Here is a 57,671-nt window from a genome sequence, read left to right on the forward strand (position 1 = left end):
GATCCTGCAGTTGTTTCAGGTCCATTTATTACAACATTTGTTGACGGAACAGGATTAGTAATTTATTTCATGGTTGCAAAAATGTTATTAAATTTATAAATATACACTGAAAAAATGAAATTCGGAATAAGTATTTTGCCCTAATTGCTAAAATATAGCGGGGAATTCAGGCATGAGGAAATCAAACACCTTTGTCTTTATTAAAAAATATTTTAAAAGATTCATTGAATGTAATTAATACCGGAGGATAAAACTATGAAACATCTAAGAAAAATCTTCAAACGAATTTTGCTTCTATTGTCTATTTTCATGCTTATTGGCATAGGAATATTATTTGGTACTAGCTATGGCCGGGAGCTTCGCATAACAATGGCTGGGAGTATACTAACTTCTCAGCATCCACAATATGCGAAATATACATTCCTATCCCAAAAGGAACTAGATAAATTGCAAGATAGAATTAATCATCCAAAATGGTCAAATAGTGATGAGCATATTTATAAAAAAATAGCAGGAAAAAGATTAGAAGAATTTAAAAATCAGCCATTAGAAATTGATGTAGAAACGATTAAAAGTAACAAAGATAGTCGCTTTCTTTTTGAAGGAAAATTAGTTACTATTAGCAATCCCTTCAATGTTAAACTTGTTAGCCATCAAGGAACACAGGGCGCTAACAGGGGAGAAAAAATTAGCGTAATGGCAAAACGTAATCATGCACTTGTTGCTGTGAATGCAAGTGGATTTGCTGATGAAACAGGAAGGGGTGGAGGAAATGTTGCTACTGGAATTGTGATAGAAAATGGGAAAGCTATTGATACAAATATGGATAGAAATGCCCCTACAATTATTACGGGATTAACAAAGTTTGGTCAAATGATAACAGGAAATTATTCTACCCAACAACTGTTGGATAAACAAGTCGTTTCCGCAGCTGGATTTATGCCACAGTTAATTGTAAATGGAGAAAAAATGATTACAGAAGGAGACGGTGGTTGGGGTTCTGCTCCGCGAAGTATTATGGCCCAAAAAGAAGATGGTACAATTATGTTTCTAGTCATTGACGGTAGACAGACGCATAGTATAGGGGCTACGTTAAAAGAGTGTCAAGATATTCTATATGAAAAAGGAGCAGTAAATGCAATGGCAATGGATGGAGGTTCTTCTGCTACGCTATATTTAGGAGGAAAGGTTATAAATTCACCGTCTACATTATCCCATGAAGATCGTTATTTACCGAACGCTTGGGTGGTAACAGCAAACCAAAAACAAAAAATAAAGATGACAATTGATGGGAGAAAAATAGATACCAAAACATCAGATGAATTTGATGCGAACATTTCAACGAATTTATGAATTATTAAAAATAGAACAAATACATGATTTTTATCTCGTTAGTTGGAAAATTAAAATTATTTTTTAAAATTAGAAATTATTATTTCATATTCATGATTTGCACAATATCAAACGAGAGTGATGAGGATTCCAAATTTACGGAATTCTTATCACTCTTTTTTAGTTTTTTGTAAATATGGAACAATATCCTTACTTTCACTGTCTATTAAGCGTTAAAACATTTTTTATTAAATAAATTAAGAAAGGAATCATCATTTTTAACTAAGGGAGAAGATTGAATTGAAAAAATTATGGATGCTGTTTTTCATTTGTTTCGCAGTTATGTTGGTAGGATGTAATAAAAACGAACCGCCAAAACAAGCATTTGAAGAATATATTAATTTATGGAATGATAAAAAGTTTGCAAATATGTATGATCATTTATCAGATCATGCCAAAAAATCGATTTCTAAAAAAGAATTTACAGAAAAATATCAAAAAATCTATGAGGGGATTGGAGCTAAGAATTTAAAAGTTAAAATGAAAGGAGAGAATACGAAAGATAAAGAGCTTTTTCTTTTTGAAGTTAAGATGGATACGGATGTAGGACCAGTTTCATTCATCCATGAAGCAAAACTTGTGAAAGATAAAGAGTCTTGGAAAACAGATTGGACACCAGACTTCATCTTCCCAGGTATGAAAAAAGATTACAAAGTACGTATGCAAATAGAGCAAGGAAAACGCGGAGAAATATATGATCGCAATGGAAAAGGGCTTGCAACGAATGGTAAAGCAACTGAGGTTGGAATTATTCCAGAGAAACTAGGCGAAACAGCAGTGCAAACGAAAGAAATAGTAGCACAATTACTTGATATGTCTATAGAAGAGGTCGAACAAAAGCTCACAGCAAAATGGATAAAACCAGACTCCTTTGTACCAATTGGTATTTTAAAAGAGGGAACCAGACAGAATGATTATATTGAATTAGAAGGAGTTTCATCTCGCCCAGTAAATATTCGTACGTATCCATTAGGTGAAGCAGCGGCACACTTAACTGGATATATCGGAAAGGTGAATGCGGAGGAGTTAAAATCACTTCAAAAACAAGGTTATCAAGCAGATGATTTAGTAGGTAAGACCGGTTTAGAGAAAGTGTTAGAAAATAAATTGCGTGGTGAAAAGGGTGGACGCGTATTTATAGAAGATGAGAAGGGGAAAGAGATTAAAAACGTAGCAAAAAAAGAAGCAAAAGAAGGAGAAAATGTTACGTTAACAATTGATGCTGCAATTCAAGAAAAAATCTTTAATGAGATGAAAACTGAAGCAGGGTCTAGTGCAGCGGTCAATCCTAAAACAGGTGAAACAATCGCACTTGTAAGTAGCCCTGCTTATAATCCAAATATAATAGTTAGAGGAGCATCGAAAGCCCAACGAGAAGCATGGAGTAACGACTCGAAACTACCAATGACGAATCGCTTTACACAAGCATTTGTACCAGGTTCCGTATTTAAAACGATCACAGGTGCAATTGGTTTGGAAACAAACACAATAAATCCGAAGGAAGAATTTAAAATTCAAGGATTGAAGTGGACAAAAGATTCATCTTGGGGAAATTACTATGTAACGCGTGTAAAGGATGCAAGTCCAATTGATTTTGATAAGGCAATGAAGTACTCTGATAATATTTATTTTGCTCAACAAGCTTTGAAAATGGGAAAAGATCAGTATGTAAAGGAATTTAAAAAGTACGGATTTCATGAAAAATTACCAATCGAATACGAATTTCCTATTTCAATCATTGCAAAAGATGGGATAAAAAACGATATTCAACTAGCAGACACGGGATATGGACAAGGACAAGTATTAATGACGCCACTTCATTTAGCATTAACATATGCACCGATTGTGAATGAAGGGAATATTCCGTCGCCACATCTTTTAAAAGAAGCAAAAGTAGCAGGGAATTGGAAAGAAAATGTGGTTTCTAAAAAGAATCAAGAGATATTAAAGAGTGCATTAATCAAAGTCATTAATGACCCTGATGGTGCAGGGAGAATTGCAAAGGTTGATGGTGTAACGCTTGCTGGTAAAACTGGCACAGCAGAACTGAAAGAGTCGAAAGAAGCAGACGGAAAAGAACTGGGATGGTTCGCAGCTTTCGATGCAAATGCGCCAGACATGATTGTTACAATGATGATTGAAGATGTAAAAGGAAGAGGAGGAAGTAACGTTCCAGGTGAAAAAGTAAAACATGTATTTCAGAAATAATACTTAATTATATGGTGAATTTTTTGACTAAATTTATTACATGTTTGCTTAACTCAAAGATATAAATTGGGGAAAATATAGAACAATTAAATTTCAAAAAAGCATTCTCGATTAGAAAGAATGCTTTTTTGCTGTGATTCTAGAAAAGTTGGCATTGCTAATGGTAAATAGAAGGAGATAGCAAATTGAAATGGACAAGTGGAGTGCTACATTAAATTCAAAAAAACAGATTGTTGTGAGTGGATTTTTATCATTGTATGCTTTACTTGTTTTTTAGTAGTATTATTCTGCCTGAAAAAGATAAACAATGGAACAAATGAAACTTGTATCTTGTCTATATATTGAAACCATAATAAAAAAGTGAGGGCAGTCTTATGTTTATTCAAATAAGTTTGAGGTGTGGAAATGGAACAGACGTTTATTGAAAAGTGTAATCATGATGAGCTGGACTATGTTATAAAAGACTATTGGCAAGATGTATGGAATTATTCATTTATTATTACGAAAGATCCACACTTATCAGATGATATCACGCAAGATGTATTTATAAAGGTGTTTAAAAATTGGAATTCATTTCGAAAGGAGTCATCTATTAAAACGTGGATATTAAAAATCACAAGAAATACGGCAATAAACTATTTGAAATCCTCTTATTTTAAAAGGATATCTTTAATAGGATTTTTTAGTGACGATAAGCAATCCCTGTCAGCAGAACAAGAATTTTTTAAGCAAGAAGAAATGAATGATGTGTGGAAGGTTGTATTAGAACTACCTAAAAAGCACCGTGAAATAATTATATTGGACGCAAAATATGAATTATCTTATGAAGAAATGGCTGAAACATTAGGAGTATCCATTGGAACTGTAAAATCGAGATTAAGTAGAGCGAGAAGTAAGGTTTCAAAATTAATAGGGGAGGGTAGTAGTGATGAACAATAAACAAAATCCTGACTGGTATAGAAAAATAAAAAAAGGGCCAATGGAGAATCGTAAAGATGAAGAAGAATTTATTTCTAAAATAAAGCAGTCTATATATGAAAATAATGAAGTGGATTTTGTAAAACATAAAAGACCATTTCGTAAAAAAGCATTACCTATTGTAGTTGTTTTGGTTTGTACAATGTTATTTTTCATTGTTCAACAACCTTGGCTTGATGATAATAAATCACCGGTACAAAGTAGTACTCAAATTAAGCCTAAAACAAAAGATGAGTCTGCTCAAGATCCATCATTAAAACAATTTATGAATGAACTATATCAAAGTACGAACTCAAAAAATGAAAATGACCTGTACAAAGCGTTAAATGATGAAGTTCTATTTAAAGGGAAGAGTTATAAAAAGGATGAACTGAAGTTTGATGAAGATATTTTTCATGAGTTGCAAGTCGCTCTTACAATGGGGGGAGAGTTTGCAAATGATACAAAAAAAGTATACAAAGTACCAAGTGGATTGACAGAAAGTAACCAACCAAAGCAAGCGCATTTTATATATGCAACGGTTACTGGAAATAAAACGAAAATTTTAGCTGAACCAAAACGAGAATCACAAGTGTTATATGAAGTATCTAATGAAATGGTAAAAGCTTGGATTCCAGAAAAAGTGCAAAATGATGGATATATAAAAATATCGACAATTAATGGCAATACTGGATACGTACAAAAAGAGTATGTTTTAACTGATATTAAGTATTCATTTATGTTCGAAAAAAATGATAATGGTGAATGGAAAATAATAAATATAGATTCTATTTGGTAAAAGAGGAAGGTTCACTTTAATGAACCTTCCTCTTTGTTTTTATTCTCTTTTTGAAGTGTATGCCAAGACTCTAAAATTTCTGATGTAACGAGAGCAGCGATGTTTTTTTCTGAATTACTACCAGGAATAACGACAGAAACGGCAATTTGTGGATCTTCGGTAGGAGCATATGCAATGAAAAGAGAATGATTTATCATTCTTTCTTGCTCATTCGGAAAACCTGTAATACCTGTTTTACCTGCGACGTCAAAGGGCAACTTTTTAATTTCCTCTATATTTTGACTCATTCCACCTTGCACGACACTCCAAAAGGTCATCGGGTAACGATTTGAACTTTCTAAAATTGGTTTAAACTTTTTTGTTTCCTTACCGTCCGGACTAATAATTGCACTTACAGTTTGAGGTTTATATTTATCACCTTTACTTGCCAAAGTTGCTGCATATTGAGCGAGTTGAAGAGGGGTATGCACTTCATTTCCTCCCCAAGAGGCGTTTAATAAAGCGGAGATTCCATTTTCAAACTTATTAGATGGATGGAATTCATATTGTCCGTCTTCTTCAAAGGGTAAATCAATCCCGGTTTTAGAACGTAGGCCGAATTGTATTAAATAATCTGTCCATATATGTGCCACTTTTTTTATATTCCCATTATTTTGGTTGAATAGGGGCAGAGCTACTTTTGCTGTCATAAATGTGTTAGATGAATTAATGATAGCCTGCCTCGGTGTAATCTCCCCTGTTGGTGTTCCAGGCGCATTCGTAATGTTATTTTGATTATCATACTGAAAAGTACCTTTATCTAAATAAGTATCTTCGGGTTGGAAAAGCTTTTCATTTAATCCAATTAAAATAGTAAGTGGTTTTATAGTAGAAGCCATATTTACATAAGATTCACCATACTTTAATTTTTGAATTGCTTTATTTTGCGAAAGAGATTTAATGTTTTCTTTTCTAGAAGATACATGTGTATTTAATATATTTGGATCAAAAACTACCGAGTTGGCCATAGTTAAAATTGCGCCAGTTTTCGCATCGCTCACTACAGCATAACCAGCTTTAGCATCAGGTGTTTTCTTAATTTGAGATTTTAATGCTTCTTCTGCCTTTTGCTGCAACTCAGAGTCTAAAGCTAGCCGTACATCTTTACCTTTTTGTACGTTTTGAATGTTCCATAAGAACTTTTTATTATTCAATTTAAAAATAAGAGTTTTACCTGGTTTTCCTTTTAAATCATTTTCATATTGCAGCTCAATCCCGCTTTTTCCAACAGCCAAATGCTTTGAATTAAGGTCATTTTCTACATACCCAATTACTTGTGAACCAATTTCGTGTTTAGGATAATATCGAATCCATTCATCTTTAATTATTACATTATTGGGTTTGTTTTTGTTTATGAATGCAAGTTCATTCTCATTTATATCAGAGTATAACGGTATGCCATTCATAGTCTGCTTTTTACAAGATTGTTGTAATTGAGATTTTATGTTCTCTGTAGAAATATCATGTTGAAACTCGCTTGAAAATTGATTAAAAAAAGCTAATGTGTTTGATGTATCTTGTTTCGATAGCTTTTCATTATTAGAAGTGCAATATAGAGACTTAATTTTTTTATTTGTAGCTAGTATTACACCATTTTGATCAAAAATCTTTCCTCTTTCAGCTGAAGAAGTTGCGATAGTAATTGAAATGAAGTTGATTTTTAATAAAATTAGTAAAATCAAACCTACGATAGAAAAAAACGCAAAAAATCTCCATCTTTTTATATGTAACATATAACCCTCCCTTATGTAGCCTATTTCATCTTATATTTAATTATTTTTTTTGTAAATGTGGAACAACTTTATTGTTTAGGTTGTCTATTAAGTATTACAGCATGAAGAAAGGAATAATTAGCATGAAAATTTACTAGCAAGTTTATATGTAAGGTTTAATAAGAGTCATTATACAGTTTAGCACTTCTCATGCAAGTGGCAAAAAAATAGAGAGAAAACAGGAAGGGAGAGTTATTAATTCCGTATCTAAACGAAAAGAAATGGTTGCTTACAAGGATTAAGCAAAAAATTGAGGCAATATTTATAACCGATTATCGGTATCTAATATATAAGGAATGCTTTTAGTATTTGTAGCAATTTCTGAAAGGATTAAATGGAGGATTTATGAAAGAACAAAAAGGCAAGAAGCAGAAGACATATATATCTATTCGATTAAATATAATGTTCCTTTGCATATTTGTACTATTCTCAGCTATTATTATGCAGCTAGGAAAGGTACAAATCGTTGAGGGAGAGGCTTATAAGAACCAAGTGGAAAGTAGTCAAAATGCAATAACTAGTATTCCAGTTCCACGTGGACAAATTTTAGATCGAGAAGGGAAAACAGTTGTTAATAATAAATCTCTTCGCACAATTACGTATACAAGGGTGAAGGGAATTACGAGTGAAGATATTTTAAAAACAGCAAAAGACTTGGCGAAAGTACTTGAAATGCCTGAACAAGATATAAATAAATTAACAGATATCGATAAAAAAGATTTTTGGATGCAGTTGAATTCGAAACGTGCGGAGACAAAGATTACTAAGAAAGATATAGAAAAGTTTAAAGAAAAGGGTATAGAGGGAAAAGAGTTAGATAAAAAAATAGAAGACTTAAGACGAGGTCGTGTTACAGAGGTAGAATTAGCAGAATTAACAGCACAAGATTTAAAGGTGTTAGCTATTAAAAGTAAAATGAGTTCAGGTTATCAACTAACACCACAAATCATTAAAAAAGATGTAACAGATGAAGAGTATGCGCGGATAAGCGAAAATCTTGCGAATTTTCCAGGAGTAGATGCAACTGTTGATTGGGAACGTAATTATGTAAACGGTAATTTATTTCGTTCTGTATTAGGAAATATTACGAGTAGTGAAGAAGGATTACCGAAAGAAAATTTAGATTCTTATTTAGTACGTGGATATAACCGTAATGATCGTGTTGGAAAAAGTTATATTGAACAACGATATGAAGATGTATTACACGGCACAAAAGAAGAAGTGAAAAATATTACTGATAAATCAGGAAACATTGTTAGCACAGAAATAATCTCTAAAGGAAAAAGTGGTAATAGTTTAACATTAACGATTGATATGGAATTACAAAAGAAAGTGGAAGAAAGTATAGAGAAAAACTTGAGAGCTTTTAAGAGTTCAGAGCCACTGCTCGATCGAGCTTTTGTTGTCATGACGAATCCAAATAACGGACAAATTTTATCAATGGCAGGCAAAAAGATTGTAGAAAAAGAAGGGAAAATAGAAGTTGAGGATTTGGCATTAGGAAACATGACAACTTCGTATGAGCTAGGGTCAGCTGTAAAAGGTGCTACTTTATTAACTGGATATGAGACAGGCGCAATACATCCAGGAGATCAATTTTATGACGCGCCGATGAAATTTAAAGGTACACAAGCTAAGAAATCGTGGAATGTATCCGGATTTGGTAATATTAATGATTTACGGGCTTTACAAGTATCTTCGAATGTATACATGTTCCAGACCGCTTTAAAAATTGCGGGAGTTAATTACGTACCAAATGGCTCATTGGATATTAAACAAGGAGCATTTGATACGATGCGCTATTATTTCAAGCAATTTGGTTTAGGTGTCCCAACAGGTATTGATTTACCGAATGAAATAATTGGACAAACGAGAAAAGTAGATAGTCAACCTGGGTTTTTACTAGATTTTTCTATCGGTCAGTATGATACGTATACGCCGTTGCAATTAGCGCAATATATTTCAACGATTGCGAATGGTGGTTATAGAATGCAACCTCAAATTGTACAAGAAATACGAGAACAATCAATAAAAGAAGAGGTTGGCAAAGTTATACGTTCCATAGAGCCTGTCGTATTAAATCGAATTGATATGAAGAAAGAACATATTGATCGGATAAAAGAAGGGTTTAGATGGGTATTCCAAGAAGGTGATGGAACTGGCGTGAAATATTTCAAAAACGCGCCATATAAACCAGCAGGAAAGACAGGAACAGCCCAAACTGTATATGGTGGAGATGACCCGATTGGTAGAAATGCAAAAGGAGAACGTATGGAATGTTACAACTTAACGTTAGTTGGATATGCTCCATATGATAATCTAGAAGTAGCATTTTCCGTAGTAGTTCCATGGCTTCATGATGATAAAAATGGAATTAATTCTATAATCGGAAAGGAAGTATTAGATGTATACTTTGATTTAAAACAGCAACGTATACATGGTGATGCTACTAGTACAGGTAGTTCTAAGCAAAATTAGAGTACTTTTCTCAGGGAAAGAACCTGTTCATATAAAGCCATTTATAAGTAAAAAAATGAAATATGAAATAGGAGATAGAGGCGTCGTAGCTACTATCTCTTATTTTGTTAATAACTCTCATACTAGCTATAATTTTTTTAGTTTATGGAACAAATTTGGTTCGGTGATTGTCTATTATGTGTACGTATAAAAAGGTGCTAAAAATTTGGAAGGAATGATGATTTTGAAAAATAAGAGGATGCTAAAAATAGGAATATGCGTTGGTATATTAGGTTTAAGTATTACAAGCCTAGAAGCTTTTACAGGAGGGGCACTGCAAGTTGAAGCGAAAGAAAAGACTGGACAAGTGAAACATAAAAATCAGGCGACGCATAAAGAGTTCTCTCAACTTGAGAAAAAATTTGATGCTCGAGTAGGTGTATATGCGATTGATACTGGTACAAATCAAACAATTTCTTATCGATCTAACGAAAGATTTGCCTTCGCATCAACCTACAAGGCTTTAGCAGCAGGAGTATTACTACAGCAAAACTCAATTGATACATTAAATGAAGTAATCACATTTACGAAAGAAGACTTAGTGGATTATTCACCTGTTACAGAGAAACATGTAGATACTGGAATGAAACTAGGAGAAATTGCTGAGGCTGCTGTTCGTTCAAGTGATAATACTACAGGGAACATTTTATTTAATAAAATAGGCGGACCTAAAGGATATGAAAAAGCGCTTAGAAAGATGGGGGATCGGGTTACTATGTCTGATCGCTTTGAAACAGAATTAAACGAAGCTATTCCAGGAGACATTCGTGACACTAGTACAGCGAAAGCAATTGCTACGAATCTTAAAGCTTTTACGGTCGGAAATGCACTTCCAGCTGAAAAACGTAAAATTCTTACAGAGTGGATGAAAGGAAATGCTACAGGGGACAAACTTATTCGTGCAGGCGTACCAACTGACTGGGTAGTTGGAGATAAATCAGGTGCTGGCAGTTACGGAACAAGAAATGATATTGCTATCGTTTGGCCTCCGAATAGAGCACCAATTATCATCGCAATTTTATCTAGTAAAGATGAGAAAGAGGCTAGCTATGATAATCAACTCATTGCAGAGGCAACGGAAGTTATAGTTAAGGCTCTTAAGTAATAATCTTTCAATTCTTTATGTAATATAATTAAAAATAAGAACTTGGAAAGCGATTCTTTTTAATGTGAAAAGAATCGCTTTTTTATAAGCATGTAAACTATTTATACCTATGTATTATAAAGATATAATTAATGTAGAAAAGAGGGTGAATAGTTATGGAGAATGACAATCAAGTCTTTTGGAGAACAGATTGTCTTGTTTTGAGAAGGTTTAGTATGGATGACACTAACTACTTTCATTTTTATCGTTCTAATCCAGAAGTGGCTAAATTTCAGTCATGGGTTAATTATCAATATCATGAGGCTAAAACGTTTGTAAATGAACAAGTTAAAAATAATCCTAATCTACCAGGTACTTGGTTCCAGTTCGCAATTGCTTTGGCTGAAAATAACAAAATAATTGGAGATTGTGCACTTCACACACTTGTAAATGAACCTCGCATCGTAGAAATTGGATTTACTCTTTCTCCAGAATATCAGGGGAAAGGCTATGCAACTGAAGCTGTTTGTGCCTTACTGAATTACATATTTCATTCATTACGGAAACATAAAGTGACTGCATTTTCGGACGTTCGAAATAATAAGTCTATTTCTGTACTAGAACGAGTGGGGTTGAGGAGAGAAGGTCATTTATTACAGAATTACATGCTAAAAGGGCAGTGGATTGATGAATATCAATATTCAATATTGAAGTCTGAATGGAATGACGCTACATAATTTTAAAATTTAGAAACAATGAAGGAACTTATTCATGAAATTGATGAAAATGCCTTTGTCACTGTATATGATGTTGCGGAAGTACAAGGCGGAAACTTTAAAAAGCATGATATTCATTAAGGGTATTAACTAAGTTAAATGTTTTATACATAGTTGATTATTGAAAAAGATAAAAAACTCACCACATATAGAGAGACAACTGGTATGTACTAAGATGTACAACGGCAAGATACATAGAACTAAAACTAAGATATTCATACGAACTCAAAAAGCTGAAATTCCTTAACTTGGGAATTTCGGCTTTAATGTTATATGATAGAGTTACGATTAGAACAGAACCGGGCATGTTTACTTCAACAGAGTGATATAAGTTCTTCAGTTCCTAAAATTAGAAACTTGTACTTGATTATCGTAGTTAAATCGATTTCACTTTAAAAGAGAACCGTTAGATAAAAAGAATAATCTATTGAAATGTTTTTGAGAATTGTAGTATTGATGAAGATTTTAGGAGGGAATATGAGCAAGAAGATTAAAAGAAGTATATTACTTATTGCTACATTAGTAGGTTGTAGTATCTTTTTATATTTACAGAACAATTTAATAAGTATAACTGAGGTTAAAATAACCTCTAGTAAAATACCATCCTCTTTTAAAGGGTATAAAATTCTACAAATTTCAGACTTACACAATAAAAAATTTGGCGATAATCAAGATGTGTTAATTCAAAAAATAAAAAGTATAGACCCAGATATTATTGCGATTACGGGTGATTTAATTGACAGTAAATCATGCGATGCAGAAGTTAGTATGCAATTAATACGAGAAATTGTAAAGAAATATCCTGTATATTTTGTGACAGGAAACCATGAACAATGGTCTGGAAAGTATAACAATTTAGAAAAAGAGTTGAAGAAATATGATGTCAATGTTTTAAGGAATGAACATGTAGGCATTCGAAAGGGTGAGCAAGAAATAAACTTGCTCGGTATTGATGATCCAGAGTTTGTTACTGGAAACCGTGATGAAGGAAATATTATAATAGATGAAATTAAAAAAGCGAAAATTGAAATGCAGCCAGATAAATATAATGTATTATTATCCCATCGGCCTGAATTTATAAAGGAATATACGAATGAGAGGTTGGATTTGGTTTTATCGGGACATGCTCATGGAGGGCAAGTTAGATTGCCATTTATCGGAGGATTAGTTGCGCCAAATCAAGGTGTTTTACCTAAATATACAGCGGGTTTATATGTAGAACAAAATACATCAATGGTAGTGAGTAGAGGATTAGGAAATAGTATCATTCCGCAAAGGATTTTGAATAGGCCAGAAATTGTAGTCGTGCAGCTAAATTAAGCTGTACGATTTTTTTTATACAAAAATGAGTAAAGGGGCTTTCTGTATTTTGCAGGAGTAAACATTACAATTTTGTTAAAAATTTTCTACGTTACATAAAGTAACAAAATTTGACCCTCAGTGTTTGTTATAGTGTAAATAATCAAAAAACTTAAAATTTGTCGAGTGAAAATTGTGATAAGTAATTCATATAAAAACTTAAAGGGGTGTACACATGCATAAAGAATATGAAATTGAAGAATACACGGCGATTGAGGAACAAATCCATTATTATTGTAAATGTTTATTAGTAAGTCATCCTGATCAAATAATAAAGTATTTAGAAAAAAGGTTAGAAAAATATGCAGAAACATTACAATATGCACATTTATATCCTGACACAGTTATTTTACCGTTACAGCAATTAGTTATCGAATATTCTTTAGACGTTGCTAGAATTCGGAAGTATATGAATTTAAAAACGTAAAGTGAAATTTATAGTTTAAATGAAACAGAGTCGACTTTAGGAAATGAAATTCTAATGTCGACTCTGTTTCATTTTTTAATATCGGTGATTGAACATACATACTAATCAACGAAGTTTGACATATAATTAAGCAAGAGTAAAATAAAAGTGAGTACTCACTCATTTTTATTGGAAAAGGAGGATGAAACGTGCAACAACCTTCAATTATTTTACGGACTGTATCAAAAAGTTTTGGAAAAAAAGAAGTGTTACACAATCTTTCATTGCAAGTTGAAAAAGCAGAGATTTTTGGTTTTGTTGGACCTTCTGGATCGGGGAAAACAACGCTCATTAAAATGATTGCAGGTATTAATGAGGCAACGAAAGGTGAAGTACTTGTTAATAATACTAATATGCCTAATTTAAATGAAATGAAACGAATTGGTTATATGGCCCAGGCGGATGCATTATATGAAGAATTATCAGCATATGAAAATGCAGATTTTATAGCAACGATGTATGGATTAAAGGGAAAAAGTAAAAAGACAAGAATTGCAGAGGTTTTTGAACTTGTACAATTGTCACAGTATATGAAAAAGCAAGTACAACAATTTTCAGGTGGAATGAAAAAACGCTTATCATTAGCAATAGCACTCCTCCATGAACCAGAAATATTAATTTTAGATGAGCCTACAGTGGGGATAGATCCGCTTCTTAGGAAAACGATTTGGGAAAAATTTTATGATCTTAAAAAGAAAGGCACAACGATTATTGTAACGACGCACATTATGGATGAAGCTGAATTTTGTGAGCGTCTAGGATTAATTAGAGAAGGGAAACTAGTTGCGGTTGGAACAACTGAAGAATTGAAAAAACGCGTGTCATCTGGACGGATTGAAGATGTCTTTTTGTTGGAAGAGGTGGTGTCATCATGAGAGTTACTGGTGTAATCATTCGTATTATTCGCCAATTTTTTCGAGATAAGCGTTCGTTAGCGATGATGTTTGGGGCACCAATGTTATTACTTTGGCTATTATCGCTAGTGTTTACACAAAAAGACTATATACCGCAAATTGCTGTTGTTGATATGCCCGCTCAAATAGTAAAAGTGATGAAAAATCAAGAAGCGTCAATTTATGAATACAGTAAAGAAAACGCGATTTCTGAGTTAGAAAAACAAAAGGTAGATGCAATACTTCGAATAGAGAATGGAAAAATGAAACTTCTGTTGGAAGGTAGTGATTCGTCAAAAAATCGTGCTGTACTTCAAGTATTGCAAAAAAGCACAGAGAAGAATGATGTATCGATTATGAAACCTGAAGTAAATTTTTTACATGGCTCTAAAGACTTTACGATGTTTGATGGGCTTGGTCCTGTATTAATTGGTTTCTTTACATTTTTCTTTGTATTTATATTATCAGGTGTATCCTTCGTAAGAGAACGTTTAAGTGGTACGCTAGAAAGGTTATTATCCACCCCAATAAGAAGATGGGAAATAGTCGCAGGTTATATTATTGGTTTTGGAATCTTTGCCTTTATACAATCCATTATTATCGTAAGTTTTTCCGTTTATATTTTAGATTTATACGTAGCTGGATCTATATGGCTAACGCTACTTATTACATGTATGCTCTCTTTAACTGCACTAACATTAGGTACGTTTTTATCGGCATACGCAAATAATGAATTTCAAATGATTCAATTTATACCGCTTGTTATTGTGCCACAAATCTTCTTTTCTGGATTGTTTCCAATGGAATCTATGAACAAGTGGCTACAAATGTTAGGGAAAGTATTTCCACTCACATACGGCGCTGACGCAATGAGACAAGTGATGATTCGGAATCAAGGGTTTACAGAGATTGCATTAGATCTTGCTGTATTATTACTTTTTTCAATATTATTTGCAGTAGGAAATGTATTTGCTTTAAAGAAACATCGCAAAATATAATAATGACAAAAAGGAGCTTTATAAATGCAGAAGGATTGGCTGGAGGAATTAATAGCTGCAACTAATACGGATAAAAGAAATGAACGTCAAATGCGAATATTAGAGGCGGCTGTTGATATGTTTGGAGAAAAAGGATACGCTTCAACTTCAACAAGTGAAATTGCAAAACGGGCTGGTGTAGCGGAAGGAACAATCTTCCGCTACTATAAGACGAAAAAAGATTTATTACTAGCGGTCGTAATGCCAACTTTAACTAAGTTCGCTGCACCATTTTTCGTACAAACCTTTGCAAAAGAAATATTTAAATCGGAGTATGAATCATATGAAAGACTTTTAAGGGTTGTAATTCATAATAGGTTTAAATTTGCTCAAAAACACTTTCCTATGATAAAAATATTAATTCAAGAGGTGCCATTCCAACCAGAACTGAAAAATGAAATACAGCAATTAGTAGAAACAGAACTGTTTTCACATTTCAAAAAGTTGATTGTGAAATTTCAAGAAGAAGGGGAAATTATTGAGATATCACCATCTTCCGTACTACGTCTTACTTTATCAGCTGTATTAGGTTTATTATTAACACGATTTTTATTATTGCCTGAAGAAAAATGGAATGATGAAGCGGAAATTGAAAATACGATTCAATTTATATTGTATGGATTAACTCCACGATTTTAATCGTTGAAGTGTGAATTACATACATTACTTTTAAGTAAAAATAAATCGCCTTTAAAAAGGCGATTTATTTTCATTATATATTTTTGATAAATAAGTGCTTGTTTACTAAAAACATTCTAAATCAGCGTGTTTCTTTGTCTCTTCTTCTAAGACCTAATAATCCTGCTAGTCCTAATAAACCAAGCCAAGCCCAATTATTATTTTTATCACGATTATCATTTAAATCATTTGTTGTATTTACATTTCGAGTTCTTACATCATTATTAACTCTGTCTAAGTTATTGTCATTTACTCGAGTTGAAATATCAGTGTTATTAACTCTATTCATATTATTTCCATCGTATTCAGCTTGCGTAGATGTACCTAAAAACATAATAGATAGTGTTAAAACACTCAAAATAGATGATAATTTCTTTTTCATAACAATCCCTCCTTTCTTAATCATTAATTTCTCCGAAGCATGTGTGTATTATTCATTTCACAATATCTAAACCCTCATTAATAGGGCGCACATTTATAGAAAATAGAGTTGAATGATTGTTAATGTATCATTGGATTTATATTTCTCATAAAAATAACTGAATCAAACTTTGCTTAAAATGTTAATCTTAGTACAATTTATATTATACGGACTAGTAATAAGGAGGTAATAAGATGCGACAATTTGCAAAACCTACAATCGTCGTAAGTAAATGTTTAGAATTTGATGCTTGTCGTTATAATGGAGAGATGATTCCAGATGTAACAATACGAAATTTGCAGCCATTTGTTACATTTATACCTGTTTGTCCAGAAGTCGAGATTGGATTGGGGACTCCTCGTGAAACGATACGAATTGTAGAAGAAAATGGTGAGAATAGACTTGTGCAACCGTCGACACGAGAAGATGTAACTGAAAAAATGGAGCAGTTTTCAAATGACTTTTTACAAACGATATCGGATGTGGATGGTTTTATTTTAAAGAATCGTTCACCAAGTTGTGGTACGCGTGATGTGAAAATTTATTCTGGTTTTGAAAAAGCGCCAGCAAAGGGAAAAGGAGCTGGCTTATTTGGCGGAGCAGTAGTAAAAAATTTTTCGTATCTTCCTATTGAAGAGGAAGGTAGATTGTCGAATTTTATTATTAGAGAGCATTTCTTTACAAGGCTATTTACAATCGCATATTACAAAATGATTAAACACAATAAAAATATGAAAGAACTTGTATCGTTTCAGTCGGATAATAAATATTTATTTATGGCATATAATCAGGTGAAACAAAAGGAATTAGGTCGTATAATTGCAAATCAAAAAAATGAAAAGATTGAAGTGGTATTTGAAAACTATGAGAAGACTTTATATGAATTATTTATGCGTGCGCCCCGTTATACATCGAATGTAAATGTATGCGAGCACATTTTTGGATATTTTAAAACAAAGTTAAAAAAACAAGAAAAAGATCATTTTATAGAACTGTTACAAAAGTATGCAGAAAAGAAAATACCACTTAGTAGTTTACTTACAATTTTAAAATCATGGGCTATTCGATTTGATGAAAAGTATTTATTAAGACAAACATATTTCGAACCATATCCTGAAGCATTAGTAGAAATTTCTGATTCCGGAAAAGGTAGAGATTATTAAACAATAAATTACATAATTCGACACAAAACCTCCTATGTTGTTGTAGAACAATGTAGGAATTTTTTTGTGCATTAGTACAGAATCTGTTTTAAAATTAAGTTATGACAGAATTATAGCAATTATCTAACTAATATTCTTGTCTTTTAAGTTGTTATGTTTGTAGTAGAAACTCGCACGCTGTCGAAACTCAATATTCGATAAGGGGTGTGTAGCGGAATGGAATTTACTCTAACTCGCGAAAAACAAATGATTAAAGAAATGGTACGTGACTTTGCTGAAAAGGAAATCGCACCGAAAGCTGTATATTATGACAAAACTGCAGAGTTTCCATATGAAACATTTCAAAAAATGGGCGAACTAGGATTACTAGGCATCCCATTCCCAGAAGAGTATGGAGGTTCAGGTGGCGATACAGTATCGTATGCTTTAGCAGTTGAAGAAATTGGTCGCGCTTGTGGTGGCACCGGTTTAAGCTATGCTGCAACAATTTCATTAGGTGCTTCTCCAATTTATTATTTCGGTACAGAAGAACAAAAACAAAAGTATTTAGTTCCAATGGCGTCAGGTAAAACATTAGGTGCCTTCGGATTAACGGAGCCGAATGCTGGATCAGATGCAGGTGGTACTCAATCGAAAGCGGTATTAGATGGTGATGAGTATGTAATCAGTGGTGAGAAGTGTTGGATTACAAACGCAGAGTATGCAAATACAATTATTGTAACCGCTGTCAACGGTATTGAAGAGAATGGTAGAAAACGTATTTCTGCATTTATCGTGCCTACTACGAGTGAAGGATTAACGATTTCAAGTCCTTACGATAAGATGGGTGTTCGCGCTTCTAATACTTGTGAAATCGTACTTGATGGTGTTCGTGTACCGAAAGAAAATATTCTTGGTGATGTAAATAAAGGCTTTAAACAATTTTTATATACACTTGATGGAGGGCGTATTTCAATCGCTGCATTGGCAGTTGGTATTGCGCAATCAGCCTTTGAACGTGCATTACAATATGCGAAAGAACGTCAACAATTTGGAAAGTCAATCTCTAATTTCCAAGCGATTCAATTTAAATTAGCTGATATGGCGACTGAAGTAGAGCTAGCACGCAATTTAGTACATAAAGCAGCTTGGTTAAAAGATAACGATAAACCTTTCGGCAAAGAAGCGGCAATGGCAAAACTATTTGCATCGGAAGCAGCAAGCCGTATTGCGAATCAAGCAGTACAGATTCATGGTGGATATGGTTATATGCGTGAATATGAAGTTGAACGACATATTCGTGATGCGAAACTATTAGAAATTGGTGAAGGAACTTCTGAAATTCAACGTCTCGTAATTGCTAGACATTTAGGATGTAGATAAAAGGGAGGAATCACTATGTTTCAAAAAATATTAATTGCGAATCGCGGGGAAATTGCTGTTCGTATTATGAAAACTTGTCAAAAACTTGGCATACGCACTGTTGCTATTTATTCTGAAGCAGATGAAAATGCCCTTCATGTGAAGATGGCAAATGAAGCTTACTTAGTAGGTGGACCGCGTGTTCAAGAAAGTTATTTAAACCTTGAAAAAATTATTGAAATAGCTAAGAAGACAAATGCAGAAGCGATTCATCCGGGTTATGGTTTATTATCAGAGAATCCGTCTTTTCCGGTTCGTTGCAAAGAAGAAGGAATCGTATTTATCGGTCCTTCAGAAGAAATCATTACGAAGATGGGAAGTAAAATCGAATCACGTATCGCAATGCAAGCAGCAGATGTCCCAGTAGTCCCAGGTATTACTACAAATATTGAAACTGCTGAAGAAGCAATTGAAATTGCAAAACAAATTGGTTATCCCTTAATGCTTAAGGCATCCGCAGGCGGCGGAGGCATTGGTATGCAGTTGATGGAAACTGAGCAAACGCTCACCAAAGCGTTTGAAAGTAATAAAACAAGAGCGCAAAACTTCTTTGGTAACGGAGAAATGTATTTAGAGCGATATATAGCAGATGCGCATCATATTGAAATTCAGCTTTTAGCAGATACACATGGTAACACAGTGTATTTATGGGAGCGTGAATGTTCGGTACAGCGCCGAAATCAAAAAGTAATCGAAGAAGCACCTTCACCATTTTTAGATGAAGGTACACGAAAGGCGATGGGAGAAGTTGCTGTACAAGCTGCCAAAGCACTTGGCTATACAAATGCAGGTACAGTTGAGTTTCTTGTAGATGATCAGAAGAACTTCTATTTCTTAGAGATGAATACGAGATTACAAGTAGAGCATCCAGTGACAGAAGAAATTACGGGATTAGACCTTGTAGAACAGCAACTCCTTATCGCAAGTGGAGAGAAACTATCATTTACTCAGGATGATGTAAAACGTAGTGGTCATGCCATTGAAGCTCGTATTTATGCAGAGGATCCGAAAACATTCTTCCCATCACCTGGGAAAATTACAGATTTAACATTACCGTCAAATGTACGGATTGATCACTTCTTAGAAAATCATGTAACGATTACACCTTTCTATGATCCAATGATTGCGAAAGTCATTGCACATGGCGAGACTCGTGAAGAAGCAATTTCGAAATTACATGATGCTCTAGAAGAATTAAAAGTAGAAGGTATTAAAACGAACACGCCAATGCTACTGCAAGTTTTGGAAGACGAAGTGTTCAAAGAGGGTATTTATACAACGGGGTTTGTAACGAAACAACTCGTTAAAAAATAAGATTTAACAATATTAAGGGGGAAAAAATGATGACGAAAGTATACGCATCGATGGCAGGAAACGTTTGGAAGATTGTTGTAGGAGTAGGAGATACAGTAGAGGAAGAGCAGGATGTCGTCATTTTGGAATCTATGAAAATGGAAATTCCAATCATTTCAGAAGAAGCTGGCACAGTTATGAAAATTAATGTGCAAGAAGGCGATTTTGTAAATGAAGGAGATGTATTATTAGAAATTGAATAGGGAGATATAGGGGGAAGCGAATTGAAACTACCTAATTTTGCTGTCATTAAAGAAGTCGGGCCACGTGATGGCTTACAAAATGAAAAAAAGATTGTTGGCACAAAAGATAAAGTAAAATGGATTCAACTACTTACAGAAGCAGGATTGTCGTATGTTGAAGTTTCCTCATTCGTTCACCCAAAATGGGTCCCTGCATTAGCAGATGCAAATGATGTATTTTCTGAGCTGAAAAGGGACCCAAATGTTACATATGCTGCGCTTGTTCCGAATCAAAATGGTTTGGAACGAGCTTTTTTGCAAAATGTAGATGAGGTGAATGTTTTTTTATCAGCAAGTGAATCTCATAATAAAAGTAATATTAATAAATCGATTAAAGAAGCATTAGTTGTAATTGAAGATATAACAAAACAGGCATTATTCGAAGGGAAAAAGGTAAGAGGCTATGTTTCTACTGTATTTGGATGTCCTTATGAAGGGGATATAAGTGTCACAGCAGTTGACGAATTATGTAATCAACTATTTTCATACGGCATTTATGAAGTTTCTCTTGGGGATACAATCGGTGTAGCGAATCCATTACAAGTAGAACAAGTATTAGAACATCTATTAAAGAAGTATGATGCTTCGCAGTTTGCAATGCATTTTCATAATACGTATGGAATGGCTCTAGCGAATGTAGTTAAATCATTAGAATACGGTATTAAAACGTTTGATAGTTCTTGTGGTGGACTCGGGGGCTGCCCTTATGCACCAGGAGCATCAGGTAATGTTGCTACTGATGACCTAGTACATATGCTCCATAAGTTAGGAGTCCAAACGAATATTGATGAAGAGAAGTTATTGAGAGCAAGTCAATTTATTCAAAGTAAATTAAATATCCAATTACCGAGTCATGTGTATAGAGCGCTTCAACATAAAACGATAAGTAGGTGAGAAGATGCTACAATTACAAAACATTTCAGTTGATTATGTAACACCTCACGTTGTAAAGATTTCGTTATATCGTGAAAGACAAGCAAACTCATTATCTTTAGCATTATTAGATGAATTACAAACTATATTAACTCAAATAAGTGAAGATTCAAACGTGCGTGTAGTTATTTTGACTGGTGCTGGTGAAAAAGCATTTTGTGCTGGTGCAGATTTAAAAGAGCGTGCCGATATGAACGAAGAACAAGTTCGCCATGCTGTTAGTATGATTCGCACTACTATGGAGATGGTTGAACAATTACCACAGCCAGTTATTGCTGCTATAAATGGAATTGCACTTGGTGGTGGTACGGAATTAAGTTTAGCTTGTGATTTTAGAATTGCTGCTGAATCTGCAAGTCTTGGTCTTACTGAAACGACACTTGCAATTATACCAGGAGCAGGTGGTACACAGCGCTTACCGAGATTAATTGGTGTTGGTAGAGCGAAAGAATTAATTTATACAGGTAGACGTATTTCAGTGCAAGAAGCAAAAGAATACGGTTTAGTAGAATTTGTTGTACCAGCTAATTTACTTGAAGAGAAAGCGATTGAAATAGCAGAGAAAATTGCTAGTAATGGACCGATTGCTGTTCGATTAGCAAAAGAGGCAATTTCAAATGGTATTCAAGTTGATTTACATACCGGATTACAAATGGAAAAACAAGCGTATGAAGGTGTAATCCATACGAAAGATCGAATAGAAGGATTACAGGCATTCAAAGAAAAACGCAAACCGATGTATAAGGGGGAGTAAATATGTTAGACCAAAAACAACAATCTAATTCATTTGAAGAACGAGTTGAAACAATTAAACAAGGCGGGGCACCGAAATATCATGAGCAAAATAAAGCAAAAGGAAAATTATTTGTTCGAGATCGTTTAGCGCTTCTATTTGATAATGGCGAATATGTAGAAGATGCATTATTTGCTAACTGTGAACAAACAGGCTTACCTGCGGATGGCGTTGTAACGGCAACGGGTAAAATACATGGTCGTACTGCGTGTGTAATGGCCAATGATTCTACTGTAAAAGCTGGATCATGGGGATCACGCACAGTTGAAAAGATTTTACGTATTCAAGAAACAGCTGAAAAACTACGTGTTCCGTTATTTTATTTAGTCGACTCTGCTGGAGCACGTATTACAGATCAAGTAGAAATGTTCCCAGGGCGCCGCGGTGCAGGAAGAATCTTCTATAATCAAGTGAAGTTATCAGGTAAAGTTCCTCAAGTATGCTTGTTATTTGGACCTTCTGCAGCTGGTGGTGCGTATATTCCAGCCTTTTGTGACGTTGTAATGATGGTAGAAGGAAATGCATCTATGTATTTAGGATCTCCTCGTATGGCTGAGATGGTTATCGGTGAGAAGGTAACTTTAGAAGAGATGGGCGGAGCTCGTATGCATTGCTCTGTATCAGGATGCGGAGATGTTTTATGTAAGACAGAAGAAGATGCGATTACACAAGCAAGACAATACATTTCATATTTTCCAAATAACTACTTAGAAAAGACTCCATTGGTTACACCCCAAGAACCGAAACAATTCGATAAAACGTTAGAACAAATCATTCCAGAAAATCAAAATGCTCCTTTCAATATGAAAGATCTCATTAATAGAGTTATTGATGAAGGTTCATTCTATGAAGTAAAAAAATTATTTGCTCAAGAGCTAATTACAGGCTTAGCACATATTGATGGTAAGCCAGTTGGTATTATTGCAAATCAGCCGCGTATGAAGGGCGGCGTATTATTCCATGATTCAGCTGATAAAGCTGCTAAGTTTATTAATTTATGCGACGCATATCATATTCCATTATTATTCCTTGCGGATGTACCAGGATTTATGATCGGTACAAAAGTAGAGCGTGCTGGTATTATTCGCCACGGTGCAAAAATGATTTCTGCAATGAGTGAAGCGACTGTACCGAAGATTTCTATCGTTGTTCGTAAAGCATATGGCGCTGGTTTATATGCGATGGCAGGTCCAGCATTTGAACCAGATTGCTGTTTGGCATTACCGACAGCCTCTATTGCGGTAATGGGTCCAGAAGCTGCGGTTAATGCTGTATATGCAAATAAAATTGCAGCTTTACCAGAAGAAGAGCGTGCTAGCTTCATTGCTGAAAAACGTGAAGAGTATAAGAAAGATATTGATATTTATCATTTAGCATCAGAGATGGTGATTGATGGTATTGTTCATCCAAACAATTTACGTGAAGAGTTAAAAGGACGTTTCGAAATGTATATGAGTAAATATCAAGTATTCACAGATCGTAAACATCCTGTATATCCAGTTTAAAAGCCCTATTTAGGGCTTTCTTGCTCAAAAAGTTAAGGAGGGGAAAACATTGAAACAAGCAGTTTGGTTTCCAACAGAAGAGTACAAGGAAAAAACACGTTTATATAGTTGGATGAAATCATTGGGATATGAAGACTATGAAACTTTTTATAATAAATCTATTGAGGAAACAGCTTGGCTTTGGGGAGAGGCAGAAAAAGCAGTTGGCTATCAATGGATGAAACCTTATACAGAAGTGTTAGATTTAGAAAATGGTACACCGTTTGCACAGTGGTATAATGGCGGAACATGTAACGTTGTAGAATCAGCTTTATCCCGCTGGCTTGCGGATGAAGAGACAAGAATACAGCCAGCACTTCAGTACGAAGGAGAAAATGGAACTTCAAAATCATTTACATATGAAGAGCTTGATAACTGGGTAAGCCGTGTTGCCAATGGTTTGAAACACGCGGGTATTGAAAAAGGTGACCGTGTAACAATTTATATGCCGATGATTCCAGAAACAGTTGTTGCGATGCTAGCTGTAATGAAAATTGGAGCAATTATTTCACCAATATTCTCAGGCTTTGCGTCTGATGCAGTTATGACACGTGTGCAAGCGGCAGGTTCAAAAATGATTATTACCGCAGATGGATTTTCACGCCGCGGTAAAATTGTTTCTTTAAAAGATGAAGTAGATAAAGCTTGTGAACATTGCCCAACTGTTGAAAAAGTTGTTATCGTTCGTCATGCAGGAAATGATTTTATACCACATAACTATGACTTTTCGTGGAATACGCTAGAAAAAGAAAAACCATTCATACATGCCGAGGAAATGCAAAGTGATGATCCATTAATGCTCATTTATACATCAGGAACGACTGGTAAGCCGAAAGGAACAGTACACACGCATGCAGGATTTCCTTTGAAAGCAGCTTTTGATGCAGGATTTGGAATGAATATTAAACAAGGTGATCGTGTATTATGGGTAACTGATATGGGCTGGATGATGGGGCCGTTTCTATTATTCGGTTCACTCATTAATGGAGCAACGATGGTTATGTACGAAGGTGTTCCAGACTTCCCAGAAGCAGACCGGTTATGGGAGACAGTTGATAAATATGAAATTACTCATCTAGGTATTTCGCCAACGTTAATCCGAGCATTAATGGCAAAAGGTGATGAGTATGTCAATAAACATTCTTTAAAGAGTTTGGAAGTATTCGCATCAACAGGAGAACCTTGGAATCCTGATCCATGGATGTGGCTGTTTGAAACAGTTGGAAAAGGAAATGTTCCAATCTGTAACTACTCAGGTGGAACTGAAATCTCTGGTGGGATTTTCGGCAATGTTCTTATTAAGCCAATCGCACCGATTAGTTTTAACGCATCTTTACCAGGAATGGCAGCTGTCGTACTGGATGATCAAGGTAAACCAATTCGAGATGAAGTCGGAGAATTATGCTTAGAGAAACCTTGGGTAGGTATGACGAAAAGCTTCTGGGAAGATGATGAACGTTACGTAAACACATATTGGTCGCGTTTTGAAAATAAATGGGTCCACGGTGACTGGGTCATTTACGATGGTGAACAATATATCATCACAGGGCGTTCAGACGATACGTTAAATATTGCAGGTAAACGTATTGGACCTGCTGAATATGAATCTATTCTTGTGAAACATAACGATGTAATTGAAGCTGCTGCAATTGGTGTACCTGACGAAGTAAAAGGTGAAGTTTGTCATTGTTTTGTAGTATTAAGAGATCATGTAACATTCACAGGAGAATTAAAGAAAGAATTAATGAGTTTAGTAAACTCTCATATTGGAAAAGCGTTGTGTCCTAAAGACATCCACGTTGTAGAAGATTTACCGAAAACACGTAATTCTAAAGTAATGCGCCGTGTTATTAAAGCAGCTTACTTAGGAAAAGAATTAGGTGATTTGTCTTCACTTGTAAATCCTGAAGTAGTTCCGTTTATTCAGGGGTTACAGTCTAGTAAATTATAAAGTTAGAAAGGATCTCTGTATAAATAGAGATCCTTTTTTATGTTTATAAAAAGAAAAGAAGTGAATTTGATGAAGAAGAAAAATTCTACTATTGGTGTTAAGTATGTTTTTTGTTTTAATCAAAATACGATATTATGGAATGTCTATTCAATGGAGAAATACTAATTTACAACAACAAGGTGATGACAAAGCGCGACTGCTTATATGCCGGTTTAAACCTTTATATATTACATCCTAGTATTTATCTCGCTATTTGCCGGGCAGTAATGCCCCCACCTAAAAATTCAGCGAAAGCAAGGAAGTAGGTGAGGGATCAACTTTCCGGAAAAGCCTGATTGATTCCAAAAGACATATTTTTTTCTTTACGTTGACATTAAAAATATTACCAATTTTTTCTTTTACAATGGCAACAAATAAAGAAACATTTACAACGACACTTATTTCGTTTAGAACTCCAATCATCATCACGATGACACTTTTCTTTAGATTTCCACCAATCATCATTACAATGCTTTTTCTGAGAACTCCAATTATCATCACAATGATGTTTTTCTTTAGATTTCCACCAATCATCACAACAATGCTTTTTCTGAGAACTCCAATTATCATCACAATGATGTTTTTCTTTAGATTTCCACCAATCATCACAACAATGCTTTTTCTGAGAACTCCAGCAATCATTTTTCCAGGACATTTATTTCTACCTCCTTTCAATAGTGTTCATATTATTCTATGTTTTAATAAAAAAATTGCTTGTTTATTAACCTACTATTTTATCTTTATATGATAGAGTGTCTTCTACTCGATATAGAATTCATACAAACTATGCTGATTTTTAAGAGAAAGTGGAGAGAACTACTACTAGTTATGGTATTTTTCAATAAACACTTGTTGAAGAAAATGTTCTGATTACAAATAATATCTTATTTTCGAGTACGCTTTTTAAATGTATATTTCACAATGAAAAATGGGAAATCCACAAATAAAGTCTATGTATATGTGAGTTAATGGGAAAATCTAGTGTGTTTTTAAGGGGCGTCTTATTTAAAAGAAAAAAGGTTTGTTTTAGAAAGTGGTGTCTAAACATTAAATGGAGTAGGACTAAATTTACGGCCGCTCATTAAAAAGCTTTTAATTAGGAGAAGTCTGTTTTTATAATGAATAATGAAAAGAAAGTTTGGTACAATTGTTTGTTTTTTTCTTTTTATGTGTTTGCCTCGTACCCTTTTAAGCTAGTGGACATACTTTACTAATAGAAAGGATTAGGGGGTGAGGTATTGGGTTCTCGATTTAATAATTGTAAAAAGAAGTGTACATGTAAACAAGATGATTGTTGGGAAGTATTCGAAGAGTGTAAAAAAGAACAGCATGAGAAATGTGATAATTCTTGTGTACAAGGAATTAGAGATGAACTTAAGAAATTAATTAATCGAACAGTTCAAATTAATACAGAGGGACGTACTTATGTAGGTACTGTTTCGTCTGTAAGTTGTGATGTAGTTAGGCTTGCGGCTATTCCTGGATCGGTTGGAGTAATTATTTCCATTTGCAAAATTGAAGCAATTTTCCCACCGGTTACAACGGTTACTGCTGACTTTGATTTTAATGGTATTGATGTAGCAAACAAAGCATAATTATGCTGCTTTTTTGTAAAGCCATTCACATGAATGGCTTTATTTTAATTTTATATAAAAGGAGAATATATTCTTTATATAGAAATAAGTTTGAGGTTATAAAGCATGATGTACGAAAGGAGCAAGGAAGTGATTAAACTAGAAAGCTTTAAGAAATCTGATTTTAAACAATTAATAAATTGGATTAATTCCGAAGAATTTCTAATACAATGGTCAGGAAATGCATTCACATTTCCTTTAGACGAACAGCAATTAGAGAAGTATATAGAAAGTGCAAATACACTCGCTTTCAAAGTGGTAGATGAAGAGACTTCAGACGTTATTGGACATATTTCGCTTGGGCAAATAGATAATATTAATAAGTCCGCTAGAATTGGAAAAGTATTAGTTGGTAATACGAAGATGAGAGGACGTTCTATAGGAAAACATATGATGAAAGCAGTACTTCATATTGCTTTTGACGAATTAAAACTACATAGAGTAACTCTTGGTGTGTATGATTTTAATACATCGGCCATTTCATGTTACGAAAAAATAGGGTTTGTAAAAGAAGGCTTATTAAGAGAGTCAAAAAGAGTAGGAGAAACGTATTGGAATTTATGGGAAATGAGTATGTTAGAATATGAATGGAAGAAGTAGCAACGATAGTAATTTATAATTATATTATGTTAACAAAGGGGTTTGGTGGGTATAGTGGATAATAAAACAAAAATAATTTCAATTGCAGCTGTTTCGGGGGGAGGTAAAACTACAATTACAGAAAGATTAAAGCATAAGTTTAAAAACTCAAAAGCTCTATATTTTGATAGTTACACATTTGATAAATCTCCTGCTGATATTTGTAAATGGATTGATGATGGGGCGAATTACGACGAGTGGGTATTAACACCATTAATTCATGATATTGAGCAACTTATACAAAATAATACCTTAGACTATATTATTGTAGATTATCCTTTTGCATACTTAAATAGTGAGATGCGAAAATTCATTGATGTAACTATATTTATTGATACGCCTTTAGATATTGCGATGGCTAGAAGGATTTTGCGAGATTTTAAGGAAGGTACAATAGATGAAATACATAATGATTTGGAACATTACATGACATATGCGAGAAAAGCTTATTTAGAGGCAATTCATACTGTTAAGCCGAATTCAGATATCATATTGGATGGTTCTTTATCTGTAAGTGAAATAATTAATCACGCTGTAGAGGAACTTGGCCGAAGAGAAGTGATTGTCAATGGTTAAATGTATAGAGGAATATATACAAGTTGCTGATTTTAAAATGTATACGAAAATATTCCAAGGAAAGAAGCAGCAGCCTGTTATTATATTGGAATCAGGCTATGGTGATTATTCGAAGGCATGGAATCAAACTGCTGAAGAACTGACGGAATATGGTACGGTACTTACATACGATCGGGCTGGATTAGGCAAAAGCGGGAAGAGTTCCAAGAAACGTATTAGTTCTGAAATGGTAAAAGATTTGAGAACATGCTTAAATCTTTTACAACTGAAGCCACCTTATATTTTTGTAGGACATTCTTTTGGTGGTATAAATGCACGTTTATTTACTGATTTTTATCCTGAAGATATGTTGGGAATAGTTTTGGTTGATTCGACACCAGAAAATTATAAAGAAGCATTTTTGCCAATCATGTCTCCAGAATTTCAAGAAGCTTACTATAAACAATTTGTACATGAAAGTTCTTATGAAGAGTTTATGTTTAGTCTGGGTGAAGCAGATAAATATTGTCAGTCGACGAGAGATATTCCACTCGTCGTGTTAGCTGCTGGTAAAAAAGCTTTTTATTCGCAAGATGCACAAATAAAATGGTTACAATTGCAAGAAGAATTATTAAGATTATCAAACAAAAATAAACTAATAATTGCAGAACAAAGTGGTCATTATATTCAAAAAGATGAGCCACATTATATAACAGATGCTGTTAGGTGGATAATTGAAGTAAGGGAGAGATAAATGTGTACACTTTATTTCAATATAATTGGCAAGTAAGAGATGATTGGTTTAAGTGGTGTGAACAACTTTCAGAGGAAGATTTACTTTGCAAACTGGTGGTATTTTAGAAACATTATTTCATATTGTAGATGTAGAGTATAGTTGGATTAGTGCTCTTCAAGGATAAGAAGATAGAGAACAGCAATTTAAAGATTATCAATCGATTCAAAAAGTGAAAGCGTTATTTAATTTATATAAACGAGAACTTGAAGTTTTTTTGCACTCATAATTATCTAGCCTAGAATGCTAGCACACTTAAAATAAGCCGTATAAAAAGTTAATCATTGTGTGCTTTGATTATATAATGTCGGCGAAATAAATAGTGTGAAGGACAGCTATCTTAACAAGTGTTTCATGTAACGTTCATATACTTTAATTTTTTATAATTAATTAAATTTGAATTTTGTTTGTTGTTAAGAAAAGGTGAGAAGAAAATAAAAAAAGAGGGCTAATGCCCTCTTTTTCTTTTAATTTGGTAATTAATCACAGATTGGTATCCCAAGCACTCTTAGAGCTAATGCTACTTGAAGGGAAATCTCTAATCTAGCAATTTCAATACCAGCTACTGAAAGAACTAAAAAAGGTTGTCCGTTTACAAATACAACGCAACTATCCATAGTTAAACCTCCTTTCTAGTAATTTACTATAGTATATGAGTAGAACTTTAAAATGTAATAGTTCAATTGTTGGATTTAATAGAATTAATAGATTAACCCATTTATACAAACAAAAGAACATAACGAAAGGAAACAGAGATGGATGTATGCCTCGAAAAACATAGGTTTTAAGACATGTAATGGGATATGAAATTCATCATATTGGTCAGCTATCTATATGGGCGAGGGAGTTAAACTTGCAATCTGTTTCAGCAAATTTGATTGGACGAGGATGATAGAATTAAAAACCGACTTGCATCTTAAGCGCAAGTCGGTTTTATATATATAAGAAGATTTCTTAATTGAAATCCTCGGATTTTTTCTGACGTATATGTAAAAACATTAAGGTGGTAATGATTAAAAAAATCATTATAGTTTGTATAATTAAATTTTTAAACTGAAGCAATATTGTCCAAGATGTAAGGGCGTCTTTAAAAGCTTGGAGTGCAGAGTACGAGGAAGGATCAAAACCATACTGTAGCAACTTTTTTGTTTCAATAAATGAAATGTTTTCTTCATCTGCATCTAATATTACTGAAATTAGTCTAGTATCTCCAAGTTTTGCTGTACTGACAAAACTATAATTACCGTTAGTTGAAAAACTAGTTTGTAAGCCATCAACACCTTGAAGTTTAATGTTTTCATTAAGGGAATATATCATTTTATTCGTATTGAAAACCTGGGAATCTTTGAAGGTAAATTGGTAAGAGGTTAGTTTCGTAATATTCAATACATCTGGAAAATCTTTTACTAATTTTGCTGCTAGTTTAGCTGCGTCTATCGCTGTTGTAGTTGATTGTTTATCTGTATCATTATTAATTCCAGTAGAGTTTAGAAATGGAGATGGTTGTAATAACTTTAGTTCTTTTGCTTTTTTATTCATTAATACTGTAAAGTTATCTTCATTTCCAGCAATGTGTTCTGCTAGAGCGAGTGCAGAACGATTATTCCCTGCCAGTAGCAATGCATGAAGTAAATCACGAACCGTTGTTTTATCATTCGATGTTACTTGTATAGGGCTTGTTTCTACTCGGAAAACTTCGTTACTTATTTGTACTAAGTCATCTAACTGTATTTTTCTATCATTTAGTTGCTCCAATACGATATATTCTGTCATTAATTTAGATAAAGCAGCTGATTGTACCGGAGTTTCTTCATTTTTTTTATAAACAATTTCACCTGAATTAGCATTTATTAAAATAGCTGATTTAGCTTGAATAATCGGACCATTTACATAAAGATAAAAATATAAAACGATAAGTGCGGTAATAAAAAAAGATAATAATAAAATAGCGAATTTCTTTAAGAATTGCATAAGCGATCCTCCTATTATGACATCAATACTAGTATTGTAAAAAGGAATGCTTAATTAGGAAGAAAGAAAAGGTAAAGAATTTCTAAAGAATTATAAAGGATTATTAAATTTTGGGTATTAATGGAAAAAAGTTCAATTTCTTATATGATAAGAAATTGAACTTTTTATTTATAATATTAACATTTGTATGGGAGTAGTTTTACAGTGAATGTTGTTTTTTCATCATCACTATATACTTCAATTGTTCCTTTATGCAATTCGACTATACTTTTTGCAATAGCTAATCCAAGTCCAGATCCACCAGTGTTTGTAGAGCGAGATTTCTCAACGCGATAAAAACGTTCAAAAATATGAGGTAAATCCGTACTAGGAATAGGTTGTCCGTAATTTGTTATATCAATTGTAATCATATTATTGCTTTCATAAGCAGTAAGGTCAATATAGCGACCTTCGCTTCCATAAGCGATAGCGTTTATAATAAGATTTTCAAACACACGCACTAATTTTTCACCATCAGCTAATACCATGAGCTTTTGAGATGGGAAAGAAGGTCGACACTCTATATTTGCTTCTTGAAATTGTATACGGAATTGAACAGTTAATTGCCCAAGTAACTCTACTATGTCAATAGGGACAGAATACAAGCTTAACTCTTTATTTTGAACACGTGTATATTCGAACAAGTCATTCATTAATGCATTAAGACGAGTTACTTTATCGTAAATGACTTGAATATAGTATCGCAATTCTACTTCATCTCTATAATTATCATGATGGATTAAATTTACGTATCCAACTATAGAAGTAAGGGGAGTGCGTAAGTCATGTGATACATTTGTAATAAGTTCACTTTTTGCTTGTTCCGCTTGTCTTTCTTCATCAATGGAGACTTTTAATTGTTCAACAATTTCATTGACCCCGATTGCTAATTCTTCTAGATAATTATGATTTACAATAGAAACTTTATGATTGAAGTTTCCATTTGCAATATAACGAATTTCTTCTATCATTTTTTTAATACAAGTTTCATAGTAAAGTTTTTTCTCGTGACGATAAAAAATGTAAAGATAGGATGAAAAAATAGAAAATAAAAACAAATAAGATACAATCATCATCCATAACGATTCTTTAATCCCTTTATACTTTTCATAACCAAAAATTCGAATGAATTCTTTACCGAGTTCAGTTAGAGTAAGTGAACTCTCAATTACACTCGTAACGAGGCGATAAATAATTAATTCAGTAATAGGCGTGAGTGTGATAGCTAATAAGAGCCAAAAAATAAGTTTCCATTTAGGGATATCTTTTAATATATCAAATGCTTCATTTCTCAATTTTATAGCCAACTCCCCAAACAGTGTGAATAAATTTTTCTCCATTTATTACTGTTTCAAGTTTATCCCGTAAGTTGCTAATATGGACCATTACAGTCTTATTTGAACCGTAACCATCTTCATTCCAAACGCGTTCAAAAATTTCTTCTGAACTAAATACTCTTCCTGTATTACTTGCAAGCAAATATAAAATATCGAATTCAATAGAGGTTAGTTTAATATACTCTCCATTTACTTTAACAGTATGATTATGTTTGTGTATTTCAACAGAGCGAATACGAATAATACCATCTTCATTCTTTTGCGAAGTAGCGTTTTGGAAAGATGATCTTCGTAATAAAGCTTTCACTCTTGCTACTAATTCTAATGGATTGAATGGCTTGATCATATAATCATCGGCACCTGTCATAAGACCTAATATTTTATCCATATCTTCTGCTTTTGCACTAAGCATTAGAATTGGTACAGTATTATTTTCACGTACTTCCTGACAAACTTCTAATCCGTTTCGTTTTGGCATCATAATATCCAAAATCATAAGGTCAACTTCATATGTAGAAACCTTTTGCAATGCTTCATCGCCATCATAAGCTTTATAAATGTTATAGCCTTCATTTCGCAAATAAACAGCAAGTAATTCAACAATTTCTTTATCATCATCAATAATTAATATGTTTTTATTCATTGTGTAGTTCCTTTCCTTACAAATCATCAACATTACTATAATATCAAACATTTATGTACTTGTAGCGATGATTTTGTATAAAATTTCATGTAACGTATTAAAAAGGAGTAAAAAGATTAATATCGAATATAAAATAAAAAGGATATTTAGATTCTACATTATAATGTAAGTTAGTTATAAGGGGGATTTTCTATGTTATATAGTGATATATATTCATTTACTCCAACTGGAAAAATAGAAAATGATATTAAAGCCTTTCTACTAAAATATAATAAAGAGTTTACATATAAACATTCAATTCGTGTGGCAAATGAGGCAAAAAGATTGCAGAAAAGTTTCACGTAGATAAAGAAAAAGCAGCAATTGCAGGATATTTACATGATATTAGTGGCATTTTTCCGAACGAGGAGAGGATTGCAGTTGCTGAAGAGTTTGGGGTAGAGATAGTGGAAGCAGAAAAAAGTTTCCTATGATTATTCATCAAAAATTATCGAGAGTAATCGCAAAAGAAATATTTAAAGTAGAAAATGAAGAAATTTTAAATGCAATTTGTTGCCATACAACGTTGCGTAAACATGCAACGAAGATGGATTTAGTATTATTTGTTGCAGATAAAATAGAATGGGATCAAAACGGGATACCACCATATTTAATAGAAATAAAAAAAGGATTGGAAAAATCTTTGGAAAAAGCAGCTTTTGTATATATTTCATATTTGTGGGAAAGGAAAGATACATTGAAAGTTATACATCCGTGGCTAGAAGAAGCATACTGGGATTTAAAAGGAATTTTACAGTAGAAAGGACAAGGAAATGCAATTAAAAGAATATATGAATCAAACATTTCCAGGAGTTACATTAGGACCCTACTTATATTCTCAGTGGGGAAATCATTTACATTTTGATTTCGGAAAAGATAAATATCAAATTGTAGAAGGAACCGACGATTTAAATATGGAATACTTTTCTCAACTATATACATATAATAAATTCTTATTTGAAGACATATTTTCAAAAGAAGATGTAGTGTTTGTAGTGACAAATGTTTATAGATTTAAAAAGGAAAACATAAAAACTCCACAGAAAATAAATGTATACAATAAATATATTAAGAAAAGAGATTTAAGATTTCATATAAGACAAGAAACGTTACCGTTTCTATTTGAAGATGAAGAAGCAGATTTATATTGTACATATCATTTTTCTTTAAAATGTCTTGCGGAAGATATTAAGTATGAATTGCTTATACAAGCTGCTAATCACGAGGATTTCTCTGCTCTGTATCCTCGATTTGGACGAAAAAAAGAAATTTCTTATCCAGATGTATTTCTCATAAATGCAACGAAAGATATTGTCATGTTTATGTGTGATGATAGAGGATGTAAAGTAATTGCGAAGAATAAAGAAATAATACGAGATTTATATAAGAAATACAAAGAATGGATTCCAGATTATGAACGAGAAAGTATAGATAACTTATTTAAATGACAATAGGGGAAGTGAAGCGTGTAATGAAACGTATTGCAATAGTATCTGCATGGGAACCAGAACTGACGTATTTGCATCAACATTATCCGAGTGAACGTGTTGAAAAAAGAGCAGCTTGGGAATTTCATTTTCATACTATTAATGAGCTGGAAATTATATCAGTTGTTACTGGTGTTGGTAAAGTAAGCTGCGCTAGTTGTGTACAATTGTTAATTAGTGAGTTTCAGCCAGATGAGTTGTTTATGACAGGAATATGCGGAAGTTTATCAAACAAGGTGAAAAACGGTCATATTGTAGTGGCACTAAACGCAATACAACACGATGTTACTGCAGCTGGCTCAGGGGAAGATGTTTTTAATTTATATAACGGTAGAACAGCACCTATTGAAACAACAAAATCACTTGTAAGAAGAATAAAAAAAATACGATCATATGATCCAATACATTTCGGTACATTTTTATCCGGAGATCAACGTATTCGCAGTTCAGAAATGAGATATTTACTCCATACCGTATATGGAGCATTGGCAGTTGATCAAGAAGTAGCAGCTTTCGCCTATGTATGCCAAATAAATAAAAAACCATTTCTATGTTTAAAAGCTGCTTCAGATCAAGCAAATGATAAAACGAAAGAAGAACAAAAAATCTTTAAAATGCTAGCATGCGAAAGAGCATGTGAGCATTTAATTGCTTTTTTGCGTGTTTATGAGATTAATGTAGTAAATAATAGATAGTTTGTTATAAAACAAATTAATAGTGGGTTATATGTAGGGAAATGTCCGTTCATTTCAAATTAAGAGCTGAAATTTATAATAGATGGAATATATTATATGGGTACATGTTGCGGTTAATACAAGCAATTGGAGGGCAATTTTATATGATTCAATATAAAAGATGTAGTGAAGTAAATATTGATTTAGTATATGAAGCTTTTAAAGATGGATTTTCCGATTATATTATTAAGATGGAAGTTTCAAAAGGTGATTTTATACACCGTTTTTTGGGACCAGAAGGTAATTTGCTAGAACATTCTTTTCTTGCTTTAGACGGTGACAAATCAGTTGGCGTAATATTAGGTGGTATAAAGGATTATGAAAGTATAAAGACTATGCGCTGTGGAACATTAGCGGTTCATCCTAATTACCGCGGTATTGGTGTGAGTCAAAAATTATTTGAACTGCATAAAGAAGAGGCGATTCAACATGGATGTAAGCAACTTTTTCTCGAAGTCATTGTAGGAAACGACCGAGCGATTCATTTTTATAATAAGTTGGGCTATGAAAAAGTGTACGATCTTTCTTATTATAATTTAAATGATTTGACTAAAATAATGAATAAAGATTGTAAGGATATTGAAGTAAAACAATTAGAATTTCCAACTTTTAAAGATGAAATTCAGAAATGGTTAAACTTCCATATAAATTGGCAAAATGATGTTGATTATATCGAAAAAACAAATAATGTATTTTATGGTGCATATGTCACTAATGACTTAAAAGGCTCTCTATGTGTAAATGAAGAAGGTAAAATTAGTTTTATTTTCGTAGATAAAGATTATAGAAATATTGGTGTTGGGATGAAATTATTAGAAGTAGCAAGAGAAGAATTACATTTATCAAGTTTATCAATTGGGTTTCCTAACAATAATTTACTGGAGGGTTTTTTAAAGAAATGTAGATTTGAAAAGAATTCTTTAGCACAATATGAAATGTATTTATTACTCTAAGAGCGGAAAGATTTATTCTTTTCGTTTTTTATTTTGCTGTTATGTTGGTAAATGCTCCGTAACTATAATTTATAATGCGAGGGAGTTTGTTTATCCTTAAGTTATTTTTTAAATTGTCAATTTCATACTAATAATTTTCTTTGTATAATATTCTAATTTTATGTAGAATAGATACGATGGGAGGGGATGAAATGAATAATGGATTAAAGTTTAAGATTTTTGAATTGCATTGTCTCGTTCAAAAGACTTATTCTGATATTAAAATGGCATGTGATATTGCTATTTATCAAGAAAACACTTCTAAATATTTAATTTCATTAGGATTTTTAAATAAATCATATATGACTTATATAGAAGCAAAAAGATTCTATCGCGAAAATGAAGAGCTTGTAAGTGTAGAATTTGATAATTTCTTTGATATGTATGATAAATTAGAAAACGAATTAAAACAAGTTATTTCAACTGAAGATAAAAATCCTTCATCGCTACATAGCAGACTTGATCAGTTTCAGCAGAAAGTTGAAAATATAAATGACCTAATAAAAGTATTGCAAAATGCTCGTTAATGAATGCTTTTTTCTTTTTGTATAGAAATTATGTATTAAAAACATTTTAGGGATATTACATATTGAAGAGGTGGCTTTTGTAGATTACAAAAGTCATCTTTTTATGTTAGGAATAGATTGTATACATTTTAGCAGTTTCATATAAATAATAGAAATTTATACGAGGTAAATATCATGGGAAATAAAAAAGAAATAGCTATAGTAGCATTAACAACAGGATTCGTTTTAACAAGTGTAACACCATATGGAGTAGGTCATGCAGAGGAACCTGGTCAAATGCAAGTTGAAATTCAAGAGGATTCGTTCCGTACAGGTGATCTGACACAACCATCAAAAAAGGCACCAGAGAATGTAGTGAAAGATGCACTTAAGGAAAATACGGAGCATGCTTTGTCTCCAAAACAAGTTAGTGCAGAAACAGGAGTAGATTACAAGGTTCTTCAAAAACGTGGTTCTTATGATGGAACTACACTTGTGCGCATGCAACAAATATATGAAGGAAAAGAAGTATATGGCCACCAGTTGACTGCTCACGTAGATAAAAAAGGTATTATTAAAAGCATTTCAGGAGCTAGCGCACAAAATTTAACACAAGAAGATTTAAAGAAACCTATTAATTTATCAAAAGAAGAAGCAAAACAATATATTTATAAAAAGTACGGAAACGATACTAAATTTATTTCTGAGCCAGAAGTTAAGGCAGTTATTTTTGTTGATGAAAATCATGGGCAGGCTAGCAATGCATATCAAGTTACATTTGCTGCTACAACACCAAATTATGTATCTGGAACTTATTTAGTGAATGCTCATAATGGTGAAATGTTAAAAGATATGGTACAAGAATCAAGTTTGAAAATAAGTGAAGAGTATGTTCAATCCGTTAAGGAAAATAAAACTAGCAATTTCACATCATTAACTGGAACAGGAAAAGATGATTTAGGCGTAACTCGTACATTTGGTATTTCTAAACAGACCAGTGGGAATTATGCGCTTGCTGATTACACAAGAGGACAAGGAATTGAGACATATGATGTAAATTATAGAGATATTACAAATGAAGAAAGTTATTATCCTGGTATACTAACAACTAGCGTTTCAACAACATTTAATGATCCAAAGGCGGTAAGCGCTCATTTCTTAGCAACAAAGGTATATGATTTTTATAAAGAAAAATATAAGCGTAATAGTTTTGATAATAAAGGGAAAAAAGTAGTTTCAGTTGTACATGCATGGGATTCCGGAGGAACAAATGATCCTGAAAATTGGGAGAATGCATTTAGTACTAATATTAATAACATTAGTATGCTTTTATATGGAGATCCTATGGTAAAAGCGTTCGACATAGCGGGTCATGAATTTACACATGCGGTTACATCTAGCGAATCTAACCTTGAATTTTCAGGAGAATCTGGGGCGATTAACGAGGCATTATCTGATATTATGGGAACGGCTATAGAGAAATACATAAATAATGGAGAATTTAACTGGACAATAGGAGAACAAACGGGATCGACTTTTCGTAATATGAAAAATCCAACTGCAATTAATTTTTCAGAAGGACTACCGTATCCTGATGATTATAGTAAATATAATGATTTAAATGGAGAGGATTATGGAGGCGTTCATTTTAACTCAAGTATTATTAATAAAGTTGCGTATTTAATTGCACAAGGTGGTACTCATAACGGTGTAAATGTAAATGGTATTGGTGAGGATAAAATGTTTGATATTTTCTATTATGCAAATACTGATGAATTAAACATGACTTCTGATTTCTCTGAATTGAGATTGGCATGCCTTACAGTTGCAACTAATAAATATGGAACGAACTCAATTGAAGTTCAAGCAATCCAAAATGCTTTTGATGTGGCAAAAATTACAGGAACAGTGAAAGAAAACGAAAAAGCAGTAGAAAACCAAGCTCCAGAGTTAACTGTACCGATTACCATTACACTACGTGTAGGAGATACGTTTGATCCAATGAGAAATGTAAAAGCTGTTGATAAGGAAGATGGTGATTTAACAAATAAAGTAAAGCATAAAGGCGATGTAGATACTTCAAAATCAGGTACATACATTATGGAATACATGGTTGTTGATTCTCAAGGGCGGAATGCAACGGCAACACAGACTGTAATTGTAGAGAAAAATGGAGAAACATCAGATTTAGAACCTAAATTAACAGTGCCTGTTGGAGCGACAATTCATGTAGGAGATTCATTTGTTCCAATGGCAGAAGTATTAGCTATCGATAAAGAAGACGGTGATCTCACTTCTAAAATCAAAGTTGATGGTGAAGTAGATACATCTAAAGCTGGTACTTACGTATTAACGTACACGGTTACAGATTCTAAAGGTCATGAAGTAACGGCGGAGCAAACTGTAACGGTCAAAGTTAGAGAAGAAGTTAAAAATGATAAACCAATACTAAAAGTACCTGCTACAACTTCAATTACTGAGGGTGATCAATTTGATCCGTTGGTAGGAGTATCAGCTACTGACAAAGAAGACGGTGACCTTACTTCTAAAGTAGCGTATGAAGGAACTATAGATATAACTAAAGCTGGTACTTATGAAATAATATATAGTGTAAGAGATTCCGTGGGTAATGGGGTAAATACAATACAAAAAGTGTTAGTGAAAGATAAAGAAACTAGCAAACCTAATGGTCTTGCTAATAAGACAAACAACAGTAATACCGATAAAAAAGAATATACATATAAGGAGCTTCCAAAGACGGGTGTAAGTACAACTAACAGTGCAGCAATCGGCATATTGATGATTATTGCAGGTACAGTACTCACTTTGATTCGCAAATTTAGAAAGATACAAAAATAATAGTAGGGATTATTCGTTTGAAGAAAAGAGTTCAGTATTCAAAAGAAATAAAGTAGAAAGTAAATAAAACGAAATATGGATTTTTTACTTATTAAGATTTTAATAGTTAAGCGGTACATTTGGCTTTTATAAAAATTTGCAGTTGGATACTATTCTGTCTACAGAACTATATTACATATAAAACACGTTACTATTCTTTTATTTTAATGAGAATAGTAACGTGTTTTTTGATTTGAAAATAGCATAAATCCTATAGCTCATGAATATAGGAGTACTTCTAATTTGCCATTGATAAGTTACTGAAAACACTTTGCTTTAATGGAAGTGTCACTCTAAATGACAACATGAGATTTTCGATATTTACCAGGTGTTTCATTGGTGAATTTTTTAAAAATTTTAGTAAAATAACTTTGATCGCTAAAATTAAGCGAAGCGCATATGTCTGATAAAGGATAGGTGGTGAAAGTTAATAATTTCTTTGCTTCTTCGATTCGTTCACGTTGAATGTACTCAATTAATGAAATACCGACTTCTTTTTTAAATAATATAGATAAATAATCTGAATTCACATTTGCAAATTTAGCAAGTTGTTTAACAGATATTGGATTGTAAATGTTTTTAAAAATGTAGTTTTTGCAAATAGCAATAGTCTGTGAATGTTGCTGTGTTTTTTGTGCCTTTACACGGTCTGCAAAGGTACAAAAAGCATTTTTTAATAAATCCCAAACAGATTCTTTGTCTTTTAAATCTTCTGTTCTTTGAATATGTAAATCATAAATTTTGTAAGCAATCCTAGATGGAAGTCCCCCTTTTATCGCATATCTAGTAGCGAGCGTGATGGATGAAATACAAATGTTTTTATGACGTCTTAATTGATGGAATGAAGATAAAGATGAAAGAGTCTCTTGTTGGAATTCGTAATAATATTTGAGTACGGTTTCTTTATCCCCGTTTTCTATAGAACCAAGCAGTTGCTGCTCTATATATAAATTATGATAAATGGATTCGTCTTTTTGCATTGAAATATATACATCTTTGTTTAAGATTCTGCTATGACTTATATGAAGTGAGTCACTGTTATTTGAAAATGTGCTTACATCTGAATTTTTTTTATAGAGAATGTTATAGAACAATATTGCTATATTTACAAAGAAATTTTGATCTTTGACTGACAATGAAAAATAATGGTCTCTTGTTCTTTTATAATTTGGAATGAAATTAAGGTTACTATCCGTTTTACTTGTAGAAAAATTTACATGTGCCAAGGGCCCAATAATAACAGTACCGTTCACCATATAATCGCTCTTTATGTGAATTAAAATGAAGTGCCCTAGATGTTCGTGAGTTCTGAAGATGGGGAAATTATATGTATCATTTCTCTGAAAAAGCACATGTAACTGCTCTATTTTTGATGTATACAACGAATGTGAATCACTTTTTGATGTGAATTCTAAAAGAATATTTTTGTTACAATCTAAAAAACAAACTGGAATTTCAAAAGATTGGAAAAACATATTGCAAATGTACTCTATCTCAACTAGACTGAGCTTTTTAGTCATATTCTTCCTCCTTACAGTTATGCGTAATAGTTAAATAAACATATATTCCTTTTTTCATAAGTAGAAACGGAAAACCTTTATTAATAAAAAATATAAATAAAAGTTATAAACTTCTAAGAATAATACCATAATTTAACATGAATAGCACATATTATTTGAATATACAGGTAATAGTTTTGGACAGTAGCGTAAAATATGAATCGTCACACTTATTTGTTGGTTATTACTTATATGTATTAAAAAATGATTAAGATTGGATTTTAAATAGGGATAGGAAGTGAGAAATTAATGGATTGACAGTAAGTGACTAGTCGAAATTAGTAGTGAAAGCTATTATGTAACAAATGTAATGATTCTTGAAATAGGGATATAAGTGTAATTTAGGGGAGAAAATTACATATATCATGTGGAGAGACAACGTAATAATAGAAGATAAGAAAAGTGAATAAGTGATTGTAAACAATGGATTGTTGGACGACTATGTTTTATGTTATTCGTTTAAAACTGATACTTGGCACACTATTGCTTTTAAGAAGGTAATAGTAATAAAGAGATTTTTAAAATGATAGAAGTAGTAAAGGGGATAAGAGAAATGAAAAAAATATTTAGTGTGCTTTTAGTGTTTTTCTTAACATTTTCTACATGGTCTAGTGTATTAGTAAAGGCGGATTCACCATCTAAAGGTACTTTAACGATTCATAAGTATGAACAAGAAAAAGATGGAGCGCAGGGACTAGAAGGTGACGGTTCTGCAAATCAAGAGGTGCCAAAAGATGCGAAACCATTAAAAGGTGTAACGTTTGAAGTAAAAAGGGTTGCTTCTTTTGAAAAAATTTCAAACGATGGGAAAATCGTAAAAGAAGACGTGAAACCTGTAATGGGAGCCACTCCAAATCAAGTAGTAACAGATGATAACGGACAAGCTGTATTAAAAGATCTTCCGCTAGGACGTTATGAGGTGAAAGAAGTGGCAGGACCTCCACATGTTAATCTAAATCCCAATACGTATACAGTGGATATCCCATTAACGAATAAAGAGGGTAAGGTGCTAAACTATGATGTTCACATGTATCCTAAAAATGAGGTTAAACGTGGTGCAGTTGATTTAATAAAAACTGGTGTAAATGAAAAAGCATTAGCAGGTGCTGTATTCTCTTTATTTAAAAAAGACGGTACAGAAGTGAAAAAAGAGTTAGTAACAGATGCTAATGGTCATATTCGCGTGCAAGGATTGGTGTATGGAGAATACTATTTCCAAGAAACAAAAGCTCCGAAAGGCTATGTAATAGATCCAACTAAACGTGAGTTTTTTGTTAAGAACTCCGGAACAATTAATGAAGATGGAACTATTACTTCTGGTACAGTAGTTAAATTAGAAGTGAAAAACTATGAAGAACCAACAATTGATAAAAAGATTAACGGAAAATTGGAAGCGTTACCAATCAATCCGTTAACTAATTATAATTATGATATTAAAACATTAATTCCAGAAGACATTAAGGAATACAAAAAATATGTGGTAACAGATACTTTGGATAATCGTTTAGTGATTCAAGGAAAGCCAATCGTGAAAATTGATGGAGCAGAAGTAAATGCAAGCATTGTAGAGGTAGCTATAGAAGGTCAAAAGGTAACAGCTACAGTAAAAGATTTCACAAAATTAGATGGTAAAAAAGAATTTCATTTGCAAATTAAATCTCAAGTAAAAGAAGGAGTACCATCTGGTTCGGAAATTTTAAATACAGCAAAAATTGATTTTACAAATAAAAATGATGTAATTGGAGAAAAGGAATCTAAACCTGTAGTTGTTGTTCCGACAACTGGAATAATTGAGTTAACAAAAATTGATGGTGCTAATAAGAATAAATTAAAAGGTGCAGAGTTTGTACTTAAAGATAAAAATGGAAAAATAGTTGTTGTAGCAGGAAAAGAAGTAACAGGTGTATCAGATGAAAATGGTGTTATTAAATGGTCTAACATTCCATATGGAGACTATCAAATTTTTGAAACGAAAGCACCAACATATACAAAAGAAGATGGTACAAAAGCTTCTTATCAATTATTAAAAGATCCCATTGATGTAAAGATTAGCGAAAATAATCAAACGGTTAAATTAACGATTGAAAATAATAAAAGTGGATGGGTTCTTCCGGTAACGGGTGGCATAGGAACGACTCTTTTTACTGTAATAGGCCTTACGTTAATGGTTACAGCGGCATTTGTTTTCTTTAGAAAAAAGTTTGCTAATAATTAAGATTTTAGGAACATGTAACTATGGGAAAAGGGGAGAAGCAAAATGCTTCCCTCTTTTCGATATTTAAGCATATACAGAGGTGGAAATATGAAACGAAATCTTGTTTTGGGAGGTATTTTTTTATTTGGATTAGGTGTTTTTTTATATCCTACTATTAGTAATTGGTTGGCGACTCGTGCACATTATTCTGAGATTAGCTCTTACGATAAGAAGATCAAAGCGCTACAAAAGAAAGAAGTCGAACGTAGGGAAAAAGAAGCAGCCGAATATAATAAACAAGTTCACACTTCCACGAAAACATTTACTGATCCATTTTCTGAAAAAAAAAGTAATCATCAAGCATATGCTGATGCGTTAAATTTAGGAGATGTAATGGGGTATATTGAAATATCGAAAATTAATATAAAACTGCCAATCTATCAAGGGACATCTGAGGAAGTATTGAGCCGCGGGATAGGTCATTTAGATTTTTCTTCGCTCCCGATAGGTGGAGAAAATACGCACACTATTTTAACAGGGCATCGTGGTTTACCATCAGCAAAATTATTTACAGATTTAGATAAGTTGAGCGAAGGAGATCTCTTTTATATTCATTCTTTAGACAAAGTTCTTGCTTATAAAGTAGATCAAATTAAAGTAGTGTTACCACACGAAACGGACGATCTACAAATTGTAGAAAATAAAGATTATACAACTTTAATTACGTGTACGCCTTATGGAGTAAACACCAATAGATTGCTAGTTCGAGGTGTGCGTGTGGAGTTAAACGAGAAAGAAAAACAAAAAGTGAGTACAGAGATATTTATATTTAATAAGTGGACTGTAATAGTTCCAATCCTATTGTTATGTGTGTTTCTAGTCGTAATTTATAAGAAAAGGTTAACTCGATAGAATGTATTTATTTATCCTGCATTAATGGACATTGGGACCGGAAATTCAGAGATAAGTAAAGAAGATATATAGGGAATGAAGTAAATTCTCATTGATAAACATGTCATTTTATTCGACTATAGAAAAAATACGGTAAAGGTGGGAACAAAGGAATTGAGGCTACGATTAAAGCTGGTAAGTATTCATTTTATTGTTTTGTTAATGTTAAGTGTAAGTTTTGTCGTATATGTACCACAAGAAGCATATGGATCCACGACAAACTTAGAAGGTCTAGGTGATATATCGCGTTATAATGCAGTTGTCTTTGGTAACCATAAAGCAATAGGTGGCGACATTGAAGGAGCAATTGCAGTTCAAGGTGATATGGATGCATCGGGGTATACAATTGTAGGTGCTGCAGCGGGAACATCTAATATAGTAGGTGAAAAATGGGTTGATGAGGGATATCCGTCCTTGTTATTGTCTGGAAAATTTAAGAAATCAAGAGAAGAATCTTTTATCATTCAAAACGGAATAGTCGTAATGACAAAAGAGAGTGATCCAGATCGCATCATACAATCTTCTTATGATCATATCGTTTATAAAGAAAAACTAGAAATTGACGCGAAATTTAATGAATTTCGCAATATAGTGAACCAAGTCAGTAAAAATGCTGGTCAATATAAAACGAATACCCCAATTCCAAATATGAGTTATGGAATCGGAAAAGATATAAACAATTCTAATATTTATGTTTCATCAGAATTGACAGGGAAAAACAATTTAGATATAAGAGATGTATTTTTACCGAGTGCTAAGGACAAAGATTTTATTGTTATGTATTCGGATGCAACAGAGGTTACATTTAAAAATGGGTCTATTCTATATGACACGAACAATATTGGAAGGGCTACAGATATAGTTCCTACATCACAACCATATTCTCCTAATTCGCCGTTTACTGAGCTATATGGGAAAGTGATTTGGGTTTTTCCAAATGCGAAAAAAATTACAACAGAGGGATATGGTGTCGTTGGGAGTGTGTTTGCCCCCAATGCTGTATTAGAAACAAAAGGCGGTTCGATTAATGGACAAGCATTTGTTGGTGCGGTACAACAAACTGGTGGATTTGAATTTCACAATTTCAAATTTAACTGGCAACATTGGAACAAGCCTAGTACTGGAAAAGTAAAAATAAAAAAGGTTGATAGTAATAATGATAATAAAAAATTGGTGGGAGCAAAGTTTCATATAGAAGATTCAAATAAAAAAGTAGTTGGAGAACTAGTAACAAATGAAGAAGGAGAAGCGATATCAAAAGACTTACCGATAGGAAACTATATCCTTGTAGAAATAGAAGCGCCAAAAGACTATGAATTATTAAAAGAAAAAATAACTGTAAAAATAGAAAAAGATGCAGTAGTAGAAATTAAAATAGGAAATAAGAAATTGCCAGATCCAATGGGAAAAATGAAGTTAGTGAAAGTAGACATAAGTGATAAAAATAAAAAGCTAGCAGGGGCAAAGTTTCATATAGAAGATTCAAAAGGAAAAATAGTTGGAGAACTAGTAACAAATGAAGAAGGAGAAGTAATATCAAAAGACTTACCAATAGGAAACTATACCTTAGTGGAAGTAGAAGCACCTAAAGGTTACGAATTATTAAAAGAAAAAATAACTGTAAAAGTAGAAAAAGATGCAGTAGTAGAAATTAAAATAGGAAATAAGAAATTACCAGATCCGACTGGACAATTTGAAATTGAGAAAGTTGATGATAAGGATATCAATTTAAAACTACAAGGCGCTATATTTCAAGTCTTAGATAAAGAGGGTAAAGAAGTGGCTAGATTAACAACGGATGAAAAAGGAAAGGTGATTTCCAGTCAATTAGTACTTGGGAAATATACGATAAAAGAAATAAAAGCGCCAAACGGATATATGTTACTTAGGGGTCCAATAGAAATAGAAATTACAGAAGCAGTAAAGACACAAAAAATAACAGTGAAAAATGCGAAGAATAATTGGGTAATTCCTAATACTGGTGGGAGCGGAACAACAATTTTTTACGTAATTGGTATTATGCTAATGTTTGGTGTGCTATATTTCTGTAAGAAAAATCGTATATTATGAACTAATTTTATAGAGTTAGACAGATCGTTACGTTAGAGAGTTTTTAGGACATGAGTTCGGTATTGTACTGGACTCATGGTACTAAATTTGTTAAAGGAGGAAGGATAATAGTAAACATAGAATATATTAATGAATTAAAATATTTAAGAGGTGAACATGGTGGCAATAAAACAAGACGAAATTAAAGTAGTTGTCGGAGCTGGAGTGTTTAATAATAATCCAGGTTGGATTCAAACGCAAGAAGATGAACTTAACTTACTAGATAAAGCTACGTGGGAAGAAAGATTTGAATACAACTCTATTTCAGCTATTTTAGCTGAGCATGTATGGGAACACCTTACTTTTGAAGAAGGTGTAAGAGCAGCTGAAATTTGTTATGAATTTTTAAAACCATCTGGTCATATTCGGTGCGGAGTCCCTGATGCATTCTTTCAGGATGAGGTATATCAAAATATAGTTCAAATAGGGGGCCCCGGTCCGAAAGATCATCCAGCAGCAAGTCATAAAATCGTTCATAATTATATAACATTAACGAAAATGTTTGAAACTGCTGGATTCGAGGTAGTTTTACTTGAATATTGTGATGAAAATGGTCGGTTTTATTACAACGAATGGGATGCAAACGACGGTGTTATTTTCCGTTCGAAAAGGTATGATTCTAGAAATAAAGGCGATAAACTTGGTTTTCCATCGCTAATTGTCGATGCGATTAAGCGTTAATCATTAATCATTCCACAAAAACAGGAGTTAATCCTATTATTTCATAAGTCGCAAATGCGGCTTTTTTTATTTGTACGTAAATCTATATTTAATTTTCAATATTATTTAACTCGATTTAGAAAATATTTAAGTTTTTCTCAGCACCATTCACTTTAAATTAACACTTCGTTGTTATAAATATTTATTTTATATTTATATTCGTGTAAAATGAAGTGAGAACGTACATTCTATATAAGGAGGCAATCAAAATGATAGCTGAAATTGGGAAACTAACTGATGGATATATTGTAAAATTTGAACGCGAATTTCCATATACGGTAGAGGAAGTTTGGTCTGTATTAACAGAAAACAGTAAGCTGAAAAAATGGATGTCCAATTTACAGATTGAAAGCCTTAAAACTGGTGGAATAATAAAGTTCGACATGATGGACGGTTCATTCATAAACATTGATATTTTAGAGTGTCAACTAAACTCAGTACTTGAATTTACTTGGGATAAAGACCGTGTCCGATTTGAAATACATAAAGAGGAGAATGGTACTCTTTTACTTCTTAAAGAGTACATTCATGAATTAACAGATCATACACCGAGAGATATAGCTGGTTGGCATATTTGTTTAAATCTTTTTTCTTACGTTTTAAAAGGAGAAGAGAAAGAATTTTCTAAAGATGAATGGCAACAATGGTTTGAAATATACAAGGATAAGATTCATGAAGTGAGAGGATAATTGCATAATAGGTAATATTCATTATGTAATTATTATATTGTAAAAATGCTTTTGTGAATAAATAAGAATAGAGGTTAATATGAAAGTAAATCAATTAATTGCTAATAACATAAATAAATTAGATGCAACTATACCGTTTAATAAATCGTTTGGAATTGCTGGGTTATCTGGATCGGGTAAAACAACTTTTTGCCAAACAATTGGTGAAGAGTCAAAAAAACGATTAGTTTCTTTATTACCAAAGGCTGAATATCAATATTTATTTCCTAACATTATGGAAACAAATTTTAGTGCTATTAAGATGGAAGAAATGCCGTTAGTACTTTTTCTAGGAAAATCATCGATTTCGTCTAATCCGCGTTCAACGATTGGTACTCATACTGGTGTTTTTACAGAGGTTCGGGAAAAACTTGCTGAAGTATTTAATCTTTCTCCAGAGGTCTTTTCATTTAATAATCAATTAGGCTGGTGTACTGGTTGTAAAGGCCGTGGTACTACAAAAAATGTTGAGTGTAAAAAATGTAAGGGAAAACGTTATAGTGAAGAAATTGAACAACATGAAATTGATTTGTTGGACAAGCCACATTCAATCTCAAATATTAATGATTTAAGTATTGAATCTATTCTTTCACTAGCAAAAGAGTTAAATATTAGTGAAGAAAAACAGCATATACTGCAAAATATTATTAATATGAACATTGGTTATTTAACATTAAATCGAATTATGGGTACGTTATCAGGTGGAGAGTTAACACGACTTTATTTGGCCGAATTCATGGCAGTAAGTGAAAATGCTGTAATTATTATTGATGAGATTTCAGTTGGACTTGATCATGAAACTTTATTACAAATTTTAGAAGAGATTAAACGATTAGGGTGTAAAAATCAAATTTGGCTTATTGATCATTCAGATACAGTACTAGATACAACTGATGAGCAATTGTTCTTTGGACCTGGTAGCGGAAAATATGGCGGGAAAATTGTGGAAGAATCACCAAGACCAAAGTCAATACTGTGGGATCGAAATAAAGAAATACCAACAGAATATTATACATTCTATGATTTATATTGCCGTAATATCCAAATGGCTGAGTTTCAAATTCCTAAAAACAGGCTTGTAACAGTTACAGGAGAATCAGGATGTGGGAAATCTACACTTGTCAACGAATGTCTAGCTACAGATTTTTTGAAACGATATCCAAAAGATAAATTAGTTATGGTAGGACAAGACCGAAATCAATCAATTACAAGTCGATCAACTGTAGCAACTTTCCTAGATATTAAAAAGAAACTGACAAAGTATAGTGAAGACATTGATGATATTTTTGAGCGCTCGATTGAGGATATTATTGATGAACTTCCAAATGAAGATATCGCTTATAAACGTTTGAGCCTACTAATTAAATTAGGGCTTGGCTATTTAACATTAGAGAGAAAAACACAAACATTATCGACAGGTGAGTTTCAATGTGTTCATTTAGTTTCGGAATTATTTGCAAACACTAGAAATCCACATACATTATTTATTTTTGATGAGCCTTCAAAAGGTTTATCACAAAATATTTTAAATCAATTTATCGATAGTATTAGAGGTATTCTGCAAGATGAATCAGTTTCGATCATTATGATTGAGCATAATCGTTACATGTTAGAAAGCTCTGATTATATAGTTGATTTTGGAAAAAGGCAGAATGAATCTATAGAGCATTTGGATGTTGTCAATCATGAGGATTACTATCGTCAAAAAAGTAATGTGAATAGCACAGAGAAAATACACATCTCTTCAATGCTTAGGCAGAAAAAAGGGGTTCACTATTTAGAAGAAAATCATATTAACTATTTTAAAAATGCCGAAAATATTTATAAGGGCGGTATTTTAAAAAGTTTATCATCAATGGCTAGGTTAATTTATGGTGAATATGAATCTAATACAATCGCACCTGTTATTGCTATTGATCTTGAAAGACATTTATATAGTCAATATAGTTTCTTATATGAGATTGGTGGATTAATTAATCATATTGTAGCTGCTCATCCAATTAATAAAGATACGAGAAGTTTTGATTTCTATTCACAGGACAATCATTGTCCATCTTGTTCTGGACGTCTTCAAATTGAAGTTTTTGATAAAGATATTGCCATTCAAGATAAAAGTGTTCCATTTTGGGATGGGCTATTCGATCCAGAAATCATGAAGGTATTAAAATTTTATCAGCATGAAAAAATAGAATTTCTATTCGAAGAAATAAAAAATGAGCTTGGTCACGATTTGTCAAAGAGCTATAATGATATGTCAGAAGAAGAAAAGCATACGTTTTGGTACGGATATTTTGAAAAATCATTTTATGATAAAAAAGGAAAGACACGCAGAACATGGGTAGGGTTTAATACAATTATTGGTGGATATATTGTTATTTCAAAAGCACCTATTAAAGAAGAAATTAAGAGTTCAAAAAAAATGATGAAATGTCCAATTTGTGAGGGGACGGTTTTAAATCATCATAAACCACTTAAATTTGGTAACGTAGATATTCGTGAAATAATCAATCAGCCTATTAATAAAGTATTGAAAATAGTTGGTGATTTACCGGCACTTGTTAAATTGAAGTCTATTGTTGGTGGCGATATGGTATTGACGGAAGATGTTTCTTTATTGCCAAGAAAAGCACAAGTTGCATTGAAAATGTTTGAATTAGAACAAGCAAGCTTTTCAAACTATGAAATGGTGTTACAAAATGTCTTACCATTCTGGAGCGAAATAAAAGGAAATATCGAATCCATTAGTGTTAATAATCAGGTAACTGTTTGTGATTTCCCTAATGTTTATGAAACGAGAGAAACCATTATAGATAAGTATTTCACAAATGGTAAATATAAAAAACTTACGTATGTATACGAAGCGTTTGGATACAAAAAATTAGTTACCCAAATTAATAAAATTAAAAAAAGTAATCCATGTCCATTTTGTAAAGGTAAGAAAGTGATAACCGAAGATAATCTACATGATGGTGTCTTTAAACTAACAATTCCATGTGTAACTTGTAATGCAAGTGGTATTAATGACGAAGGGTTAAAAGAAGTTGTCGAGGGCGTGGATGTAAAAACGTGGTTAACTGGAAAAGTAAGTGATGTTGTGAATGAAAGCTTATTAACAGAAGCTGTTGGACAAATACCCATTTTCAATCGCATACGTGAGTTGGATAAACGAGATATGATGGCGGTTTATGAATGTCTTGAGAAAAATAACTAGTGATGGATTTGTCAATTGCAGTAGTCATAAAAACAGGAATATAGGTTTTTAATTATATAAATATAACATGTTAAATTGTTATTTAAATCGTTAAAAATAGTTGACCCTCACATAATGTCATTGTTTATGATGAAGTTGAGCTTCAAAGTAGATGTAACTTATAGGAGGAAATCATGTTTAAAATAGGGGATTTTTCGAAACTATCTTCCATTAGTATACGTATGTTGAGACACTACGATAAAGTGGAATTATTACAACCAGTAAAAGTCGATGAGCAGAGTGGATATCGATTTTATTCAGCTGACCAATTAAAAAAGGTAAATCAAATTCAAACATTAAAAGCTATGGGGTTTAATATTGCTACCATCAAAGAAATAATAGAATGCGATAATATAGATAGCATAAAAGAGCGATTTTTAAATCGTAGTGCTCAAATTAAAGAAGACATGAATAACCTCCAAAAACAATTACGTCTCCTCGAAGACTCAATGAAAACGATGAGAGAGGATGTTGTTGAGATGAATTATCATGTTTCAATAAAAGAAATTCCAGAAAGAACTGTAGCTAGTGTTAGAAAGATTATTCCATCGTATAATTGCGAAGGTGATTTATGGAGTGTATTAATGCAAGAAATTCAAATGAAAAATATTAGTATTGCCCATCCGAGTTATAGTATTGCGGTTTTCCATGATCGTGAATACAAAGAAAATGATGTAGATATAGAAATACAGCTAAGTATTCTAGGTAAGCACGAAAATACAAAAGACGTTACATTTAAAAATATGAAATCAACCAATGTAGCTTCTATAATAGTTAATGGAAGTTATGAACAGATGACAGCTGTAAATGAGGCTGCGGCAAAATGGATTGAGACAGAAGGTTACAAATTAGCAGGCCCGATGTTTAATATTTATCATGTGAGCCCAGCGATGGAATCGGATCCTAATAAGTGGGTTACAGAAGTTTGTTATCCAGTTAAATAATGATAAAGAAAAAAGGCATTAATTATATGCCTTTTTTCTTTGGAAACTTATCCATAAATATCAAGACAAATTACTTCGAGATTCGATTCGTCAACTACTAGCACAATTTTATTTGCAAATGTACAAAATGAGCGGATTGTAATGAATCATCTAAAAACCAACCAGTTGGTACTAAAGTAATGTAATCATCTATTTGGAAATTTCAGCAATGTTTAAATGAGCAACAAAAGCCACCGTAATAAGGGGCTTTTGTCTTAAATAATTTAATGATATGTGTACCCTCCATCAGGAAACAATACATTATCCGTAGTAAAACTATTTTGCATTAAATATAGAACAGTATGTGCAATTTCATTATTATGGCCAGGCCTTTTTACAAGAGAAAGAGATTTATAAGATTCATAAGCAGCTAGTCTATTTTCGTTTTGTTCATTCTCTCTTTGTATTGTTCCAGGAGAAACAACATTAACTCTAATAGGAGCTAATTCTACAGCTAAAGCTTTCCCTAAACTTTCAATAGCACCATTGCAAGCTCCATAAGCAGGTGCCCCTTTAAGTGGTCTTTGACTAAATGCACCAGACATTAACACAATCGATCCAGAGTTTGAAAGAAAAGGAATTGCATATTTTACGGCATAATATTGAGGCCAAAACTTTCCGATGAAGCTACTTTCAGCAATTTCCTCTGTAGAGGTAATCGGTCCAAGTGTGTAAGAGGCTCCCGGTGTGAATAAATGATCAAAGTTCCCAACTATCTTGAAAAAATTTTGTAATTGCTCTTTATTTTGATTATCCAATATATAAGTTTGAAGATGATTGTTATTTATTACTTCTCGAGCAACTTTTAATTTTTCTTCCGAGCGTCCGGCAATAATAACATGTGCGCCTTGTTTAATTGCTTGTGTTGCTGTTGCTAATCCAATACCAGAACTCCCGCCAATGATAACAATACGACTATTTTCTAATGTAGTAATAGACATATTTTAGCCACTCCTTTAATAAAAAATTTAGAATATAACTGTGCTATGCTTTTATTATTCGCTAAAAGGGAGCAAGTGAAAAGTACGCACTTTATATGTACATAGTCGTAAATTTTGTACTAATCGCTATACATGCGGATAAGTAATTGGAAAAATCGCTAAATATGGTTTATCCCGCATTAACGGGCAGTAAAACTCTCACCTCAAAGTTAGGAAAATGTAAGGAAGTTAGGTAAGAGGTCAACTGCCCGTAAAAGCCCGATTGGTTCAACTAATAATCAGTGTGGGATGGACAAAACCCCCACTGATTAAAGTTTCACTTTATGATATCTGAGGAGAGGTGAGAAAAATGGATTTACAAGAACCGAAGTTAAAAGGAGTAATAGCAACATTACAAATAATCGGTGGGAAATGGAAGCCGCTCATTTTGTTTATTTTGCTAACAGATGGAACGAAGCGTTTTGGTGAATTAAAGCGATTAATACCAGATATATCTCAAGGGACGTTAGCAAAGCAATTACGTGAATTAGAGCAAGATCAACTAATAAAACGCGAAATTTATCAAGAAATACCACCTAAAGTAGAATATAGCTTAACTCAACATGGAAAAACAGTCAGTACTGTTTTGGATAGTATGTGTAGTTGGGGAAGAGGGCATTTAAAATATATAGATAAAGATAAACCATAAAAATGTTATGTAAACTTATTGTAGTGTGAAGGGAAATATTGTTTTAATAATTTGTATTTTATAATATATAATTAAGGAGTGTCGTAGGTTATTATACATATTTAATTTATTTTTACAAAGGGGAAGTAATAAGATGAACGAATTAGAGTATAAAAGCTTCTATGATAAAGTAGGAAGATTAAATGGATGGGATTTTAGCAAAATAAAATGTGAAACTGTAGGAGATACATGGGACTTTTATAGTGAGGTAAAAGAAAGGTGTAAACCATCACATATTTTACTTGATGTTGGTACAGGCGGAGGAGAAAATGTACTTAACATAGCATCATCAGCTAAATTGTTGATTGGAATTGATAATTCTAACGGCATGATTGAGACGGCACATTCTAACTTGAAAAAATCAGGTGTACAAAATGTTGAGTTTCTTCAAATGGGTTCTGAAGCTTTAACATTTCCACATGCACATTTTGATATTACTTCAAGTTGTCATGCCCCGTTTCTGGCATCTGAGTTAGCAAAAGTAATGAAAAAGGGTGCCTTTTTCTTAACACAACAAGTAAGTGAGAATGATAAATTAAACCTGAAAGAAGCATTTGGTAGAGGACAATGCTTAGGTGAACGGGATGGTACTTTAAAAGAAAAGTATATGAATGAACTTATTAGTGCAGGATTTGATCTCGTGCAAGTACGTGAATATGATGTTACTGATTATTACAGTAGGTCTGAAGATCTCATTTTCTTATTAAAACATACTCCTATTATTCCTAGATTTGGAGAACAGGAAGAGGATTTTACTATTTTACAAAAGTTCATTGATACGTATAGTTCTGAAAAAGGGATTCGTACTAATTCAAAAAGATTTATGATTATTGCTGTAAAACCTTAATGTATTTTATCGTAAAAGTTGCTTTTCATTTAAGGAAAGGCAGCTTTTTTATATGGAAACAATGCAGGGGAAATTTGAAAAAATAGAAATAAGTAAAGTGTTAATTAAAAACCGAAATATGGAGGATATTTGTTTTGAAACGTTAGTGTACTAGCAATAAAAGAAGCTAACATATTCATACTAAAGTTGTAGTTTCTATATGAAAAATCCATCCTTCCGTTTGATTTTATCTATTTATAAGTGTAATACAATACAAATAGATAATAAGAAATGAGGGGGAATGTAAAGTGATTACACATATATCAGATATAAAACTACAAACGGTTTCCATAGAAGGGGTAAAACAAGTTTATAAGGACATATTATCTTTTCCAATAAAAAAAGAAACAGCATCCTTCATTCAATTTGAAGTAACACCTTATACAACAATTAGTTTTCAAGAAGTGTATGAACCAATCGCACCTGCACATTTTGCTTTTGAAATCCCATATTCAAAATTCCATGAAACAGCAAAATGGTTAAAGGACTCTGGATTACTCATTGTAAAATGGCAAAATGGAAATGTAATTGGTGAAGAGAATGGTCTATTCAATTTATACTTTAAAGACGGAGATGGAAATCTACTCGAAATTATCGCACATAGTTATGTTAAAGAGGATGTATTAGTACCACACTCACCTTTAAACATTTTATACGTAAGGGAAATTGGTCTTCCTGTTAAAAGTGTACCTGTTTTTACGGAATGGTTAAAATCAAATCTAAATATGAAAACGATGGAAGATGGGGATATTTTTAACTTTGTTATAGGTGGCACTGCATATATCGTCGCGACTTGGTGGCAGCGACCTTGGATTCCAATTGCAATGAAAGCTCTATCACCGAAAGTACACGTTTCTTTAGGAACACCAGACGTCGCATTTTTACAGCGAATCCATAATAACTTTAAGAAAAATAGTGTACCATTTGAATGTAAACGTAATGAAGTATCATTTATTGAGCAAGGATATACATTTTCAATTGTGCATACATCAGAGTTTCATTCGGATATTCCTAAACAATTAAGCTTACCGCTTTCTATTTAAGGATGGAAAGCGGTAAGTTTTTTGTATATTCGTGAAGAAGGTTTTAGCTAGGATTATAGTGAATTTAAAGAGAAATATAAGGTGTTATTCTAATTTATGTTAAGGGGGGAAATAAAGTGGTTTTAGGTAATCTAATTGCAAAAGGGAATACAGCAGAAATTTATTTAACTGATGATAAGGTTGTAAAATTATTGAAAGATTACCTCCCAGATACAGAGTCTATGAATGAAGCAAAAAAACAAAAATATGCGTATTCATGTGGGTTGCCAGTTCCAAACGTATTTGAAGTGAAAAAGATACAAAATAGCCAGGCAATTATTATGGAACATGTAAAAGGGGACAACATTGGTGATCTTCTGCTTAATAATTTAAATGAGGCAGAGCGTTATATCAGCCTTTGTGTTAATGAGCAAAAAAAGATCCATGCTATACATGTGAATACAGATGAAATGGAGTTAATGAGGGAAAGGTTAGAGCGTCAAATTAAATCTGTGCATAAATTGGATGAACGCAAAAAGAAGGATATATTACAAAAATTAGATTTTATTACATTTGATTTTAGGCTATGTCATGGAGATTTTCATCCATTTAATTTGATTTTGAGTAAGGAAGAGAAAGTGAAAGTTATAGATTGGGTAGATGCTAGTTCAGGTGATATTCGCGCAGATGTATTTCGAACATACTTGTTGTACTCACAATCTTCGGTAGAATTAGCTGAGATGTATTTACATATATATTGCAGTCGTACCGGCATATCAAGAGATGAAGTTTTTCAATGGGCTCCTATTATTATTGCAGCTAGATTTTCTGAAAAAGTATCACCGCAAAATGAAGTGTATTTGAGAAGATTATTGAATCAGTATTTATAAGTCATAAAAAAGGTTGTCAGCTAATTAATAAATGCTGCTGTTTAACCAAAGTTTCCTTGCAGTTAAACAACAGCATTCTTAAATATTGATATAGGTATTCTTATTTTCGATCTTCATCCTATAAAGGTTCATAATCCGTACTTGTTCCTCCGTTAATTCTTCTTTATCCCAATACATATGCATTAAGCTATATTCAAAAATCTCCTTTAATTTAATAAATAACGGAAACTTGTCTTTCATCTCTTTTGGTAGCTCATTTTCCTCTTGGTAGCCTTCAAATAGTGCTTTTGTAATTGAATACTCATAGTCAACGATATTCCCATTTCCAGCAAATGAATATTCTATCGCACTATAAATAGGAACGGCTAAATCGAATATGTAAAAATGTTTTTCGCAGTCTTGAAAATCTATCATTGTTAAGTTTGAATTATTTTCGACTAAAATGTTTTCTAACCATAAATCTCCGTGAATTAAGCCGTAATTTGAAGAGGATTTTGGTAGCTCTTTTATGGAAGTTAAAACGTCAGATGCAATTTCTCTTATTGTATTTTCTTCTTTAGGGATATATTTAAGAAAATTATATTCTTCATTTTCATACCAATCGTTTATATGTTTTACTGGTTTAAT

Annotated in this window: 51 protein-coding genes and 4 pseudogenes (1 of these 55 running past the window's edge); 45 read left to right on the forward strand and 10 right to left on the reverse strand. The window is 32.8% G+C overall.

From position 1 onward, the window contains the following. The 5 genes from ATL10_RS32235 to ATL10_RS24265 form a co-directional block, all read left to right on the forward strand. On the forward strand, nt 1–99 hold a 99-nt coding region (locus tag ATL10_RS32235; protein WP_346763354.1), incomplete at its 5' end, for a magnesium transporter. 156 nt (nt 100–255) lie between these two features. After that, nucleotides 256–1,353, forward strand: a complete 1,098-nt coding sequence (locus ATL10_RS24250; protein WP_110497674.1) for a phosphodiester glycosidase family protein — start codon at nt 256–258, stop codon at nt 1,351–1,353. 279 nt (nt 1,354–1,632) lie between these two features. Beyond that, nucleotides 1,633–3,600, forward strand: coding sequence for a penicillin-binding transpeptidase domain-containing protein (locus ATL10_RS24255; RefSeq protein WP_016512814.1), 1,968 nt, complete (start codon nt 1,633–1,635; stop codon nt 3,598–3,600). A 405-nt stretch (nt 3,601–4,005) separates the two neighbouring features. Beyond that, nucleotides 4,006–4,539, forward strand: coding sequence for an RNA polymerase sigma factor (locus ATL10_RS24260; RefSeq protein WP_000438327.1), 534 nt, complete (start codon nt 4,006–4,008; stop codon nt 4,537–4,539). Continuing rightward, the gene (locus ATL10_RS24265) at nt 4,529–5,356 is read left to right on the forward strand and encodes an SH3 domain-containing protein (protein WP_001060761.1); all 828 of its coding nucleotides are present in this window, start codon (nt 4,529–4,531) and stop codon (nt 5,354–5,356) included. Before ATL10_RS24260 ends, ATL10_RS24265 begins: the two co-directional genes overlap by 11 nt. Nucleotides 5,357–5,367: 11 nt before the next feature. Here the strand turns inward: ATL10_RS24265 and ATL10_RS24270 are convergent, their stop codons facing one another. Next, nucleotides 5,368–7,128: a peptidoglycan D,D-transpeptidase FtsI family protein gene (locus ATL10_RS24270; protein ID WP_110497676.1), complete on the reverse strand. Its 1,761-nt coding sequence runs from the start codon at nt 7,126–7,128 to the stop codon at nt 5,368–5,370. A 384-nt stretch (nt 7,129–7,512) separates the two neighbouring features. On the opposite strand from ATL10_RS24270, the gene ATL10_RS24275 reads away from it, so the two are divergent. The 9 genes and pseudogenes from ATL10_RS24275 to ATL10_RS24315 all read left to right on the forward strand — a co-directional run bounded on the left by ATL10_RS24275 (nt 7,513) and on the right by ATL10_RS24315 (nt 15,938). Next, complete coding sequence (locus ATL10_RS24275; RefSeq protein WP_110497679.1) at nt 7,513–9,645, forward strand: peptidoglycan D,D-transpeptidase FtsI family protein; 2,133 nt, start codon at nt 7,513–7,515, stop codon at nt 9,643–9,645. A gap of 217 nt (nt 9,646–9,862) precedes the next feature. Further along, on the forward strand, nt 9,863–10,789 hold the full coding sequence (gene bla, locus ATL10_RS24280) for a class A beta-lactamase Bla1 (RefSeq protein ID WP_142669999.1): 927 nt from the start codon (nt 9,863–9,865) through the stop codon (nt 10,787–10,789). 155 nt (nt 10,790–10,944) lie between these two features. Then, entirely contained in the window at nt 10,945–11,505 is a 561-nt protein-coding gene (locus ATL10_RS24285; protein WP_098256461.1) for a GNAT family N-acetyltransferase, read from the forward strand. A gap of 18 nt (nt 11,506–11,523) precedes the next feature. Further along, a pseudogene (locus ATL10_RS24290) lies at nt 11,524–11,625 on the forward strand (DUF2179 domain-containing protein); the annotation flags it as partial. A 396-nt stretch (nt 11,626–12,021) separates the two neighbouring features. Then, nucleotides 12,022–12,864: a metallophosphoesterase gene (locus ATL10_RS24295; RefSeq protein ID WP_000037685.1), complete on the forward strand. Its 843-nt coding sequence runs from the start codon at nt 12,022–12,024 to the stop codon at nt 12,862–12,864. Nucleotides 12,865–13,078: 214 nt separating this feature from the next. Then, a complete protein-coding gene (locus ATL10_RS24300) occupies nt 13,079–13,330 on the forward strand; it encodes a hypothetical protein (RefSeq protein ID WP_000548621.1) in 252 nt (83 codons plus the stop codon). A 188-nt stretch (nt 13,331–13,518) separates the two neighbouring features. Further along, complete coding sequence (locus ATL10_RS24305; RefSeq protein WP_001187075.1) at nt 13,519–14,244, forward strand: ABC transporter ATP-binding protein; 726 nt, start codon at nt 13,519–13,521, stop codon at nt 14,242–14,244. After that, the gene (locus ATL10_RS24310) at nt 14,241–15,260 is read left to right on the forward strand and encodes an ABC transporter permease (RefSeq protein ID WP_001266734.1); all 1,020 of its coding nucleotides are present in this window, start codon (nt 14,241–14,243) and stop codon (nt 15,258–15,260) included. The genes ATL10_RS24305 and ATL10_RS24310 overlap by 4 nt, the downstream gene beginning before the upstream one ends. A 24-nt stretch (nt 15,261–15,284) precedes the next feature. Continuing rightward, entirely contained in the window at nt 15,285–15,938 is a 654-nt protein-coding gene (locus ATL10_RS24315) for a TetR/AcrR family transcriptional regulator (RefSeq protein ID WP_001168196.1), read from the forward strand. Nucleotides 15,939–16,059: 121 nt separating this feature from the next. Here the strand turns inward: ATL10_RS24315 and ATL10_RS24320 are convergent, their stop codons facing one another. Then, a complete protein-coding gene (locus ATL10_RS24320; protein WP_000728159.1) occupies nt 16,060–16,359 on the reverse strand; it encodes a WGxxGxxG family protein in 300 nt (99 codons plus the stop codon). A 233-nt stretch (nt 16,360–16,592) separates the two neighbouring features. Here ATL10_RS24320 and ATL10_RS24325 point away from each other — a divergent pair, with 233 nt between their 5' ends. From ATL10_RS24325 to ATL10_RS24360, 8 genes are all read left to right on the forward strand, one after another. Next, the gene (locus tag ATL10_RS24325; RefSeq protein ID WP_001248644.1) at nt 16,593–17,561 is read left to right on the forward strand and encodes a YbgA family protein; all 969 of its coding nucleotides are present in this window, start codon (nt 16,593–16,595) and stop codon (nt 17,559–17,561) included. Between the two features lie 216 nt (nt 17,562–17,777). After that, nucleotides 17,778–18,923: an acyl-CoA dehydrogenase gene (locus ATL10_RS24330; RefSeq protein WP_110497683.1), complete on the forward strand. Its 1,146-nt coding sequence runs from the start codon at nt 17,778–17,780 to the stop codon at nt 18,921–18,923. A gap of 15 nt (nt 18,924–18,938) precedes the next feature. After that, nucleotides 18,939–20,276: an acetyl-CoA carboxylase biotin carboxylase subunit gene (locus ATL10_RS24335; protein ID WP_000486742.1), complete on the forward strand. Its 1,338-nt coding sequence runs from the start codon at nt 18,939–18,941 to the stop codon at nt 20,274–20,276. A gap of 26 nt (nt 20,277–20,302) precedes the next feature. Next, entirely contained in the window at nt 20,303–20,518 is a 216-nt protein-coding gene (locus ATL10_RS24340; RefSeq protein WP_001987345.1) for an acetyl-CoA carboxylase biotin carboxyl carrier protein subunit, read from the forward strand. Nucleotides 20,519–20,539: 21 nt separating this feature from the next. Beyond that, nucleotides 20,540–21,451, forward strand: coding sequence for a hydroxymethylglutaryl-CoA lyase (gene mvaB / locus ATL10_RS24345; protein ID WP_000775435.1), 912 nt, complete (start codon nt 20,540–20,542; stop codon nt 21,449–21,451). 4 nt (nt 21,452–21,455) lie between these two features. Further along, nucleotides 21,456–22,244, forward strand: coding sequence for an enoyl-CoA hydratase (locus ATL10_RS24350; RefSeq protein WP_110497685.1), 789 nt, complete (start codon nt 21,456–21,458; stop codon nt 22,242–22,244). 2 nt (nt 22,245–22,246) lie between these two features. After that, nucleotides 22,247–23,788: an acyl-CoA carboxylase subunit beta gene (locus ATL10_RS24355; RefSeq protein ID WP_110497687.1), complete on the forward strand. Its 1,542-nt coding sequence runs from the start codon at nt 22,247–22,249 to the stop codon at nt 23,786–23,788. Between the two features lie 49 nt (nt 23,789–23,837). Next, nucleotides 23,838–25,778, forward strand: coding sequence for an AMP-binding protein (locus ATL10_RS24360; protein ID WP_065228864.1), 1,941 nt, complete (start codon nt 23,838–23,840; stop codon nt 25,776–25,778). A gap of 276 nt (nt 25,779–26,054) precedes the next feature. Here ATL10_RS24360 and ATL10_RS24365 read toward each other — a convergent pair whose 3' ends face one another. Then, nucleotides 26,055–26,492 carry a hypothetical protein gene (locus ATL10_RS24365; protein ID WP_181419343.1) on the reverse strand — a complete coding sequence of 146 codons (438 nt, stop codon included), beginning with the start codon at nt 26,490–26,492 and terminating at the stop codon, nt 26,055–26,057. 563 nt (nt 26,493–27,055) lie between these two features. Here ATL10_RS24365 and ATL10_RS24370 point away from each other — a divergent pair. From ATL10_RS24370 to ATL10_RS31390, 5 genes and pseudogenes are all read left to right on the forward strand, one after another. Further along, nucleotides 27,056–27,412, forward strand: coding sequence for a hypothetical protein (locus tag ATL10_RS24370; RefSeq protein ID WP_000535577.1), 357 nt, complete (start codon nt 27,056–27,058; stop codon nt 27,410–27,412). Nucleotides 27,413–27,517: 105 nt separating this feature from the next. Beyond that, nucleotides 27,518–28,051 (forward strand): GNAT family N-acetyltransferase, encoded by a 534-nt coding sequence (locus tag ATL10_RS24375; RefSeq protein ID WP_000990082.1) that lies wholly within the window; start codon nt 27,518–27,520, stop codon nt 28,049–28,051. Between the two features lie 45 nt (nt 28,052–28,096). Next, nucleotides 28,097–28,666, forward strand: a complete 570-nt coding sequence (locus tag ATL10_RS24380) for a nucleoside/nucleotide kinase family protein (RefSeq protein WP_000513265.1) — start codon at nt 28,097–28,099, stop codon at nt 28,664–28,666. Next, on the forward strand, nt 28,659–29,399 hold the full coding sequence (locus ATL10_RS24385; RefSeq protein WP_000237653.1) for an alpha/beta fold hydrolase: 741 nt from the start codon (nt 28,659–28,661) through the stop codon (nt 29,397–29,399). Before ATL10_RS24380 ends, ATL10_RS24385 begins: the two co-directional genes overlap by 8 nt. A 2-nt stretch (nt 29,400–29,401) precedes the next feature. After that, nucleotides 29,402–29,658 (forward strand): annotated as a pseudogene (locus tag ATL10_RS31390) (DinB family protein); the annotation flags it as partial. Nucleotides 29,659–29,917: 259 nt separating this feature from the next. Here ATL10_RS31390 and ATL10_RS24395 read toward each other — a convergent pair. Further along, nucleotides 29,918–30,055, reverse strand: a complete 138-nt coding sequence (locus ATL10_RS24395; protein ID WP_000376554.1) for a DUF3956 domain-containing protein — start codon at nt 30,053–30,055, stop codon at nt 29,918–29,920. A 164-nt stretch (nt 30,056–30,219) separates the two neighbouring features. Between ATL10_RS24395 and ATL10_RS24400 the strand changes: the two are divergent. Next, a pseudogene (locus tag ATL10_RS24400) lies at nt 30,220–30,330 on the forward strand (DinB family protein); the annotation flags it as partial. A gap of 62 nt (nt 30,331–30,392) precedes the next feature. Here ATL10_RS24400 and ATL10_RS24405 read toward each other — a convergent pair. From ATL10_RS24405 to ATL10_RS24415, 3 genes are all read right to left on the reverse strand, one after another. Then, complete coding sequence (locus ATL10_RS24405) at nt 30,393–31,409, reverse strand: D-alanyl-D-alanine carboxypeptidase family protein (RefSeq protein WP_001160052.1); 1,017 nt, start codon at nt 31,407–31,409, stop codon at nt 30,393–30,395. Between the two features lie 176 nt (nt 31,410–31,585). Beyond that, nucleotides 31,586–32,743, reverse strand: coding sequence for a sensor histidine kinase (locus ATL10_RS24410; RefSeq protein WP_001243309.1), 1,158 nt, complete (start codon nt 32,741–32,743; stop codon nt 31,586–31,588). Then, nucleotides 32,733–33,428 carry a response regulator transcription factor gene (locus tag ATL10_RS24415; RefSeq protein WP_001038807.1) on the reverse strand — a complete coding sequence of 232 codons (696 nt, stop codon included), beginning with the start codon at nt 33,426–33,428 and terminating at the stop codon, nt 32,733–32,735. The genes ATL10_RS24410 and ATL10_RS24415 overlap by 11 nt, the downstream gene beginning before the upstream one ends. A gap of 192 nt (nt 33,429–33,620) precedes the next feature. Between ATL10_RS24415 and yqeK the strand changes: the two are divergent. The 6 genes and pseudogenes from yqeK to ATL10_RS24445 all read left to right on the forward strand — a co-directional run bounded on the left by yqeK (nt 33,621) and on the right by ATL10_RS24445 (nt 40,045). Further along, nucleotides 33,621–34,227 (forward strand): annotated as a pseudogene (gene yqeK / locus ATL10_RS24420) (bis(5'-nucleosyl)-tetraphosphatase (symmetrical) YqeK). Between the two features lie 13 nt (nt 34,228–34,240). Next, nucleotides 34,241–34,915, forward strand: coding sequence for a DUF3885 domain-containing protein (locus ATL10_RS24425; RefSeq protein ID WP_100910247.1), 675 nt, complete (start codon nt 34,241–34,243; stop codon nt 34,913–34,915). After that, the gene (gene mtnN, locus ATL10_RS24430) at nt 34,912–35,649 is read left to right on the forward strand and encodes a 5'-methylthioadenosine/S-adenosylhomocysteine nucleosidase (protein WP_000151939.1); all 738 of its coding nucleotides are present in this window, start codon (nt 34,912–34,914) and stop codon (nt 35,647–35,649) included. The genes ATL10_RS24425 and mtnN overlap by 4 nt, the downstream gene beginning before the upstream one ends. Nucleotides 35,650–35,792: 143 nt before the next feature. Continuing rightward, a complete protein-coding gene (locus tag ATL10_RS24435; RefSeq protein WP_000617067.1) occupies nt 35,793–36,641 on the forward strand; it encodes a GNAT family N-acetyltransferase in 849 nt (282 codons plus the stop codon). A gap of 191 nt (nt 36,642–36,832) precedes the next feature. After that, a complete protein-coding gene (locus ATL10_RS24440) occupies nt 36,833–37,207 on the forward strand; it encodes a hypothetical protein (protein ID WP_001059026.1) in 375 nt (124 codons plus the stop codon). A gap of 174 nt (nt 37,208–37,381) precedes the next feature. Further along, a complete protein-coding gene (locus tag ATL10_RS24445; RefSeq protein WP_110497691.1) occupies nt 37,382–40,045 on the forward strand; it encodes a M4 family metallopeptidase in 2,664 nt (887 codons plus the stop codon). 332 nt (nt 40,046–40,377) lie between these two features. Here the strand turns inward: ATL10_RS24445 and ATL10_RS24450 are convergent, their stop codons facing one another. Beyond that, on the reverse strand, nt 40,378–41,604 hold the full coding sequence (locus tag ATL10_RS24450; protein WP_110497693.1) for a helix-turn-helix domain-containing protein: 1,227 nt from the start codon (nt 41,602–41,604) through the stop codon (nt 40,378–40,380). A gap of 592 nt (nt 41,605–42,196) precedes the next feature. Here ATL10_RS24450 and ATL10_RS24455 point away from each other — a divergent pair. From ATL10_RS24455 to ATL10_RS24485, 7 genes are all read left to right on the forward strand, one after another. After that, nucleotides 42,197–43,858, forward strand: coding sequence for an LPXTG cell wall anchor domain-containing protein (locus tag ATL10_RS24455; RefSeq protein ID WP_090976738.1), 1,662 nt, complete (start codon nt 42,197–42,199; stop codon nt 43,856–43,858). An 87-nt stretch (nt 43,859–43,945) separates the two neighbouring features. After that, a complete protein-coding gene (locus tag ATL10_RS24460) occupies nt 43,946–44,749 on the forward strand; it encodes a class C sortase (protein WP_075719284.1) in 804 nt (267 codons plus the stop codon). 153 nt (nt 44,750–44,902) lie between these two features. Continuing rightward, on the forward strand, nt 44,903–46,858 hold the full coding sequence (locus tag ATL10_RS24465) for an MSCRAMM family protein (protein ID WP_110497697.1): 1,956 nt from the start codon (nt 44,903–44,905) through the stop codon (nt 46,856–46,858). Between the two features lie 159 nt (nt 46,859–47,017). Then, the gene (locus tag ATL10_RS24470; RefSeq protein WP_025118314.1) at nt 47,018–47,578 is read left to right on the forward strand and encodes a class I SAM-dependent methyltransferase; all 561 of its coding nucleotides are present in this window, start codon (nt 47,018–47,020) and stop codon (nt 47,576–47,578) included. 248 nt (nt 47,579–47,826) lie between these two features. Continuing rightward, on the forward strand, nt 47,827–48,306 hold the full coding sequence (locus ATL10_RS24475) for an SRPBCC family protein (protein WP_050843667.1): 480 nt from the start codon (nt 47,827–47,829) through the stop codon (nt 48,304–48,306). A 79-nt stretch (nt 48,307–48,385) separates the two neighbouring features. Next, nucleotides 48,386–51,556, forward strand: coding sequence for an ATP-binding cassette domain-containing protein (locus ATL10_RS24480; protein WP_110497699.1), 3,171 nt, complete (start codon nt 48,386–48,388; stop codon nt 51,554–51,556). A gap of 173 nt (nt 51,557–51,729) precedes the next feature. Next, nucleotides 51,730–52,539 carry a MerR family transcriptional regulator gene (locus ATL10_RS24485; protein ID WP_090976665.1) on the forward strand — a complete coding sequence of 270 codons (810 nt, stop codon included), beginning with the start codon at nt 51,730–51,732 and terminating at the stop codon, nt 52,537–52,539. A 263-nt stretch (nt 52,540–52,802) separates the two neighbouring features. On the opposite strand, the gene ATL10_RS24490 is transcribed toward ATL10_RS24485, so the two are convergent. Then, nucleotides 52,803–53,519 (reverse strand): SDR family oxidoreductase, encoded by a 717-nt coding sequence (locus ATL10_RS24490; RefSeq protein WP_110497701.1) that lies wholly within the window; start codon nt 53,517–53,519, stop codon nt 52,803–52,805. Nucleotides 53,520–53,868: 349 nt separating this feature from the next. Here ATL10_RS24490 and ATL10_RS24495 point away from each other — a divergent pair, with 349 nt between their 5' ends. The 4 genes from ATL10_RS24495 to ATL10_RS24510 all read left to right on the forward strand — a co-directional run bounded on the left by ATL10_RS24495 (nt 53,869) and on the right by ATL10_RS24510 (nt 57,044). After that, a complete protein-coding gene (locus ATL10_RS24495) occupies nt 53,869–54,207 on the forward strand; it encodes a winged helix-turn-helix transcriptional regulator (protein ID WP_029442367.1) in 339 nt (112 codons plus the stop codon). Between the two features lie 133 nt (nt 54,208–54,340). Next, nucleotides 54,341–55,093 (forward strand): class I SAM-dependent methyltransferase, encoded by a 753-nt coding sequence (locus ATL10_RS24500; protein WP_090976669.1) that lies wholly within the window; start codon nt 54,341–54,343, stop codon nt 55,091–55,093. A gap of 287 nt (nt 55,094–55,380) precedes the next feature. Continuing rightward, complete coding sequence (locus ATL10_RS24505; protein ID WP_090976671.1) at nt 55,381–56,175, forward strand: VOC family protein; 795 nt, start codon at nt 55,381–55,383, stop codon at nt 56,173–56,175. A gap of 116 nt (nt 56,176–56,291) precedes the next feature. Then, a complete protein-coding gene (locus ATL10_RS24510; protein WP_090976674.1) occupies nt 56,292–57,044 on the forward strand; it encodes an aminoglycoside phosphotransferase family protein in 753 nt (250 codons plus the stop codon). A 78-nt stretch (nt 57,045–57,122) separates the two neighbouring features. Here ATL10_RS24510 and ATL10_RS24515 read toward each other — a convergent pair whose 3' ends face one another. Further along, on the reverse strand, nt 57,123–57,671 hold the 3' portion of the coding sequence (locus ATL10_RS24515) for a phosphotransferase enzyme family protein (protein ID WP_090976675.1). 399 nt of this gene lie beyond the right edge of the window; the window shows 549 of its 948 coding nt (coding positions 400–948); its start codon lies off the right edge, out of view; its stop codon occupies nt 57,123–57,125.

The organism is Bacillus sp. 196mf, from assembly GCF_003217275.1.
GTDB lineage: Bacteria > Bacillota > Bacilli > Bacillales > Bacillaceae_G > Bacillus_A > Bacillus_A thuringiensis_S.

Bases quoted from the DNA above. Each gene is read 5' to 3' on its own strand.
- ATL10_RS24250 (WP_110497674.1), top strand. From the start codon at position 256: ATGAAACATCTAAGAAAAATCTTCAAACGAATTTTGCTTCTATTGTCT.
- ATL10_RS24260 (WP_000438327.1), top strand. From the start codon at position 4,006: ATGGAACAGACGTTTATTGAAAAGTGTAATCATGATGAGCTGGACTAT.
- ATL10_RS24265 (WP_001060761.1), top strand. From the start codon at position 4,529: ATGAACAATAAACAAAATCCTGACTGGTATAGAAAAATAAAAAAAGGG.
- ATL10_RS24270 (WP_110497676.1), bottom strand. From the start codon at position 7,128: ATGTTACATATAAAAAGATGGAGATTTTTTGCGTTTTTTTCTATCGTA.
- ATL10_RS24275 (WP_110497679.1), top strand. From the start codon at position 7,513: ATGAAAGAACAAAAAGGCAAGAAGCAGAAGACATATATATCTATTCGA.
- bla (WP_142669999.1), top strand. From the start codon at position 9,863: ATGATTTTGAAAAATAAGAGGATGCTAAAAATAGGAATATGCGTTGGT.
- ATL10_RS24285 (WP_098256461.1), top strand. From the start codon at position 10,945: ATGGAGAATGACAATCAAGTCTTTTGGAGAACAGATTGTCTTGTTTTG.
- ATL10_RS24295 (WP_000037685.1), top strand. From the start codon at position 12,022: ATGAGCAAGAAGATTAAAAGAAGTATATTACTTATTGCTACATTAGTA.
- ATL10_RS24300 (WP_000548621.1), top strand. From the start codon at position 13,079: ATGCATAAAGAATATGAAATTGAAGAATACACGGCGATTGAGGAACAA.
- ATL10_RS24310 (WP_001266734.1), top strand. From the start codon at position 14,241: ATGAGAGTTACTGGTGTAATCATTCGTATTATTCGCCAATTTTTTCGA.
- ATL10_RS24315 (WP_001168196.1), top strand. From the start codon at position 15,285: ATGCAGAAGGATTGGCTGGAGGAATTAATAGCTGCAACTAATACGGAT.
- ATL10_RS24320 (WP_000728159.1), bottom strand. From the start codon at position 16,359: ATGAAAAAGAAATTATCATCTATTTTGAGTGTTTTAACACTATCTATT.
- ATL10_RS24325 (WP_001248644.1), top strand. From the start codon at position 16,593: ATGCGACAATTTGCAAAACCTACAATCGTCGTAAGTAAATGTTTAGAA.
- ATL10_RS24330 (WP_110497683.1), top strand. From the start codon at position 17,778: ATGGAATTTACTCTAACTCGCGAAAAACAAATGATTAAAGAAATGGTA.
- ATL10_RS24335 (WP_000486742.1), top strand. From the start codon at position 18,939: ATGTTTCAAAAAATATTAATTGCGAATCGCGGGGAAATTGCTGTTCGT.
- ATL10_RS24340 (WP_001987345.1), top strand. From the start codon at position 20,303: ATGATGACGAAAGTATACGCATCGATGGCAGGAAACGTTTGGAAGATT.
- ATL10_RS24350 (WP_110497685.1), top strand. From the start codon at position 21,456: ATGCTACAATTACAAAACATTTCAGTTGATTATGTAACACCTCACGTT.
- ATL10_RS24355 (WP_110497687.1), top strand. From the start codon at position 22,247: ATGTTAGACCAAAAACAACAATCTAATTCATTTGAAGAACGAGTTGAA.
- ATL10_RS24375 (WP_000990082.1), top strand. From the start codon at position 27,518: ATGATGTACGAAAGGAGCAAGGAAGTGATTAAACTAGAAAGCTTTAAG.
- ATL10_RS24385 (WP_000237653.1), top strand. From the start codon at position 28,659: ATGGTTAAATGTATAGAGGAATATATACAAGTTGCTGATTTTAAAATG.
- ATL10_RS24395 (WP_000376554.1), bottom strand. From the start codon at position 30,055: ATGGATAGTTGCGTTGTATTTGTAAACGGACAACCTTTTTTAGTTCTT.
- ATL10_RS24405 (WP_001160052.1), bottom strand. From the start codon at position 31,409: ATGCAATTCTTAAAGAAATTCGCTATTTTATTATTATCTTTTTTTATT.
- ATL10_RS24415 (WP_001038807.1), bottom strand. From the start codon at position 33,428: ATGAATAAAAACATATTAATTATTGATGATGATAAAGAAATTGTTGAA.
- ATL10_RS24425 (WP_100910247.1), top strand. From the start codon at position 34,241: ATGCAATTAAAAGAATATATGAATCAAACATTTCCAGGAGTTACATTA.
- mtnN (WP_000151939.1), top strand. From the start codon at position 34,912: ATGACAATAGGGGAAGTGAAGCGTGTAATGAAACGTATTGCAATAGTA.
- ATL10_RS24435 (WP_000617067.1), top strand. From the start codon at position 35,793: ATGATTCAATATAAAAGATGTAGTGAAGTAAATATTGATTTAGTATAT.
- ATL10_RS24440 (WP_001059026.1), top strand. From the start codon at position 36,833: ATGAATAATGGATTAAAGTTTAAGATTTTTGAATTGCATTGTCTCGTT.
- ATL10_RS24445 (WP_110497691.1), top strand. From the start codon at position 37,382: ATGGGAAATAAAAAAGAAATAGCTATAGTAGCATTAACAACAGGATTC.
- ATL10_RS24450 (WP_110497693.1), bottom strand. From the start codon at position 41,604: ATGACTAAAAAGCTCAGTCTAGTTGAGATAGAGTACATTTGCAATATG.
- ATL10_RS24455 (WP_090976738.1), top strand. From the start codon at position 42,197: ATGAAAAAAATATTTAGTGTGCTTTTAGTGTTTTTCTTAACATTTTCT.
- ATL10_RS24460 (WP_075719284.1), top strand. From the start codon at position 43,946: ATGAAACGAAATCTTGTTTTGGGAGGTATTTTTTTATTTGGATTAGGT.
- ATL10_RS24475 (WP_050843667.1), top strand. From the start codon at position 47,827: ATGATAGCTGAAATTGGGAAACTAACTGATGGATATATTGTAAAATTT.
- ATL10_RS24480 (WP_110497699.1), top strand. From the start codon at position 48,386: ATGAAAGTAAATCAATTAATTGCTAATAACATAAATAAATTAGATGCA.
- ATL10_RS24485 (WP_090976665.1), top strand. From the start codon at position 51,730: ATGTTTAAAATAGGGGATTTTTCGAAACTATCTTCCATTAGTATACGT.
- ATL10_RS24490 (WP_110497701.1), bottom strand. From the start codon at position 53,519: ATGTCTATTACTACATTAGAAAATAGTCGTATTGTTATCATTGGCGGG.
- ATL10_RS24495 (WP_029442367.1), top strand. From the start codon at position 53,869: ATGGATTTACAAGAACCGAAGTTAAAAGGAGTAATAGCAACATTACAA.
- ATL10_RS24500 (WP_090976669.1), top strand. From the start codon at position 54,341: ATGAACGAATTAGAGTATAAAAGCTTCTATGATAAAGTAGGAAGATTA.